Here is a 51,391-nt window from a genome sequence, read left to right as displayed (position 1 = left end):
GTCACTACCGCTCAAAGAGCACGATCGGTCACTTTCTGTCAAGCGGGGAGGCTTGGCTTTGCGCAAGGGCGACGCCACCAAGGCGCGGATTCTCGATGAGACCGCGCGACAGGCCGCAGTGAAGGGCTTTGGGGCGGTCAGCCTCAATGACGTGGCCGAGGCCGTGGGCCTCTCCAAGAGCGGCCTCTTCAAGCATTTCGAGTCCAAGGAAGTGATGGAGCTGGCGACCCTAGACCGGGGTTTCGACCGCTTCGTGGACTTCATATTGGGCCCCGCCGAGGCCTTGCCCCCGGGCCGGCCGCGCGTGGAAATGGTCTTCGATCGCTGGCTCGACTGGTCCGAGGTGGAGAACGCCGCCGGCGGCTGCCTGATCGTGGCCGCCAGCGTCGAGCTGGACGACCAGCCCGGTCCGCTACGCGACCTCCTGATCCGCCGCGTCAAGCAGTGGCGCAAGGCGCTGACCCGCGAGGCGAAGGCGCTGCGCGATCCCGAGCTCTCCGACGAGGAGGCCGCCGTCGTGGTTTTCCAGATGAAGAGCTATGTCCTGGGCCAGGCCGACGCCAAGCGGCTGATGGGGGATTCCACAGCGCGCAAGGTCGCCTGTGCCGCCTTCGCCGCCCTGCTGGACCGCACGGCCGCCGGCTAGGAACCGAACCGCCCGCCCACGCGTAGTTCTGACCGGGGCCGCTCCTCTGGCCCCGTATTCCGAAGGATCACGCCGATGCACAAAGACCAGATCAAGGGCGCCGCCAAGGACGCCGCGGGCTCGATCAAGCAAGCCGCCGGCAAGGCCACGGGCAATGAGCGCCTCGAAGCCGAAGGGACCGCCGACAAGATTTCCGGCAAGATCCAGCAGGGCGTCGGCAATCTCAAGGACGCCGCCCGCGACGCGCTGAAGCACTAGCGCCGGGTAGCCAGTTTCCGACAGGGCCGCGCTCTCCAGGCGCGGCCCTTGTCATGTCCGCCCCGGCGCCGCTCCATGGGAACTCAGCGGTGGGGCGTGACATGAAGATCCTGGCGGGCCTGACGATGGCGATGACCCTGGCGGCCGGAACAGCGGCGGCGAACGACCTGGCCTTCGGGTCCTTCGCCCAGCAGCAGCAGGCCATGACGACAGGCGCGACCACGTCGGAGAGCTTGACCCGGTCCTATCTCGCCCGCATCGCGGCGATGAACCGCGAGGGCCCGAGGCTCAATGCGGTCATCGCGATCAACCACCACGCGCTCGCCGACGCCCGCAAGCTGGACGCCGAGCGCAAAGCCGGCAAGCTCCGAGGCCCCCTGCACGGCGTGCCGATCCTGCTGAAGGACAATATCGAATCCTGGGACGGCACGGCCACTACCGCCGGCTCCCTGGCGCTGAAGGACAACGTGCCCGAGCGCGACGCACCCCTGGTCCGCCGCCTGACCGACGCAGGCGCCGTGATCCTAGGCAAGGCCAACCTCTCGGAATGGGCCAATTACCGCTCGTCACGCTCGATCAGTGGCTGGAGCGCCGTCGGCGGCCTGGTGCGCAATCCCCACGCCCTGGACCGCGGGGCCTGCGGCTCGTCCTCCGGCTCCGGCGCGGCGGTGTCGGCGGGGCTGGCGGCCGGCGCCGTCGGCACCGAGACCGACGGCTCGATCACCTGCCCGGCGGCCATGAACGGCGTGGTGGGGCTCAAACCCACCGTGGGCCTGATCTCGCGCACCCACGTGGTGCCGATTTCCGCCAGCCAGGACACCGCCGGCCCGATGACCCGCAATGTCGCCGACGCCGCGGCCATGCTGAGCGCTCTGGCCGGATCCGATCCGGCCGACCCGGCCACCCGGGAGGCCGACGCCCGTCGGACCGACTATCTCGCGGCCCTGGACGCTGGCGCCCTGAAGGGCGCGCGGATCGGGATTCTGCGCAACATGGCCGGGCGCCACCCGGGGATCGACGCGGTCTATGACAAGGCCCTGAGCGCCATGAAGGCGGCCGGCGCGGTGCTGGTGGAGGTCAACGCTCCGAGCACCACTGCGATCGCGGCGGCCGAGGAGCTGGTGCTGCGGGTGGAGTTCAAGGCCGGCGTCAACGCCTACCTGGCCAGCACCTCGCCCGAGCAGGTCAAGACCCGCACCCTGGCCGACCTCATCGCCTTCAACGAGGCCCATGCGGATCAGGAGATGCCGCTGTTCGGCCAGGAAACCTTCAAGACCGCCCAGGCGGCGGTCGGCCTCGACGACCCCACCTATCTCAAGGCCCGCGACGACGGCCGGCGCCTGGCCGGTCCCGATGGGATCGACAAGTGGTTGAAGGACGCCAATGTCGAGGTGCTGGTGGCGGTCACCGGGGGCCCGGCGCCCCGCGTCGACCCGGTGGTCGGCAGCCGCTGGCTTGGCTCGTTCTCCAGCCCGCCGGCCGTGGCGGGCTATCCGCACCTGACCGTGCCCATGGGCGAGGTGTCGGGCCTACCGGTGGGGTTGTCCTTCATCGGAACCGCCTGGTCGGAGGCGCGGCTGCTGTCGCTAGGTTACGCCTACGAACAGGCGACCCACGCTCGCTTGACGCCGACCTTCGCGCCATCCGTCGACCTGCGGCCCGAAATCGTCGGCGCCTATGACGTGAAGCCCTGAGGGCCGAGCCCTAGTCCAGCCGGGCCAGGTCGTCGGAGCAGGTTATTGTTACGTCCAGGTCGGTGACCAGGCCGTTGGCCAGCGAATAGACCCAGCCATGCACGCAGACATCCTGGCCGCGCGCCCAGGCGTCCTGGACGAAGACGTCGGAGGCCACGTTTCGCACCTGGCGGACCACGTTCAGCTCGCACAGGCGGTCCAGGCGCGCGCTTTCCTCGGGGATCGCCTCCAGCTCATGGCGGTGCGCCTGATGGACTTCGCGGATCGGGTGCAGCCAGTGATCGACCAGGCCGCGCCGTTGGCCGTCCACCGCCGCGGCCACGCCGCCGCAGCCGTAGTGGCCCACCACCATCACGTGCTTCACCTTCAACACGTCGACGGCGAACTGCAGCACAGACAGGTAGTTGGCGTCCTGCGGCGGGGCAAGGTTGGCGACGTTGCGGTGCACGAACAGTTCGCCGGGATCGAGATCGACGATCTCATTGGCCGGCACACGGCTGTCGGAACAGCCGATCCACAGGTACTCAGGCGCCTGCTGATTGGCCAGCCGCTTGAAGAACCCGGCGTCGGCCGAGAGCATCCGCTCAGCCCAGGCCCGGTTGTTGGCCTTCAGATGTTCCAGCATGGCGCTGCCCTTAGGGCCAACGGCCCGAGGCCACAAGACGTCGCGTCAAGTTGAGGCCGGCGGGCTCAGCGCCGCGCCATGATCGCCTCGAGCGTACGGCCCCTGGCCGCGCTGTCCTCGCTCAGCCGGCGTGCAATGTCCCGTACCCCGGGAGGATAGGCCTCGCCGCCCTGGGCGATCTCGTCGGCGATACGCTGCATCGCCAACAGATTGGCCTCCAGCAGATCGACGTGCTCGCGGGCCAGGCTGCGCGCCTCGGCCTGGAGCTGACGGACCCGCTCGCTCAGGCTGGCCGGCGCGGCCGGACTTGCGGCCACCACATGGAGGGATGCTGACATCGCTGCTGTTCCTGTGGGCGCCGTGGGTTTCACGGCCGTTGCCGCCTTGATGACGCCCAGCCCCTGAACGCGTCCTGAGGCTCAGGTTAGCTGGCGTTCAGGAACCGCCTTCCCCTCGCCGACACATCCGCGCAACATTCGGGGCCAAGCTTTGCGGCAAAGCTGAGGAGACCCCACATGTGTGACGACGACATCCACCAGGGCCTGATCGACGATCCGTCGGTCTCGCGCCGTGCCTTCGGCCTGATGACCGTGGCCGCCGTCGGCGTCGCGGGCTCGGCTCGAGCCGCCGTCCCGGTGGTCGAGAAGGACGTCGAGGTGAAGACACTCGACGGCGTGGCGGACGCGGCCCTCTACTTCCCGCAGGGTAAAGGCTCCTGGCCCGCCGTGGTGATCTGGCCCGACGTGGTCAGCCTGCGCCCGGCCTTCCGCGAAATGGGCCGCCGGCTCGCCGCCGAGGGCTATGTGGTGCTGGTCCCCAACCTCTATTACCGCCTTAAGCGCGCGCCGGTCGTCGAAGGCGGCTTCAACTTCGCCAACCCCGAGGACCGCGCCAAGCTCGGCCCCCTGCGCGCCAGCGTGACACCTGAGGGCACCGACCGCGACGCGGCGGCCTATCTCGCCTTCCTCGACGCCCAACCCCAGACCAACAAGAAGAGGAAGGTCGGAACCCAAGGCTACTGCATGGGCGGGCCGCTGGCCTTCCGCACCGCCGGCGCCGTGCCCGCCCGGGTGGGCGCGGTGGCGAGCTTCCATGGCGGAGGCCTGCACACCGACCAGCCGACCAGCCCCCACCTCACCCTGACCAAGAGCCACGCCGAGTACCTCGTCGCCGTCGCCGACAACGACGACAAGCAGGACCCGACCGCCAAGGACAAGATCAAGGCCGCCCTCGAAGCCGCCAAGCGGCCGAACAAGGTCGAGGTCTATGAGGGCGCCGCTCACGGTTGGACGGTCAAGGGCAGCCAAGTCTACAACGAGCCTGCCGCCGAGAAGGCCTGGAGCGAACTCCTGACCCTCTACAAGCGCGCGCTCAGCTAGGAGGCCGTCAGGCCTGCTGGTTCATTGACCAGGTGACGCCGAAGGGGTCGCGGACCTCGCCATAGATGTCGCCCCAGAACATCTTCTCGGGCTTCACGGTGGCCTCGGCGCCGGCGTCCACGGCGCGCTTGTACCAGGTCTGGATGTCGCTCACCGGCAGCATCAGGGTGTAGCCCTGGGCGGGCAGCGCGGGCTGGCCGTGCTCGGGATAGCCGTCGCTCAGCATGAGCGAGCCGCCGTTGAGATAGAGGTGGATGTGCATGGTCCGGCCCTGTTCGTCGGGCGGATATTGCGCGGCGATCACCGCGCCGAACGCCTTCTCGTAGAAAGCCGCGGCCTTGGTCGCGCCGTCGATGCTCAAATACGGCACGACGCCGCCCTTCACTTCGACGGCGGCAGGGGCCTTGGGATCGATGGTGTCGGTCATGGAGATCTCCTTTCGGGCTTGTTCGTAACTGAGGACGAACGGGCGAAGGTCCGACCGACAGGCCGGCGAGAACTTTTCCAATCGTCCGTGCCGCAACAAAGCCCCAGACCAAGCGTTGCAATGGCGACAGGCCAAACAGCCATCCGCCACGGGAAGCCGATGCTCGAGATCACCACCCTGTCCGAACTGACGATCGATGGAAAACTGTCCCTGGGCCCGGGCGCTTCCAGCAAGGACCTCTTCGCCTTCTATGGCGACGATCTGCGGGCCTGGTTCCATGAGCAACGGGCCCTGCATGACGCCATCATGGTCGGCGCCGGCACGGTGCGCAGCGACGACCCCGAGCTCACCGTCCGTTATGCGGAAGGCCGCGACCCGTTGCGGGTGGTCCCGGCCTCGATGGGCGCCCTGCCTCTGGACTCGCGCCTACTGAACGATGGCCGCCCCACCCTGGTGGCGGTCTGCGATCTCGCCCCGGACGAGGTGGTGGCAGCCCTGCGCGCCAAGCCAACGGTCGAGGTGGTCCGCTGTGGCGAGGACCGCGTCGACCTGGCCGCCCTCATGGCCCTGCTCCACTCCCGCGGGATCAGGACCCTGATCGCGGAGGGCGGTTCGCGCCTGCTGCACAGTCTGTTCGAGGCGCAGATGGTCTCGCGGATCGTCATCAAGCACATCCCCGTCATCTCGGGCGCGGCCGACGCTCCGACCTTCCTGCGGGCCGGCGATGGCGCATCGGCGCTCTCCCTGTCCCGCTGGCGGCTCACCGACTGGTTCATCAAGAGCGGCGTCGGGGTGTCGGTTTATCGGCCCCTGCAGGTGGCGGGATGATCGGCGCGGCCCAGATCGCCGAGATCGGCGGACACCTCGCCGTCCGGGCCGGGACCGATCCGCCCGCCGCCTGGGACCTGCGCATCGACGCCGGTGAGGCAGGATGGGACACCGACCCCGCCCGGCTGCGCCACGCCAAGCACCAGGCTCTGATGCGCGCCTACCAGGCGCGTTACATGCTGCTTCCCGAGGATGCGGGCGGCGGCTCGATCCTGGCGCGCTTGCGCCGCCATTACGATCCCGCCGAGATGGCCCGGCTCGAGGCCTTGCGCGCCGAGCTTGAGCATGAGCTCCTGGCCCCCGCGCTTGAGACGGCCAAGCAGGCCGCGCATGGCCGCAACCTCGCCGCCTATGCCGACGCCCTCCTGCCGGAACTGCGCGCGCGACCTGAGGACGCCTTCACGGCCTTCCTGCGGACCAGCCCGCAGCGAGAGGCCCACTACCGGAACTTCCTGATCCAGTCCTCCGCCGACCTGCTGGCCGAGGCTTCGGCCTCGGCGCTGGGGGTGGTAGGCGAGTTCGGCGCGCCGCAATCGGCCCTGTTCCGCATCCTGATCGACGAGTTCGGCTATGGCGCCCATGGGCGTAAGCACAGCGTGCTCTACCGCGCCGTCATGCGCGATTTCGGCCTGTCGGACACCTACAACGCCTATTGGCCGTTCTTCGACACCGCCGCGCTCGAGCTGCACAACGCCATCCACCACCTGTTCCAGAACCCACGCAATTTCTTCCTACAGGTCGGGTTCCTGCTGTTCGCCGAGACCGCCTACCAGCGCTCCACCCGCGACCACGCCCGCTATCTGGCGGAATTCCACCCCGACGCGGACGCCCGCTATTTCGCCGAACACACCCATATCGACCTGCACCACACCCGCATGGTCATCGACGAGGTCGCCGTGCCCCTGGTCGAGACCTACGGCGAAGAGGTTGGGGCGGAGATCGTCGCCGGCGCCGAGCTGACGCGATCGGCCTTCGCCCGCGCCGGCGAGCACATGCTGGCGGTCAGCCAGGCCTTCGACGCCGCCGCCGAGGCGGGCCTGGCCGCCTCCGCTCCGCCCGACCTGGCGATGCTGGGTGTGGCTATCACGCCCACGGCGGCGGCCCGGCTCGGCGCAGCGCCGGCGCGCATCCAGGTCGGCGGCCTGGGCCTGGTCCTCAGCGCCGCGGCCTTCGCAGCCTTCCCGCCCGGCGCCGTCGGCCGGACCCTCGGCGTGGGGGCCTGAGCGCCATGGCCGCGAGCTGGATCGCCGCCGACCTGCCGCCCATCTACCGCGACGGACGGGAGTATTTCCTGCTGGGCCACGATGACCGGCTCTATCTGGTGCTCAACCGCTGCCCCCATCGCGGCGGCCCGCTGAAGTTCGGCTTCGTCAACGGCGACGACGAGATCGTCTGCCCCCTGCACCACGGCGTCTTCAAGATCGCCCAACTCGTCGCCCAGGCCTCGACCATCCGCCTGGACGAACAACCCGCAACAGCGCCGTGACCGCCTTCTGGCGCCGGGTGCTGACCGAGGAAGGCCACCTCAAGCTGGCCAATCTGGTGACCCTCTCGCGCGCCATGCTGATCGCGCCGATTTTCGGCCTGCTGGCGGCGGGCCAGGCGCAGGCGGCCCTGGCGCTCTACGGCCTGGCGGCGGCGACTGACCTGATCGACGGTTGGCTGGCGCGGCGCAGCGGCCGGGCCTCGGCCTTCGGCGCCCAGCTCGACGCCGTGGTCGACAACCTGTTCTCCCTGGCCATTCTGGGTTTCCTGCTGATGGCCTATCCCGGCCTCGCCGAGCGCCATACAGCGGCGCTCGTGGCGCTGTTCGGCGGGCCGCTGGTCTATCTGGCGGTCTCGTGGCTGTTGCGGCGCCGGTTCCTGATGTTCCACTTCTGGTCTGCCAAGGCCGGCGCCGTGCTGCTGTTCTGCCTCTGGCCGTTGATCGCGCTCAGCGGCTCGGAGGCCTGGCTCCCGGCCGCAGCGGCTCTGGTGGGCCTGAGCCGCCTGGAGCAGATCGTCTACATCCTGCGCGGCGGCCAGGACCTCGATGCGCCCCACGGCCTGGCCCAGCCGCGCCCTGTCCTGCTGATGAAGGAATAGGCGATGACCCGTCCGCCTGAGATCTCGTGGGGTGCGCCGACCCCCCGCTTGCGCGGCCCTGTGGTGGCCGGCCTCGACGCTGGGCGGGCGCGCAACGCCATCGGCGTCCACGCCGGGACCTTCAGCGCATACCAGGCCCTGGCGGCAGCCACCGGCGCCCTATCGGCGCATCATCGGCCGAACCTCGCCGGGACCGCGCCCAGCGTGGAGATCGGCCCCTTCGCCCAATGGTCGGAGCCCGGCAAGATCGTCACGCTCGATCCCTGGGGCCACCGGGTGGCCGAGGTGTTCGCTCCCGAGTTCAAGGCGGGCCTCGATATCCGGCCCAGCATCGCGGTGACCGGCGGCAGCCTGCGGATGGCCGAGATCAACGACGCCGTGGACCTGGGCCGGCTGCGTCCCGACGGGCGCGTGCTGAACCGGGCCGGCGACATCGCGGTGACCAAGATCGCCATCGAGCCGGTCTGGTGGCTGCCGGGAGTCGCCGCCCGCTTCGGCCTGGCCGAGAGCGCCCTGCGCGAGGCCTTGTTCCGCTGCTCCGACGGCATGTACCCGGCGCTCAAGACCGATCCGGACCGCAAGGTCTTCCTGCCGCCCATCGGCGGGACCAGCATCTATCTGTTCGGCGACCCCGCCCTGCTGCATGCAAACGACCGGCAGGTCTCCTGCCGCGTCCACGACGAATGCGGCGGCTCCGATGTCTTCGGCTCGGACCTCTGCACCTGCCGCCCCTATCTCGCCCTGGGGGTGGAGGAGGCGGTGCGCATGGCGCAGGCTGGCGGGCTGGGTGTGGTGGTCTACAACCGCAAGGAAGGCCGCGCCCTGGGCGAGGTGGTGAAGCTGTTGGTCTACAACGCCCGCGCCCGCGCCGTCGGTGGCGACCGGGCCGAAGCTTATTTCGACCGCACCATCGAGGTGGCCGGGATTTGCGACGCGCGCTTCCAGGCGCTGTCGGTCGATGTGCTGCATTGGCTGGGCCTGAAGCGTATCGACCGCTGGATCTCGATGAGCAACCTGAAGACCGACGCCGTCACCGCCGCCGGCGTCGAGATCGTCACCCAGGTCGCCCTGCCCGACGATATGGTCCCCGCCCGCGCCGGCGTCGAGATCAGCGCCAAGCGAGCGTCGGGATACTATTCAGGCGCGTGATGGCCTTTGGCGCGGCGCGGAGGCAATTCAGTACGTCCTGACTGTTCACGTCGCGCGTGGCTGGCGGGGCGACCCCGTACTGCGCTAGGCTAGGTCCATGGCGAAAACACCGTTCGGCGCAAAACTGGAACTGGTGCTGAAGGTCTTCTCGATGAGCCGCGCTCAGCTCGCGGCGGACCTCGCGGTCGACAAGTCGGTGATCGGCCGCTGGGTCTCGGGCGCCGTGGCGCCGGCGACCCACAACATGGCCCACCTGACCCGCTACATCGCCGGCAGACGGCCCGGGTTCACGATGCTGGACTGGGATCGGGCGATGCCCGATTTCGCCGATCTGTTCGGCGTTCAACCGCCGGGCCCGGACGGCGCGGGCCACGGCATCGTCCTGCCCATCATGGGGCAGATCAAGAGCGCCACCGAAACCTGCGCCACCGACCTCGAGTGCTTCTTCCAGACCACGCGCCCGGCGGAGGCCGCGCCGGGGCGCTTCCTCCACGACCAGGGCATGCTCCGGCTCGGAGACGACGGCCTGCTCGAAGTCCGCATGGGAATCCGCGAAACCGTATATGCAGGCTGGCTCTTCCCCATTCGCGGCAAGCTCTTCTGCATCGCCACCGACGCCGTGAGCGGCGCCCTGGTCTTCGCGATCTTCAGCACGCCCCCGCCAGGGCGCGTCCAGCGCCTGGACGGTGTGAGCCTCGGCATCGGCGCCGGCTCACTGCCCGGCATCACGGCGGCCACGATCATGCTCGACCGGATCGGCGACCTCTCCGGCGACGCCGAGGCCGACGAGCGCCGCTATCAGGAACGGTTGATGCAGAATCCGCTCGCCCCAGAAGGCAGCATACCGGAGGACGTCCTGGCCCATCTCTCGCGCGACTTCGGCCCCGCTCAACTGGCGATGGGTGGCGACCTGTTGCTGCAGATCCCCTTCCACCGCTCGCTTGCGCGCAGCCTCACGCCCGTCGCCAATCCAAAGCCGGCGGACGAGAACCAGGTCGTTCGCCCGCAGTTCGGGCGCGCCAAGCCCTGAACGGCCTAGGAGTCGGGTTTCGTCCGGCCGAGCGCGGTCAGCAGCGCCGCCTCGAGCGCCTTGGCGCTGTAGGGTTTGGCGAGCGCAGGAATGCGAGCGAAGTCCGGCGCGATGCCGGCGACGCCGTAGCCAGTTGAAAACACGAACGGCACGCCGTTGGCGGCCAGCTTCTCGGCGACCGGATAGACCTTCTCGCCGCCCAGATTCACATCGAGGACCGCCGCGTCGAGGGTCCGCGCCGCCGCCTCGACGAAACTCAAGCCGCGCGACACGGTCCCTGCGACGTCCACGACGATGCAGCCCAGGTCGTTCAGCATCTCCTCGATCATCAGCGCGACCATCGCCTCGTCCTCGACGAGCAGGAGCCGGAGGCCCGCGAGCGGCACGGTCATGCTCGTCAAGCCGCCAGACTGAGCTTGGCCGAAAGCGGCAAGCGGATGTGACACCACAAACCTTGGGGCAGGAAGGTGAGCAGCGCCTTGCCGCCCATTTCCCGCGTCAGGCCGCGTTCGATCAAGCGCGAGCCGAATCCGCGCCGGCCGGGAACCTTGACCTCCGGCCCCCCGGATTCACGCCAATCGATAAGGATCGCCTCGCCCCCCGCGTCTGTCGACCAGTCGACATCAACACGGCCGCCGGGAGTCGACAGGGCGCCATACTTGGTCGCGTTCGTGGCCAGTTCGTGGAACGCCATATTGAGGGTGACAGCGGCGTTGGGCCCAAGCCGGACCGGAGGTCCCGACAGGCCGACGCGCAACCTGCCATCGCCCGGAACATGGATTTGAAGGGTGCGCTCGATGACCTCGGCGAGGGACGCGCCCTCCCAGGACGCCTCGGACAGCAGCTCATGGGCCCGCGCGAGGGCATGGATGCGCTCGATGAAGGCCTCGTTGAACGCGGCGGGATGTTCCACATGCCGCAGGGTCTGCATGGCGATCGACTGCACGCTGGCCAGGGTGTTCTTCACCCGGTGGTTGAGCTCGTCGACGAGAAGGCGCTGGTGCTCCTCGGCGGCCTTGCGGGCGGTGATGTCGAGGGAGATGCCGGCCAGGCGGACGGCGCGCCCGTCCTCGAAGGCCGCCCGGCCGCGCGCGAGTATCCAGCCGACCTGCCCGTCGGGCTTGAGTGTCCGGTATTCGACCTCCAGGTCTTCGCCCGTCGAGATCGCCCGGTCGATCGCCGCCTGGCGCTGGTCGCGGTCGTCCGGGTGGACGCGAGCGACGACGTCTTCATAGCGTTCGAACGGATCGTTGGGACCGAGTCCGAAGTTCGCGCGGGAATGGGCAGACGAGACGAACCGTCTTGACGCGAGGTCGAGCTCCCAGCTTCCCAGGCGTCCCGCCTGGAGCGCGAATTCCAGCTGGTCCTGGGTCTGGCGCAGGGCGGCCCTACCCTGCTCTACGGCGATTTGGGCTCGTAGGTCCTGCTCGCGCCCGGCCGCCTCGCGCCTCTGCCGGGCCAGCTTAACCGCCGCGTCTACGCGGGCGCGCAACTCCCGGGCGCTGAACGGCTTGACGAGGTAGTCATCGGCGCCCGCCGCCAGTCCCTCGACCCGCGCTTCTTCGCCCGCGCGCGCCGAAAGCAGGATGACCAACAGGCCATCGAGACCCGGGTCAGACCGCAACGCGGCCAGCAGGCCGAACCCGTCCAGGTCGGGCATCATCACGTCGCTCAACACCAGGTCGGGAGGCGGTCCGCGCCGCACGGCCTCCAGCGCCGCGCGGCCGTTCTCAACCGCCTCGACTTGGTAGCCGCCCTCCTCGAGCAGCCGCTTGACGTATCCGCGCATGTCGGCGTTGTCGTCGGCGAGCACGATGCGCGGCCGGCCTTCGACCGGACCCGCGGCGCTAGGCTGATCGTCGTCCGGGAGCCAGCGCATCGCTTCAGCGACATAGGCGTCGGCATGGATGGCCGTCGGATCCAGCCTCGGTTCGGCGGCGAGGCGCTCAGGCGGCAGGTGATCGGTTCCGAGCGGGATCGTCACGTGAAACGCCGCCCCCTCGCCCAGCCGGCTGCGGACCGCGACCTCCCCGCCATGTAACTTCACCAGTTCCTCGACTAGGGCCAGGCCGATACCGGTGCCTTCGTGGGTTCGGCCCTTCTGGCCCTCGATCCGGTGGAAGCGTTCGAACACGCGCGGCAACTCGGCCTCGGCGATGCCCAGGCCGGTGTCGCGGACGATCAACTCGACCCATCCAGCCACCGCGTTCAGCGTCACGGCGATTTCGCCTTCCAGCGTGAACTTGAAGGCGTTGGAGATCAGGTTGAGGACCACCTTCTCCCACATGTCCCGGTCCACGAAGACCGGCTCGGAAAGCGCCTCGCAGTCCACGACGAGGGTCAGGCCCGCCCGCTCGCAGGCGGAGCGGAAGGTGCTGGCGAGCTCGGCCGTGAGCGTGGCGAGGTCGGTCGATTCGAAGGACGCCTGGGCCCGCCCGGCCTCGATGCGGGAGAAGTCGAGCAGCGAATTGACCAGTTTCAGCAGGCGAAGGGCGTTGCGATGCGCCACCTCCAGGCGCTCGCGCTGCGCGCCCGGCAGGCCGGCGGCCTCATCCAGGGCGTCCTCGATCGGCCCCAGCATCAGGGTGAGCGGCGTTCGGAACTCGTGACTGACATTGGAGAAGAACGCCGTCTTGGCCCGGTCCAGGGCGGTCAGCATCTCCGCGCGCCGGCGTTCCTCCTCGAACGTCCTGGCGTTGGCCAGGCCCGCGGTCACCGCCGCCGCCAGCAGGCTGAAGAAACCGCGATAGGCCTCGTCCAGCGGCAAGCGCGGACTCGCGGCCATGATCAGCAGGGCGGTCGGCAGCCGCGCACCGGCCGTGATGATTGGGAAGGCGAGCGCGGTGTTCGGCGGCTCCTCGTAGGAGCTGCCGGGCGCGCCGGCCAGGCGGGCCGGCACATCCTCGACCTGGACCGCGTCGCGCACGTCGCACAGCGCCTTCACCGGCCAGGGCGAGCTGGAGTTGAGGGTGAGTTCGAGCGGCGCGCCGGCCGTATGTGCTTCCAGCCCGATATGCCCAGCCAGGCGATAGGTCTCGGTGTCGGGCTCCAGATCATAGAGCAGCACGAACGGCAGATCGAACTCACACCCGGTGAAGGTCTCGATGGCCCTGGCATAGACTTCCCGGGTCGTCCGCGCCTCGGCCAGCCGCGCATTGAGGTCGCGCAACAGCCGCGTTCGGCGTTCCGACAAGGTGCTCGCGGTGGTCTCGACGACCGGAAGGAAGACGCCGCCCACGCCGCCGCTCTCATCGCGGATCGGGCTCAACGAGAATGTAAAGAAGGCCTCCTCCAGATAGCCGTTGCGGAACAGGAACATGCGCTGGTTGTCGAGGAACGAGGTCTCGCCCGCGCGCGCGCGATGGAACGGCTCGCCGATGGCCGGCCAGGCCGAGGCCCAGGTCACGTTGTAAGGCTCACCCAGCGAGCGGGGGTGCGCAGCGCCGCACATCACGCGATAGCCGTCGTTGTAGATCTGGTTGAACTGCGGCCCCCAGATGATGTTGATCGGGAAGTTCGAGGCCAGGCACAGGCTCACCGTCGTGCGCAGGCTCTGGGGCCAGTCGTCTATGGGGCCAAGCGGCGACAGCGACCAATCGGTGGAGCGGATGAGGTCCGCCATCTCCCCGCCGCCCGAGAGGAAGTCGCCGTCGCTGAACCTTGCCGAGTCGATCCGACTGTTCATGACGACGCGCCGTACTCCCCCAGGCCTCCGGACGAGTTGTCTGACGCCCGACCACAACCAAAGGGTACGCATAGTTGAGTCACGCGGCAATGGCCGGCTTTGAGTTGAATCTCCCGGATACACCCTCCTCCCGCCGCCGCCGGGTCTACATTCCGCCTCACACGCCGCGCCAAGCTGCACCTTGAGGGGCGAAGGCAGGAGCAGACCATGTCCGGTTCGAAGACGGTCCGTAGCGTATCCCTCGTCGCCTTGGCGGCGCTGATCGCCGCCTCGTCCCCCACCGCGCCGACCGCCCAGCCGGCCTATCGCGACGGGGCGCCCACGCCCGGCGCCTGCGAGACTCTCGGCTTTTCCAGTGTCGCGGAGGAGCGCGACAGTTATCGGGGGCCGCCGCAGATTGGGAGACCAATGCCGCCACCTCCGCCGCCGCGCGCCATCCGGCCCCGGCCGCCCAACACGACGATGCTCGCTGTCCCGCCGGTGGAGTCGCGGATCGAGGAAATGGTGGTCACCGGCGGGCGGTCCCGCTCCTCGGCCTCGGCGGCGGACGCGGCGAAGTACGCCCCCGCGCCATATCCCACACGTCCGCGCGTGGACACCGAGCGCTATCCCGCCGCCCAGGCCAATCCGATCAAGCAGGTGGTCGACGAGCCGGTCTCCACCTTCTCGGTCGATGTGGACACCGCGGCCTATTCTAACGTCCGGCGTTTCCTGACCGACGGCCGCCGGCCGCCCGTCGACGCCGTCCGGGTCGAGGAGCTGGTGAACTATTTCGACTACGGCTATCCGGCCCCCGCCGATCGCGCCGCCCCGTTCCGGCCCTTCGTGGCGGTCACGCCATCGCCCTGGTCGGCCCAGCGCCAGGTGCTGCATGTGGGACTGCAGGGGTATGACGCCCCTCGCGCCGCCCAGCCGCCGCTGAACCTCGTCTTCCTGATCGACACCTCGGGCTCGATGAACCCCGAGGATCGCCTGCCGCTGGCCCGCAAGAGCCTCAACCTGCTGATCGACCAGCTTCGGCCCCAGGACCGGGTGGCGATGGTGGCCTATGCGGGCTCGGCCGGGGCGGTGCTGGCCCCTACTGGCGGACGCCAGAAGCTGAAGATGCGCTGCGCCCTGGAGGCCCTGCATTCCGGCGGCTCGACCGCCGGAGGCGCGGGCCTGGCCCTGGCCTACGGCCTGGCCAGGCAGAACTTCGATCCCGAGGCGGTCAACCGGGTGATCCTGGTCACCGACGGCGATTTCAATGTCGGCGTGGCCGATCCCGCCAAGCTGAAGGACTTCGTGGCCGAGCAGCGCAAGACCGGGGTCTACCTCTCGGTCTACGGCTATGGGCGAGGCAACTACAACGATGTGATGATGCAGACCCTGGCCCAGAACGGCAACGGGACGGCGGCCTATGTCGACACCTTGAACGAGGCCCGAAAACTGTTCCGGGACGACTTCACGGCCTCGCTGTTCCCCATCGCCGATGACGTGAAGATCCAGGTGGAGTTCAACCCCGCCGTGGTCAGCGAATACCGGCTGATCGGCTACGAGACCCGAATGCTGGCCCGCGAGGATTTCAACAACGACCGGGTCGACGCAGGCGAGGTCGGGGCCGGCGCCTCGGTCACCGCGCTTTACGAGATCACGCCGACGGGCGCGGCGCCCTCCAGCGATCCCCTGCGCTACGGCGCGCGGACCCCGCCCCGGCCGTCCGAGGGGCGCGAGATCGCCTTCCTCAAGGTGCGCTACAAGCTGCCGGGCGGCCGGACCTCGCACCTCATGGAACGGCCGATCGGTGCGCGCGACGTCTATGACCGGATCGACGCGGCGCCGGAACCGGCCCGGTGGGCGCTGGCGGTGGCCGGTTTCGGCCAGAAGCTGCGCGGCGATCCCCGGCTCGAGGACCGCTTCGGCTGGCCGCAGGTGGCGGCGCTCGCCCAGGGTGCGCGCGGCGAGGATCCGTTCGGCCTGCGCGCGGAGTTCGTCCAGCTCGTCCGCAACGCCGACACCGCCCGGTCGGTGAACGAATAGAGTCTTGCCCTTGGCTCCGAGGCTCGGTCATCACCTCCTCTCCACCCGCCCTTCGGGGGAGAGGAGGTGAACCCGCAAGGCTGGTGGGCTCCCTCCCCGCCGGGATGACGAAGGGGTGATAGGAAGGTCGGCAACCAAAGCTCGGCTTCCCCGGTTGAGGCTCGAACCCCTCCAGGAGCACTTCGATGAAAGTCAGCGACATCATGTCCCGCGACGTGCAGATCGCGCGCCCCCAGGACTCCATCCAATCGGTGGCCCTGCGGATGAAGGAGATCGACGCAGGCTCCCTGCCGGTCTGCGACGGCGAGCGGGTCTATGGGATGGTCACCGACCGCGACATCGCCATCCGCGCCGTGGCCGAGGGCCGCAGCTTCGAAGGCCCGATCTCGGACATCATGACCGCCGAGGTCGAGTGCGTGTTCGATGACGACGACGCCAAGGAAGCGGCCGGCCGCATGGCCAGCTCCCAGATCCGTCGCCTACCGGTGCTGAACCGCGAAACCAACCGCCTGGTGGGCATCCTCGCCCTTGGCGACATCGCCGGACGGGTGAAAGATTCGACGGCGGGCCAGACTCTCGAAGAAATCAGCGAACAGACTCGCGCGATCTGATATTTTGCCGGCAGGAACGGCGAGGCCGAACCAATCGACCCCGTCGTTCGTTGCATTGATCAACACAGTGCAGAAAGAGGGCGCGGGTGTTTGACGTCACCGATTCCCACACCGAGAACCTGATCCGCTTGAACCCGGCCGACGCGCCCTATTTCGGCGCTCCCGGCCGTGTCGGGTTCCACCTGATCGACACGACCATGATGTACGCCCCCCGCTCAGGCGGGGTGAAGCGCTACCTCCACCAGAAGCGGGCCTGGCTGGCCAAGCGACGGCCGGACATCGGCCACACCCTGGTGGTGCCGGGCGCCACGACGGGGCTCGAGGCCCACGGCATCGTGACCGTGGCCGCCGCCCGCCTGCCGTTCGGCGATGGCTATCGGATGCCCGCCTCCATGGCGAAATGGGAAACGGTGATCCGGATGCTGGAGCCGGACATCATCGAGGCTGGCGACATTTTCGTGCCGGGTCACGCGGCGCTCGAAGCCGGTGAGGCGCTGAACGTACCGGTGGTCGGCTTCTGCCACACCGACGCTGCGGCGCTGGCGGCGATCCATTTCGGCGACTGGGCCGAGGCGCCGGCCATGAAGCGCTGGGCGGCGACCTATCAGCGCTTCGATCGGGTCGTGGCCCCCAGCCGCCACATCGCCGCGCGCCTTGCCGAGGCTGGGGTCGAAAAGGTCAGCGTCCAGCTCCTGGGCGTCGACACCGACCTCTTCCATCCGGCCCGCGCCGACCGCGCCAAGCTGCTGAAGCGGCTAGGCCTGAAGGCCGACGCCCGGCTGCTGGTCTTCGCCGGCCGCCCCGCGCGGGAGAAGAACATCGAGAGCCTGATCTGCGCGGTGGAACGTCTGGGCGAGCCCTATCACCTGCTGCTGATCGGAGCCGGCAAAGACACCCACTATTCGCCGAGGGTGATCCCGCTCGACTACGAACGCGATCCGGCGGCTCTGGCCGGAGTCATCGCCAGTTGCGACGCCCTGGTCCACGCCAATGAGAACGAGCCGTTCGGCCTCGTGGTGCTGGAGGCCCTGGCCGCCGGCCTGCCCGTGGTCGGGCCTTCGCGCGGCGGGATCGCCGAACTGATCGACGAGAGCGTCGGCCAGCAGGCCCGCAGCGTCGATCCGGCCGGCATGGCCGAGGCGATCGAGGCCCTATTCTCCCGCGATCTCGGCCCCATCAAGGCCGCCGCCCGCCGCCGCGCCGAGCAGCGCCACAGTTGGGACAACACCTTCGAGGGCCTGACCAGGATCTATGGCGAGTTGGTCGTCGGCCGCTCGGCCGACGCCCCGATGGCGCTGAGGGCCTAGACGCGCCTAGCGCCCGGTCGGCATGTCCTTGAATGGGATGTCCTTGTCGACTCTGATGTCGCCGGGCAGACCAAGCACGCGCTCGGCGATGATGTTGCGCAGAATCTCGTCGGTGCCGCCGGCGATTCGCAGGCCCGGCGCGAACATCACCGAGGATTGGAAGCCGCCGTGCAGCGGGGCCAGGTCCGGGTCATTGATGATCCCGTACTGATCCAGCATCTCCACCGCGGAATTGCCCAGCTCCTGCATCTGCACCGCCGAGATGATCTTGCCGATCGAGCTCTCCGGCCCGGGCGTCTGACCGCGCGACAGCGCCGTCATGGTCCGGTTGCGGGTGTGCTTCAGGCCCTCGGCCTGGACATACCAGTCGGCCAGTTTCTCGCGCAGGGCCTGGTCCTTCAACGCCGACTGCCCGTCGAGCCCCGGAGTCTCGCGCGCGGTCTCCAGGAACTGCGACCAGCCAGCCCCGGTGGCCCCGCCGACCGCCAGCCGCTCGTTCATCAGGGTGACCAGGCTGACCTTCCAGCCCTCGCCCACCGCGCCCAGCCGCTGGCTGTCCTTGACCCGCACGTCGGTGAAGAACACCTCGTTGAACCCCGAGCCGCCCGACATCTGGTGGATCGGCTTCACCTCGATCCCCGGGTCCTTCATGTCGATCCAGAACATGGTCAGGCCCTTGTGCTTGGGCGCGTCCGGATCGGTCCTGACGACCACGATGCCGTAGTCGGAGAACTGGGCGCCCGTCGTCCACACCTTTTGGCCCGAGATGAGCCAGTCGCCGGAGCCGTCGTCGGCCTTTACCGCCTTGGTCCGCGCCGCGGCCACGTCCGAGCCGCCCGAGGGTTCGGAGAACAGCTGGCACCAGATCTCCTCGCCGCGGATGGCGGGACCAGAGAAGCGATCCTTGGTGTCCTGGTCGGCGAAGTTCATCAGCGTGGGCACGCACATGCCGAGTCCGATCTGGAACGGGTTCGGCGGGATCGGATATTTCGACTCCTCCTGACCGAAGATCACGTTCTGCAGCGGGTTGCCGCCCTGGCCGCCCCATTCCTTGGGCCAGGTGATGCAGGCGTAGCCGGCTGCGGCCTTTTGGGCCTGCCAGGCCTTGGAGGCGGACATGGAGTCGCCGCCCTCGGGATCGGCGCTCACGTGCTGCTTGGGGGCGTTGGCCTCGAGCCAGGCGCGGACCTGGGCGCGGTAGGCGGCTTCTTCGGGGGTGTCGTTGAAGTCCATGTTCCGATGTCCCTTAGGCGGCCGCGTTGCGACGTTCGAGGTGGCTGACGAGGCGCTCCTTCCAGACCCGCGGCGCGCCGGCCACGAGGCTGAGTTGGCGCGAACGCCGGTAATAGAGGTGGCAGTCCATCTCCCAGGTGAAGCCGATGCCGCCGTGGGTCTGGATATTCTCCTTGGAGCCGAACCAGAAGGCTTCCGAGGCCGCGATGCGCGCGGCGCTGGCGGCCACCGGCAGTTCGGGCGCATTGGTGTTGAGCGCCCAGGCTCCGTAATAGGCGTTGGAGCGGGCCAGCTCGTTCTTGACGTACATGTCGGCAAGCTTGTGCTTGATGGCCTGGTAGGAGGCGATCACGCGGCCGAAGGCGTAGCGCTCAAGCGCGTATTCCTTGGCCATCTCCAGGCAGCGGTCGGCGCCGCCGCACTGTTCGAAGGACAGCAGCACCGCGGCCCGGTCGAAGATCTGCTCGACCAACTCGACGCCTTCGCCCGCATTGCCCACGCGGCGGGCTGGCGCGTCCTTGAAGGTAAGCCTGGCGGCGTCGCGGGTCGGGTCGAGGGTCTTCAGGCTCTCGCGCGTCACCGAGGCGTCGGTCAGGTCCACCAGGAACAGGCCGGGCTTGCCGTTCTCCTTGGCCAGGACCAGGGCGACATTGGCGATGTCGCCGTCGGTGACCGGGACCTTCACCCCTGTGAGCTTGCCGTCGGTCACGGTGGCTTTGAGGCTGGCCGCCGTCACGACGCCCGGCCCCTCGCTCGTGGCGATCGCGCCGATGATCTCGCCACCGGCGATCTTGGGCAGCAGATAGGCCTTCTGTTCGTCATTTCCGGCCAGCAGGATCGCCTCGGCCAGGAAGTAGACGGTCGAGGCGAACGGGATCGGGGCGACCACGCGGCCCAGTTCCTCGGCGATCACGCAGAGCTCCAGGTGACCCAGGCCCAGGCCGCCGAATTCCTCCGGGATCGCCGCGCCCAGCCAGCCCTGCTCGGCTACCGATTTCCACAGCGCCTCGTCATAGGCCCGGCCGTCGTCGTCGAGGGTCTTGCGCACCCGCTCGGTCCCGCAATTGGCCGCCAGGAACTTGCGCGCCTCGTCCTTGAGGAACTTCTGGTCGTCGGAGAAATCGAAATTCATTTCCGCCCATCCCCGCCCTTCGCGGGCGGCGTCTGAATTCGCTTGCGGGCAACATACGCCCCCTGCGCGCCTTGGAAAGATTGACCTCGCGTCAAGAATTTCAGGGTCTTATGGCCCGCTGTGACAGGCTGACAGGGACGCCGACCATGGCCAAGGCGATATACCAGCGTAACCAGAAGGTCTGGGTCGAGAGCGTCGGCGCCTGGGCGGTGATCGAGAAGATCGTGCCGATCTGGGCCAAGGGTTTCGATGAGCCGGTCAAGGTCACCTACGACGTGGGCCTCGGCCGCGAGTTCGCGGCCCACGAACTGCAGCCCGAGCAGGATAGCGACCGCGAGGCGCTGACCGAGGATGGGACGCGCTGGAGGCTGCTGCGCGCCAAGAACAAGTGGCAGACCGAACAGGAGACCCGCGGCCACCCCTTCCCCGGCACCTACCCGGTAGTGGTCACCGACCCCAACGACTGGGGCGGCTGGCGGGTGCCTGGCGCGGAATACGACCGCGACCCGCACAGGATCGAGTTCCAGGCCCGGTTGATCGCCAACGCGCCCCGACTGCTGAGCCTCGCGCGCCACGTGGTGAAACTGGTCGAGGAGAGCCACGGCGACGCCCCGCCCGAACTTCACCAGGTGGCTGACGATATCCTGAAGCTGGAACGCCATCTGCTGGAAATCCCGGCGGCTGTGGACGGTGCGTCGCCAGACGCGACCGCCCACGCCGCCGAGTAGCGTCCTAGAACCTGTAGCCGAGACCGGCCGAGATCACCCAGGGGTCCAGCTTGACCTTGGACTTCAGCGCGCCGCCGTTGATCTCGGCGTCGGTCTCGAAGAACACCTTTTTGACGTCAAGGTTGGCGCTCCAAGCGCCTTGAACCGCCACGTCCACGCCAGCCTGCAAGGCGTAGCCGACACCATCGTCCAGCTTCACCGAGAAGCCGTTCTGGTCGTCGCCGTTGTAGAACAGCATGTAGTTCAGGCCTGCCCCGACATAGGGGCTCACCCGGGCCGCGGGCGTGAAGTGATATTGCACCGTGGCGATGGGCGGCAGGACCCAGGTCTTGTGGACCACCACATCGGTCGCGGGCCCCTGCGCGCGGATCGTGTGCTGGGTCGTACCCAGAACAAGCTCAACGGCGACGTTGTCGGTGAGGAAGTAGTGGATGCCCACGGTCGGCATGACGTCATCCTCGACATCGACATGCAGGCCAGTGGCTCCGCCCGCGGCGGTCACGATGGCGTCGTCGGCGTCGGACGAAATGCTGGTAACGCGAGTATTCAGAATGACTTGGCCCTTCGCCTTGGGCTGGAAGTCCTGTGCTTGCGCGCCCGTGACGAGCGTCAGCGCGGCGCCCAGGGCGAGCGCGCAGGTCTTGGCTTTCATCTTCAATCCCCTAGTTCAGCGCGGTGCAGCCGCGCTTGCGGCTCGGCATCGCGCAGGGCCCGCGGCCGGGCCTTGACGCATCTCAAACGCCTGTTTGAACATCGCGCACGCGTCGCTCGGTCTCGCCCTGAGCGGCCAGATCGCCTACATCCTTCGGATGCGCACCGAGACCCCTCAGCCGATCCGGCTCTCCGAGTACCGTCCGCCCGCCTTCCTGATCGAGGAGGTCCGCCTGGACTTCGATCTGGCGGCCGCCACCACCCGCGTAAAGGCCAGGCTCAGCGTCCGCCGCAACGGCGAACACGCCGATCCCCTGGTGCTCAACGGCGAGCGCTTGAAGCCCGTCTCGGTCGCGATCGACGGCAGGTTGCTGGGCGAGGGCGAACGCAGCATCAGCGCCGAGTTCCTGACCGTCCCGGACGTTCCCGACGCCTTCGTGCTGGAGACCGAGGTCGAGATCGACCCGGAGGGCAACAAGGCCCTGGAAGGCCTCTACATGTCCGGCGGTCGGTTCTGCACCCAGTGTGAGGCCGAGGGCTTCCGCAAGATCACCTGGTATCCAGACCGCCCCGACGTGCTGTCGCGCTTCACCGTGCGGATCGAGGCCGACAAGGCGTTCCGCCACCTGCTCTCCAACGGCAACCTGATGGAGGCCGGCGCTCTGCCGGACGGCCGCCACTTCGCCGTCTGGAACGACCCCTTCCCCAAGCCCTGCTACCTCTTCGCCCTGGTGGCCGGCGAACTGGACGTGCTGGAGGACAAGCTCGTCACCATGAGCGGGCGCACGGTGGACCTGCGCATCTTCGTCGACACCGGCATGGCGCCTCGCGCCGCCTACGCCATGGACGCGCTGAAGCGCTCGATGACGTGGGACGAGGAGGCCTTCGGCCGCGAGTACGACCTCGACCTGTTCATGATCGTCGCGGTCCGCGACTTCAATTTCGGGGCGATGGAGAACAAGGGGCTGAACATCTTCAACTCCTCGCTCCTTCTGGCCGAGCCGGCCACCGCCACGGACATGGACTACGAGCGCATCGAGAGCGTCGTGGCTCACGAGTATTTCCATAACTGGACCGGCGACCGGATCACCTGCCGCGACTGGTTCCAGCTCTGCCTCAAGGAAGGGCTGACGGTCTTCCGCGACCAGAGCTTCTCGGCCGACATGCGCGGGGCGGCGGTCCAACGGATCAAAGACGTGAAGGCCCTGCGCGCGCGCCAATTCCCCGAGGACCAGGGCCCGCTGGCCCACCCGGTGCGCCCGTCCAGCTATCTCAAGATCGACAACTTCTACACCGCCACGATCTACGAGAAGGGCGCGGAGGTCATCCGCATGCTCAAGACCCTCATCGGCGCCGAGGCGTTCCGGCAGGGCATGGATCTCTATTTCGAGCGCTGGGACGGTCACGCCACCACGGTCGAGGAATTCATCAAGTGCTTCGCCGAGGTGAGCGGCCGCGACCTGACGGCCTTCTTCGCCTGGTACGAACAGGCCGGTACGCCCAAGGTCGACCTCAAGCACAGCTATGACGCAGCGGCTCGCACCCTTGAGCTCGAGATCTCCCAGGAGATCGCCGCGACCCCGGGCCAGCCGGACAAGCGCCCCCTGCCCACCCCCGTGACAGTCGGCCTGCTGGACGCCGAGGGGCGGACCCTGGCCTTCGAACGCGACGGCGCGGCGATGGACGAGACCGTGGTCGTGCTAGACAACGCCCGGACCAAGGTCACCCTGACCGGCGTCGACTCCGCGCCCGTGGTCTCGGCCCTGCGCGGGTTCTCCGCGCCGGTCACCCTGACCACCGACGCCGAGCCCAAGGACCGCTACGTCCAGCTCGCCGCCGATCCCGACCTGTTCAATCGCTGGGAGGCCGGCCAGGACCTAGCCCGCGCCCTGATCGTGGCGCGCGCCACCGGCGCGGCCGACGAGGTTGGCGAGGAACGCTTCGCCCACGCCCTGGGCCGGGCCCTTGACGACCAGGCCGCCGATCCGGCCCTCAAGGCCCTGATGCTAGCCATGCCCAGCGAGTCGGACCTGGCTCTGGCGCTCCAGCCCTCGGATCCCGCGGCCATCCACGCGGCCCGCGACGCCCTGCGCCAGCGGCTCTCGGTGCATCTGGCCGAGGACCTGAAGCGGCTGCATATCGGCCTGCAGGAACTTGGCGAGTTCTCGCCCGACGCGGCCAGCGCCGGCCGCCGCGCCCTGCGCAACGCCGCCCTCGACCTGCTAGCCGCCAATCCGCGTTCGGAAGTCGCCGAGCTGGCAGACGGCCACTACCGCGCCGCCGCCAACATGACCGACGCCATCGGCGGCCTCTCGGCCCTGATGCTGATCGGCGGCGAGGCCTATGAGGCGGCCCTGGCCGACTTCTTCGAACGCTGGAAGACTGAGCCACTGGTCGTCGACAAGTGGTTCGCCCTGCAGGCGCGCGATCCCGACGAGAGCGCGCTCGGCCGGGTGCTGGGCCTGACCGCCCATCCGGCCTTCGACGAGAAGAACCCCAACCGGTTACGGGCCCTGGTCTCGACCTTCGCCAACTTCAATCCGGCGCGGTTCCATGACGAAAGCGGCGCGGGATACCGCTTCCTCGCCGACCAGATCCTGGCCGTCGACGGCTTCAATCCGATGACCGCGGCGCGGCTTGTGGACCCTCTTGGCGGCTGGCGGCGCTACAGGCCAGAGTTGGGCGCCCTCATGAGGCGAGAACTCGCCAGGATTGCAGCGACCGAAGGTCTGTCGAAGAACGTCTACGAACTCGCGACCAAGGCGCTTGCTGACTAGGCGAGTCACCTATCAGACAGAGCGGACCACCGGTTGCCGTCGAGTGATTCTTGTCGTTAATTCCGGGGCTTCGCCGCAATCCCGGCCAGCAAGGGAGACAGCCAGCCCATGACCGTCTCGCTGAACCGGGTGCGGTTCCTGATCGTCGACGACAACGCTCACGCCATCAATCTGGTGAAGGCGATGCTGCGTGGCTTCGGGGCCGACCAGCTCTACGACGCGCAGACCATCGAGGCCGCCAAGCAGCGCATGCGGGCCACCCCGGCCGACATCGTCATCCTCGACTACATGATGGGCGCCGAAGAGGGGGTGACCTTCGCCCGCTGGCTCCGAAACGACGCCGACAGCCCCAACCAGTTCGCACCGATTATCCTGTTGACCGGTCATGCCGACCGCGACCGGATCATGGCCGCGCGCGACGCGGGGGTGAACGAATTCTGCGTCAAGCCAGTGACGCCGGCCGATCTGATGAAACGCATCGCCTGGGTGATCGACCACGGCCGTCCCTTCGTCCGCAGCGCCACCTATTTCGGCCCCGACCGCCGGCGGCGCGACGATCCGAAATATACCGGCCCCGAACGGCGGACCGACCGGCAGCGGAAAACCTAGGGTCGATGAAACCTTCGTCTGTGACCGTATGACTCCCGTGACGCCCCGCCCGCGCCCGCGTAGACTCGGGCTTTCGGGGGCGACTCGGATTTTCGGCAGGGAGCGGACGGGCGTTGGCCAGGCGCGGGGGCGAAGACGCGGCTGAGTCCAAGCCGCGCCGGAAGGCGGGCGAAAGCACGCCTGGCGTGCGCCCGCCGCCTGGGCAGAGCTTTATCCGCATCGCCATCCTCGCCACCCTCCTGATGCTGGCCGTCTACACGGCCCTCGCCGTGGCCCGCATCACCCGCGAACCCCAGGCGGCCACAGTGGTCAACGCCGCCTTGGCCGGTCGCGCGGAGGCCCTGGCTTCCCGGGTCGACGCCGAAGGCATGGCGCTGCGCGGCGGACTGCTGGCGACGCGTGAGGCCCTGCGGCGCTACGCGCCGCCGCCGCTCGACGCAGCCGAGGTGGGGTTGGTCGCGGCGGGCGGGGCGGCAGCCGCTGTCGGGATCGTCGGCGAGCAGGAGGTGATCGCCATCGCCGGCGCCGCGGGCAACGTCGACTGGCGCGCGCTCGCCTCCGCCGCGGAGAAGTCGGGACGCGAGGTCTGGGCCGGCGCCACCGACCAGGCCGCGCCCCGGCTGGCCGTCGCCACGCCGGTCATGACCGGCAAAGGACGCCGGTGGATCGTGGTGGTCGGCGACCCCGCCCGCCTGACCGGCCTGCTGAGCGCCGAGCCGGCCCAGGCCCTGGCGACGCCGCAGGGACGCATCGTGGCCTCGACCGGCCCCGCGGGCCTCGCCCAGGCCCGCGATCTGAACGAAGCCTTCGCCCTGGCGCCCAGCGAGCTGACCCCCGGCGGCGGCCTCACGCGAGCCCAGAGGCCCGACGGCGCGCCCCTGGACCTCGCCGCGCGTCGCGCCCTGGGCGGCGGACTGCTGGCGGTGACCTCGGCGCCCTCCGGCCCCTCGGAACGGCGCACCACCGCCGAACAGCTCGCCTGGCTGATGGCGCCGCTCGGCGTGGCCTTCCTGCTCGGCCTGCTGTTGCTGCAGCAGAGCCGCAAGGTCGAGAACGCCCAGCAGGCTTTCGTCGATTCCGAGCAGCGCTTCAGACTGGCCGTCGAGGCCGCCCGCTGCGGCATCTGGGAATGGGACCTCTCCACCGACCAGATGTTCATGTCCGAAGTCACCGGGGCCATCTTCGGCTGGGGCGGGGGCGGCATTGTCCCGGGCCAGGAGGTGCTGGACCGGGTCTCGCCCGACCATCGCGAACGAGTCCGCCAGGCGCTCGCCACAGCCGCCGTCTATGGCGGCTTCGACGTGTCGTTCCGGGTGCCTTCCACCCAGGGCGGGCGGCCGATCTGGATCGACGCGCGGGGTCAGGCCTTCGGCGAGGCCGACAAGGACGGCTATTCCCGGATCATCGGGGTGGCCCTGGACGTCACCGAGGAGCGGATCGCCCAGGCCCGCGCCCAGGCCGCGGAGAACCGCCTGCGCGACGCCATCGAGAGCGTGTCCGAGGCCTTCGTCCTCTGGGACCGCCAGGGACGGCTATTGCTGTGCAACCAGAACTACCGGAACTTCTTCTCCATCGAACCGCGCCTGCTGAAGCCGGGCGCTCTGCGCGACCAGGTGAGCCGTATCGCCCAACTCGCCATCCGCCAGGAGGTCGCCTCCCCCGACGGTCGCGAGGACGTGCGCGAGGCCGAGTTGAACGACGGCCGCTGGATACAAATCTCGGAGCGCCGGACGGCGGAGGGCGGCCTGGTCATGACCGCCTCCGACATCACCGCCATCAAGACCCAGGAAGAGGCCCGCCGCCTCAACGAAGAACAACTTCAGAAGGCGGTGGTCAGCCTGGAGCGCAGCCAGGAACAGCTGTCGGAACTGGCCCGCAAGTACGAGATGGAAAAGGTCCGCGCGGAGGGGGCCAACAAGGCCAAGAGCGAATTCCTGGCCAATATGAGCCACGAGCTGCGCACGCCGCTCAACGCCATCAACGGCTTCTCCGAGATCATGGTCGCCGAGATGTTCGGAGCCTTGGGAGACCAGCGCTACAAGGGCTACGCCCAGGACATCCTGTCGTCCGGCCAGCACCTGCTGGCCCTCATCAACGACATCCTCGACATGTCGAAGATCGAGGCCGGCAAGATGACGCTGAAGTTCGAACCCCTGGCTCTGGACGAGGTGGCCGAGGACGCCGTGCGCCTGGTGCGCAACCGCGCCGAGGCGGCCGGGTTGGTGCTGGAGATCGCCTTCCCCCCGCACCTGCCCGAGGTCGAGGCCGACTATCGCGCGGTCAAGCAGGTGCTGCTCAACCTGCTGTCCAACGCCATCAAGTTCACCCCGCGCGGCGGCCGGGTGACCATCCGCGCGGAGGGCCGGATGGATCCCTTCGGCGAACGTATCCGGGTCACCGTCCAGGACACCGGCATCGGCATCGCGCAGGACGACCTCGCCCGCCTCGCCCAGCCCTTCGAGCAGGTCGAGAACCAGCACTCCAAGACCACCCAGGGCACGGGCCTGGGTCTGGCCCTGACCAAGTCGCTGGTCGAGATGCACGGCGGGGCGCTCGAACTGCAGAGCTCGCCCGGGGACGGCACCGAGGTCAGCTTCTCCCTGCCGATCCGGCAGGCGCGCCTGGTGGCCGCCAGCGCCGCGGGGATCGTCGCGGCCTAGGGCCGCTCCGGCATTTCGCGCCGATGCTCCTGCATCCGCCGACCCTGGCCCTGCGCCGGATGGGACTGGGCCAAGCCTTCGGCCAGGGCGGCGCGATCGGACGGCGGAAGCTTCGCGGCGAAATCGACGATGCGTCCATCGACGCCGGCCCGGATCTGGGTCTCGCGCAGCCGCGCGGCGTTCAGGTCGCGCTTGGCGGCGGCGGGATCGAAGGGTTCAGCGGCCAGCCCGCGCCAGGCCTGCGTGCGCGCCTCGTGGACCGAGCGCATCCCGTCGCGCACCTCGCCGGCCTCGCCGCGCAGCAGCTGGCGGTAGGCGCGCCGCTGCTCGGGCGCCAATTGGTTGGCCGCGGCCCACAGCGGCGGCCCGCTTCGGGCCATGGCTGGACGCTCGTGACGGAACCTCTGTCCCACCACCAGGCCGCCGACCACGGCGCCGATCAGGAAGACGTTCATCGCCAGGGAGACGAACAGGATGATGGCGAGCGTCCTGCGGCTCATCAGGCGCCCTCCCCCGTCACGTCGGCCGAGAGGTCGTCATAACCGGCAAACGCCGCGCTCACCGTCTCGTCCGGCTGGGACACGTCATAGAGCGTCACCCCGACGGCCAGGCCCGCGGCGCTGGCCGCCGCGAGGCCGGCCCCGAGGCCTGCCCCCCAGAACCAGGCCGCCAGGCGCCCACGACTGCGAGCGGCGGGCGCCGCGGCGATCACCCGTTCGCGCAGGTGGTGGGTCACGGCCATCGGCGGCCAGGCGTCCAGCGCCGCGTCCAGCGCCGCGGCGCGGGCCAAGGCCTTCCGGGCGACATCGGGCTGCGCGATCATCAGGGCCGCGGCGGCCTCACGCTCGGCGGCCGGCCAGCGTGCGACGTCGCCGCCGTGAGCGTCGGCGAGACTTTCGAACCGTTGCGGGGTCATGCGGGGCGCCTCATGGCTCGACCATATCCGAGAGCGCCGCGCGCAGGGCGCGCCGACCGCGGGACAATAGGCTCTCCAGCGCCTCGACGCTCACACCCATCAAGGCCGCCGCTTCGATATTGGAACTCTCCTGGTAGTGGCAGAGGCTGACGGCTTCGCGCTGGCGATCCGGCAGGGCGGCCATGGCCGCGGCGACCCTGCGTCCGACGTCGCGGGCCTCCAGTCCCCGATCCGGCCCCGGCCCCTCGTCCACGCGGTCCGGCGGGCTGTCCATGGCGACCTCCCGGCGGCGGCGCAGCCGGTCGTAGCAGAGGTTGAGCGCCACCCGGTGCAGCCAGGTGTCGAACCGCGCGCCGCCGGGCTTCCAGCTTCCCGCCTGTTTCCAGGCGCGCACGAAGGTCTCCTGGGCCACGTCCTCGGCCTCGGCGCTCTCGCCCAGCATCCGTCCGGCGAGCGCTAGCAGGCGTGGCAGCTTGGCCGCCACGAGGCTGCGGATCGCGGCGGGATCGCCCGCCGCCACCCGCGCCAGCAGCGCCTCGTCGCCATCGCCTGGGTCCAAGCCTCACCTCGCCTTGCGGCGGACTATGGGTCTCAACCTGCGTCACGGCCCCTGTTCTGGCGCAGGGTAAGGATCTCACCCTTGCTCAGCCAGCCATCCTTGTTGGTGTCGCCGCGTTCGAAACGAAACTTGGCGGCGGCGTCCATCTCCGCGCGACTGATGGCGCCGTCCTTGTTGGCGTCGAGCCTGTCCCACATGCGCTCGCCACGGCCCTCGCCGCCGCCTGGCGGCGTCATTGCGGCCGGGGGTTTCAGCTCGGCCCGAGCGATCTTGCCGTCCTTGTTGGCGTCGAACCGCGACAGCATCCCGTCGGCCTGGCTCTTGCGGAACTCCGGCAGGGTGACCTTGCCGTCCCTGTCCAGGTCGGGGTTCGGACGTTGGCCCATCTGGGCCTGGGCCGAGCCCGCTACGCAGAGGGCCGCCGCCACGATGATCAAACGCTTCATACGAAATCCTTGCGGGCGTCTTGTCCGCGCCCATCCGTCTAACGTCCCTCAGGAGTCACTTCCGTCGCTCAAGTTTGCACGATGATTTCATAGGCCGCCCGCGCGACCTTCCGCGCCGCGGCCAGCCGGGTCTTCAGCGCGCGGAAATCACGAACCCCGCCCGCACGGGCCAGCAGGGCGCGGAAAGCCTTGGGCTCCTCGTCGGGATCGGCGTTGTCGCTGAGCGCGACCTTGAGCAATTGGGTGAGGTCCTGTTGCAGTTTCCAGGCCTTCTGCAGGTCGGCCAGGGCCGACGCTGGCGCCAGACCCGCCGCATCGTCCAGGGCGCCGGCGGTGTTCTGGCTCAGCGGCCCGCCCGTCGCCGCGTGGGCGAGCTGCAGGAACTGGGCGGCGAACTCGATGTCGACCAGGCCGCCGGGCGACAGCTTCAGGTCCCAGTCGCCCTTGGGCGGCCGCTCCCTTTCCAGCAACTGGCGCATCTCGATCGCGTCGGCGGCGGTGCGCGCGACGTCGCGGGGCCGGCGCAGGGCCGCCTCGATCGCCGCCCGGGCGTCCGCCGCGAAGGCGGATGAAGTCGACCAGACCACCCGGGCCCGGGTGAGCGCCATCAGCTCCCAGGTCTCGGCCTCGCGGTCGTAATAGTCCTCGAAAGCCGGGAAGCTCACCGCCACCGGACCCTTGGTGCCGGAAGGACGGAGCTGCATGTCGACCTCGTAGAGCTCACCCTCCCCGGTCGGGGTCGAGAGCGCGGCGATCAGGCGCTGGGTGAAGCGGCCGTAGAAGACGTCGGCGCTCCACGCCTTGACGCTGGAGACCGCGCCCGGCCCGACGGCGCGGTAGAGGGTCATCAGGTCGAGATCGGAGCCGGCGCTCATCTCCTTCGATCCGCACTTGCCGAGCGCGATCACCGCCACGTCGCCCGCGAAGGCGCCCCCCAGCCGTTCGGCCTCGGCCAGGGCCGCGGGAGCCAGGACCTCGATGCAGATGTCAGCCAGGTCGGCGAAGGCGCGCCCGGCGGTCTCGGCGCTGGCCGCCCCGCTCATCACCTGGACCCCGACGCGGAAAGCCTGCTCGCGATGCAACCGGCGCACGGCGTCCATCACCCCCTCGAAGCCGTCGGCCCGCGACACCGCCGCGGCCATGGCGTTGCGGTCCTCCTCGCGGTCGAGGTCGGCGAAGAAGGCGCCGTCCAGCAGGGCGTCCAGCGCCGCGGGCCGCCTGGCCAGCGTATTGGCCAGGCGCGGGGCGAAGGCCATGACCTGGACCATCAGCTCGAACAGCTTCGGCTGGGCCAGGAACAGCGATTGGAGCTGAACGCCGGATGACAGCTTGGAGAAGAAGTCCTCGAACCTGGCGAAGGCGGTGTCGGGCGCGCCGGTGGCCTGGGCGGCGTCCAGCAGGCGCGGCGCCAGGCGGGTGAACAACTCGCGACCCCGCTCGGTGCGAGTGGCCGGGATATGGCCGTGGTGCCAGCCGCGGATGGCTTGGGCGATGCGCGAGGGGTTGGAGAACCCCATCCGAGCCAGGGTCGACAGGGTCTCCGGATCGTCGTCGACACCGGTGAAGACCAGGCTGCCGAACTTCGAGGATAGCTGCTCCTCCTCGGGAAATAGCTCGCCGTAGCGTCGGTTGACGGTCTTCAAGGTCCGTTCGACGGCAGCGTCGAAGCTGCGCACCCGGTCGAAGCCCGCCAGGGCGCCCACGCGCTTGCGCTCGTTGTCGGACTCCGGAAGCCTGTGGGTCTGCTCGTCGGCCAGCATCTGGATGCGGTGCTCGATGGCGCGGAGGTGGCCATAGGCCTGCGTCAGTTCGCCTGCGGCCTGGGACGAGACGTGGCCCGCCGCCGCGAGGGCGGCCAGCGCGTCCAGGGTGCGGGGCGAGCGCAGCTCCGGATGACGGCCGCCCAGAATGAGCTGCTGGGTCTGGACGTAGAACTCGATCTCCCGGATGCCGCCGCGCCCCAGCTTGAGGTCCACGCCCCTGGCGGTCAGGCGTTCGTCGACCTTGTGGACGTGGATCTGGCGCTTGATCGAGTGGATGTCGGCGATGGCGGCGAAGTCGAGGTTCTTGCGCCAGATGAAGGGCGCCAGCTCCTCGAGGAAGGCTTGTCCCCGCCGGATGTCGCCGGCCGCGGCGCGGGCCTTGATGAACGCCGCCCGCTCCCAGTTCTGGCCCACGCTCTCATAATAGTCGAAGGCCGCGGGGGCCGGGATCGCCGGCGGGGTCGAGGAGGGGTCCGGGCGCAGCCGCAGGTCGACGCGGAAAACATAGCCATCGGAAGTCTTGTCCTGCATCAGCTCGGCTAGGCGATGGGTCAGGCGCACGGCGAAGCCCTGGCTCTCCACCCCCTCGGCCAGGGGCAGAGCGTCGGGCTCGTAGAAGACCGAGATGTCGATGTCGCTGGAATAGTTCAGCTCATAGGCGCCGTGCTTGCCCATGGCGATGCAGAACCAGCCCGGGACCGGCCCCTCCTCGCCCGTGCCGATCCGGGTTAGCCGGCCGGCCGCGAGTTCCGACCGCGCCGACACCGTCAGCGCCGACGCCAGGGCCGCGTCGGCGAAGCGGGTCAGGCCCCCGGTCACGGCATCCAGGTCCCAGACTCCGCCCAGGTCGGCCAGGGCCACCAACAGGTGCGCCTCGGCCTTGAGGACCCGCAGGCCCGATTTGGCGGCGTCCCAGTCGGCCTGGGCGAGGGCGGTGGTGCGGACCAGGAGGTCGGCGAACCGCCCGTCCGGGTCTGCCGCCAGCAGGGCCCGCAGCCGGGACGGGTCGCGCCGCGCCAGGCTGGTGAGGTAGGGCGAGGCGCCGAACACCGGGGCGAGCGCCGGCCAGGCGGCCTCCAACTCGCCCGTCCAGCCGTCGCGGTCGGCGGCCTCGGCCAGGACGTTGCGCGCCCGTTCCGCCGCCTTGGGGTCGGCCACCGGACCGCAGGACGCCATGCGATCGCCAAGCCGGCTGGAGGGTCGAATCTGCCGCCCGTCCGCGCTCATCGACGAATTCCGGTGCGCGTTCCTGACGTTCTCACCCTGTCATTCCTGTCGCGCGGTTCGGACGCGGCCCTGCTGCTCATGCGGCTTATGATCGGCTCGTTCCTGATCTTCGGGGTCTGGGACAACATCGCAAGCGTCGAGCGTATGACAGAGCTCGAGGGTTTCCTGTCCAAGTTCGGCTTTCCGGCGCCGGAGCTGATGGCGCCGCTGTCGGTCTGGGCCCAGTTCGCGTGCGGCGTCGCCTTCATCGCCGGGCTCGCAACGCGGTGGGCCGGACTGGTTTGCGCCTTCAACTTCGTCGTCGCCATCGCCATGGTCGACCATCATCAGAGGATTCGCGGGTCATTCCCGTCCGCCTCGCTTCGCCCTGGACAGCCTGGCCCGGCCTCGGGCGACCTAGGAACTCGATAGCGCAGCGCCGAAGCTTGGGCGTTGATGGCGCCATGACCGACCTCCTGACCCAGACGCCCCTGCGCCGCGGCCTCGACGCCATCCTGCTGCTGATACGACTGTTGGTCGCAGGGTTCCTGATCGTCTCGGCCGCCCCCTACTGCTTCCAGGCCGCCAAGCTGACCGAGTTCGTCGCCCTGATGACCAAGTACGGGTTCGCCGCGCCGCACATTCTGGCGCCCCTTTCGGTCTGGGTCATGTTCCTCGCCAGCCTATGCCTGATCGCCGGCCTCGCGACGGGGTGGGCTGGCCTGGTCGTCGCCTTCAACTTCGTGGTGGCCATCGTCATGGTCGACCGGTTCCAGGGGATCAGCGGATCCTTCCCGTCGGCCAGCCTGATCGCCATGGGCCTGCTGCTGGCGGCGGCCGGGCCCGGCCGCTACGCCCTCGACACTTGGATCGCCAGACGCGCCTAGGCCGCGCGGGGCAGGATCAGCGCCACCCGCAGGCCAGGACCCATCTCGCCCACCTTGCCCGGTCCCTCGGCCAGCTCCAGCCGGCCGCCATGGGCCTCGGCCACGGCCGCGACCAGTGACAGGCCCAGGCCCGAACCCGGCTCGCTCCGGCTGTTCTCCAGGCGCACGAAACGTTCCACCACCCGGCCGCGATCCTCGTCGGGAACGCCGGGGCCAGTGTCGGTGACGGAATACTCCACCTCGCCCGACGAGCGGCGGCGCACGCGCAGCATGATCGCCCCGCCCGAGGGCGTGTACTTCACCGCATTGTCCAGGATGTTGGCCAGGGCCTGGGCCAAGAACTCGCGGTTGCCGCGCACCTGCAGGTCGGCGGCGAACTCGGCGTCGAAATCCAGCCCCTTGTCCTCGCAGACCGGCTCGTAGAGTTCGGCCATGTCGCCGCCCAGTTCGGCGGGATCGAACAGGTTCTGGTCGGGCGCCTGGCCGGCCGCCTGCAGCCGGGCGATGGAGAGCACGGCGCCGAAGGTCTTCAGCACGCCGTCGGTGTCCTCCAAGGCCTGGCCGAGCGCCTCCTCGGCGTTGCCCTTGCCGGCCTCCACTTCGAGGAAGGCTGTCTCCAGCCGCGCGCGCAGCCGGGTCAGCGGCGAGCGCAGGTCGTGAGCGATGGCGTCGCCGGCGTGACGGTGGCCGGCCATGGAGCGTTCCAGCCGATCCAGCATCTCGTTCAGGCCCTCGGCCAGCTCGTCGAACTCGTCGCGGGTGCCACGCACCTGGGCCCGGGCCTCGAAGTCGCCATTGCGCACCGCGGTGACCACATCGGTGAGGCCCGCCATGCTGCGGCTCACATTGCGGCTGACCAGCAGGCCGCCCAGCAGGCCCAGGACAATCACGAGGGCGCCTGCTCCCCAGAGGGCCCGGATGATCTTCAGCACATAAGCCTGGTCGTCGCTGATGTCGGCCCCGACGAACAGGATCTCACCGCCGCCCAGCTGTTCCTGGAACCCACGGGCCGGATGCTTGCGCTCGCGGCCGTTCACGTCGATGTCGGTGACCGAGAAGCTGGCCCGGGCCGGGGCGCCGGTGAACTCCTCCACGGGCGACTCCTCGATCGAGCCGGAGATCCGCTTCCCGTCCTTGGTCATCAGCAGGTAGAGGAACGGCCGCTCGCTGGCCGCCCGCTCGATCAACGACTGGTTCAGCACATTGGCGCCGCCGCGCTCATAGGCGGCCATCAGGGCGCGCATCTCGCGGCCGATGTCCTCGTCGGTGCGCCGCGTCGCCTCCCCGGCGGTGGCGAGATAAATATAGGCCAGGAAGGCGCTGGCCGCCGCGGCGAACAGCGCCAGGAACAGCAGGGTCAGCCGGAACGGCGTGGTGCGGAAGAGCCTGGGCAGACGCATGGCCCGGCCGAACCCTAGGGATCGAGGCGGTAGCCCGCCCCGCGGACCGTCTGCAGCATGGGCTTGTCGAAGCCCTTGTCGATCTTCGACCGCAGGCGGGAGATGTGGACGTCGATGACATTGGTCTGGGGATCGAAGTGATACTCCCAGACCTTTTCCAGCAGCATGGTGCGGGTCACCGACTGGCCGGCGTGGCGCATCATGAACTCCAGCAGCTGAAACTCGCGCGGCTGCAGGTCGATCTCCTTGCCCTGGCGGTGCACGGCCCGCCCGATCAGGTCCATCTCCAGCTCGCCGACCCGCAGCAGGGTCTGGACAGAGCCGGTCTCGCGGCGCCGCGACAGGGCCTCGACCCGGGCGATCAGCTCAGCGAAGGCATAGGGCTTGACCAGATAGTCGTCGCCGCCGGCCTTCAGCCCCTCGACGCGGTCGTTGATTTCGCCCAGCGCCGACAGGAACAGCACGGGGGTCTGGTCGCCCTCGCGACGGATGGTCTGGACCATGGTGACCCCGTCCATCCGCGGCATCATTCGGTCGACGATCATCACGTCGAAATCGCCGCCGCGGGCCGCGGTCAGGCCGTCCTCGCCGTCGGGGGCGCGGGCGCATTCATGGCCGGCCTCGGTGAGGCCGCGGTCCATGACTTCGGCCGCCTCGAGGTCGTCTTCGACTATCAGAATGCGCATCGACTCAGTCCCCCGAACCTCGTTCCACCTAACCGGAAATCTTCAGCGGCAGGAAGGAGGTGCGGCCGCCGCGATGGACGCCCACCAGGACGCTGGGGCGCCCCGCCTTCTTGGCGATGTCGACCTGGGCGGCGAACTCCGTGGCGCTGCCCACCGGGAGGCCGCCGGCCTGGACGATGACATCGTCCTTGCGCAGGCCCCGCTGGGCGGCTTCCGAGGCCTGGTCGACGCGGTCGATCAGCACGCCGCGCAGGCCGGCGTCGAGGTTCAGGCGCTTGCGCGTCGCCTCGTCCAGCGGCGCGAGCGCCAGACCCAGGACCACCGGACGCTGGACCTGGGGCGTTGCGCCCTCGGTCCCGCCGCGGTTGGCGCCGCCCGGCGTGTTGTCGTTGGCCGCCAGTTCGCGCTCGGTCGGGCGGATGCCGGACCGGATCTCGACGACCTTGCGCTTGCCGCCGCGCATGACGTCCAGGCGCAGGACGTCACCGGCCTGAGCCTTGGCCACCTCGCGGGTCAACTCGGACGAGCTCTTCACGTTGACGCCGTTGACCGAGGTGACGATGTCGCCCGACTGCAGGCCGGCGCGCTCGGACGGACCACCCGGCGTGACATTGGCGACGATGGCGCCGCGCTGGGCGCCCAGGCCTTGAGCCTCCGCCATCTCGGCGGTGAAGTTCTGGATCGAGGCGCCGATGTAGCCGCGGGTGATCTTGCCGCCGGCGATGAGCTGCTTGGTGATCACGTCGGCCACCTCGGCGGGAATGGCGAAGCCGATGCCCACCGAGCCGCCAGAAGGCGAGAAGATCGCAGTATTGACCCCGATCACTCGGCCGTAGACGTCGAAGGTCGGGCCGCCGGAATTGCCCCGGTTGATGGGGGCGTCGATCTGGATGTAGTCGACGAAGGTCTCGCCGATGTCACGGCCATAGGCCGAGATGATGCCGGCGGTCGCCGTGCCGCCCAGGCCGAACGGGTTACCCACCGTGATGACCCAGTCGCCGACCCGCGGCTTGGCGGCGTTCTCGAAGTTCACATAGGGGAAGCCCGCGCCCTTGACCTTGAGGACCGCCAGGTCGGTGCCCTCGTCGCGTCCGACCACCACGGCGTCGAGTTCGCGCTCGTCCTTGAGCACGACCTTGATTTCCTTGGCGTTCTCCACGACGTGGTTGTTGGTGACCACATAGCCGTCGGCCGAGATGAAGAAGCCCGAGCCCGACGACTGCTGGGGCGGCAGGCGGGGCTGTCCCCCCTGGCCGCGGCCCGGCTGGCCGGGCTGCGCGCCTTCCCCGTCCTCGCCGCCGCTAGGCGGCTGGCCGCCGCGCGGCACGGCGTCGAACGGGAAGTTCTCGAAGCCCGGGATCCGCCGCAGGGCTGACGGATCGGCCTCGGAGGTGACGTTGATCGACACCACCGCCGGCGAAACCTTGTCGAAGATGTCGGCGAAGGACAGCGGCGCGCCGGGGGGCGGCGCGAAGATCGGCGCCGTCGAGGCCCGGATCAGCAGTCCCTCGTTCCCAGCGCCGGGTGAACGGTCGCTGAGGCCCGCGCCGGCGAGGGCGGCGGTGGCGACGCCGACGCCGGCCAGGGCGCCGAGGAGGTATCCGGTCTTCTTCGAGGTCATAAGCCTTCAAATTCCCTGTGGGAGAGAGCCGCACATATCACGCGCTCGTCCGGAACAACCTAGGTTCGATGCCAAAGAGCGCAACGTCTCTCAAGTTACGTTTAGGTCACGCTGCGAGCTTCATAGCGTCCGATGTTGGGCGCAACTTTGTCATGCTCCCTCATCGTCAGACATCCGCGCCAGCCGCGCGGCCTCGTCGGGCGAGAGTTCGTCGTCGGCCTGGCGGTTGCGGAACCCGCCGATCAGCAATAGCAACCCCAGCCCCACCACCAGAAACGGCGCGCCCCAGAGGGCGGCGTTGCCCCACGAGAAGGCTGGCTTCAACAGCACGTACTCCCCGTATCGGTCGGTGAGATGGTCGCGGACCTGATCGTCGGTCCTGCCGGCCTTGACCTCGTCGCGAACCAGGCGGCGCAGGTCGGCGGCCAGCTCGGCGTTGGAATCGTCGATGGATTCGTTCTGGCACACCAGGCAGCGGACCTCGCGGAAGATGGCGCGGGCCCGCGCCTCCTGCGCTGGATCGGCCAGCCGTTCGGCCGGATCGGAGGCCGCGGCCAGGCTCAGCACCGCCGCCAGTATGGCCAGGGTCCGTCTCACCCCTTGGCCTCCGCCCGGGCGCCGACCGCCATCCGCAGGCGGCGGTCCGACAGCGAGATCAGGCCGCCGAGCGCCATGATCGCCGGTCCGATGAAGATCAGCAGCGCCCAGGGGTTCCAATAGGCGCGCACCAGCCAGACCGGGCCTTCGGGCCCCGGCCGGCGTTCGCCCAACACCACATAAAGGTGGCTGACGCCGCGCGTACAGATGGCGACCTCGGAGGTGGTCTGTCCGCCGGTCGGATAGAAGCGCCGTTCGGGGCGGGGTTCGCAGACCAGCGCGTCGGCCCTGGTGGCGCGCAGATAGCCGCGCTCGGCCTCGTAGTTGGGTCCCTCGACGCCGCGGACCTGGTCCAGGACGAGGTGATAGGCGCCGACGTCCAGGCGGCCGCCCACGGGAATGGCCTCGGCGGCTTCCAGCTTCCAGCCGGTCTCGAAACAGGCCCCCAGCACGAAGACCCCCAGGCCCAGGTGCGCCAGGCTCATCCCCCAGGCGCCGCGCGGCAAGCCGCTGAAGCGCCGCCAGGTCCCGGCGATGGGGCCTCGGAACGCGCGGGTGCGCTCGGCGAGCTCGACGAAGGCGCCGACCACCAGCCAGGCGCCCAGGGCGATCCCGGCCGAGGCGAAGGCCTTGCGCGGACTGACTAGGGCGAAGGCCGCCAGGCCGCAGGCGAGCGCGATCAGGACCGCGACCCACAGGCGCTGGGCCACGCCGCGCGCGTCAGCCCGCTTCCAGGCCAGCAGCGGCCCGGCCGGCAACAGGATGGCCAGCGCCGCCATCAGGGGGGTGAAGGTCAGGTTGAAGAACGGAGGACCGACCGAGATCGCCTCGCCGGTCGCCGCTTCGCGGATCAGCGGATAGAGGGTGCCGAGCAGCACGGTCGCAGTCGCCGCCGCCAGCAGGATGTTGTTGAGCACCAGGGCGCTCTCGCGGCTGACCGGCGCGAACACCCCGCCCGGTTTCAGGGCCGGCGCCCGCCAGGCGAAGAGCGCGAAAGCCGCGCCCGCCGTGATCCCCAGGATGATCAGCAGCAGGGTCCCCCGGGTGGGGTCGACCGCGAAGGCATGGACCGAGGTCAGCACCCCCGAGCGCACCAGGAAAGCGCCCAGCATGGAAAAGGTGAACGCCGCCAGGGCCAGGAACACGGTCCAGCCGGCCAGCGCCCCGCGCTTCTCCGTGACGATGGCCGAGTGCAGCAGGGCCGTGGCCGCGAGCCAGGGCATGAACGAGGCGTTCTCGACCGGGTCCCAGAACCACCAGCCGCCCCAGCCCAGCTCGTAATAGGCCCAGAAGGCGCCGAGCGTGATCCCGACGGTGAGCGCGCTCCAAGCGCCGAGCGTCCAGGGCCGCACCCAGCGGGCCCAGGCGGCGTCCACCCGGCCCTCCACCAGGGCGGCCACGGCGAAGGAGAAGACCACCGAGAGCCCGACATAGCCGAGGTAGAGCATGGGCGGATGGAAGGCGAGCGCCGGGTCCTGCAGCAGTGGATTGAGCGAGCGGCCCTGCACGGGCGGCGCATCCAGGCGGGCGAAGGGATTGGAGGCCAGCACCGTGTAGGCCAGGAACACCACGCCTAGGCCACCCTGCACCGCCACGGTGAGGGCTTTCAGGCCAAGCGGCAGGCCGCGCCCGAAACCGGCCACCGCGGCGCCGCAACCCGTGAGCGCCAGGCACCACAGCAGCATGGAGCCTTCATGACTGCCCCAAGTCCCAGCGATCCGGTAGAGCAGCGGCTTGTCGCTGTGGGAGTTGGCCGCGACATTGGCCACTGAGAAGTCCGAGGTCACGAAGGCGTACATCAGCGCCGCGAAGGCCACGGCGAGCCCGGCGAAGGCCGCCAGGGCCGCGCCTTCCCCGGCCCCGGCCAGCACTTGGGCCCGCTTCAGGCGCCCGGCGGTCGACAGCACGAGCTGGGCCAGCGAGAGCGCCAGGGCCAGGACGAGCGCGAAGGCTCCGATCTCGACGATCATTCGCCGTCCTTGGCGTAGATCGGCGGCGGCGCGCCCTCGCCGCGCCACTCGCCCTGTACCTTGAGCGCCTTGGACACCTCGCGCGGCATGTACTTCTCATCATGCTTGGCCAGCACCTGCTTGGCCTCGAAGCCGCCGTCGGGCCGGAAAGCGCCGGTGGCCACGATGCCCTGTCCTTCGCGGAACAGGTCGGGGAGGTCGCCGGAGAAGGCGACGCGGGTGGTCGCGACCCGATCGGCGACGGTGAACTCCACGCGGCCGTCGGGATGCTTCACGACACTGCCGGTCTGAACCAGTCCGCCAAGCTGGATCGCGCGCCCCGGCGGCGGCTTGGCGGCCAGGGCCTGGGACGGGGTGTAGAAGAACGAGATCGAGTCCGAGAGCCCCCACAGCGTCAGGCCCACGGCCAGGGCCAGGACGGGGGCGATGGCGGCCAGCAGCATCAGGCGGCGGCGCGCTTTCGGGGACTTGGGCAGCCAACCGCTCATGGTTGGGGCCTCCGCATGGGCGCTGTCTTGGCGGCGATGTCCAGCGCCTTGAGGATTTCGGGCCGATCGGCGTAGCGGGCGCGGGCCTTGGCGAGCGCGGCGTCGCGCTGAGAGTCCTGGCCCAGCACGGCCTGGGAGCGCACCAGCCGCACCCAGCCCTCGGGATCCTCCGGCGAGGCCTCCAGCCGGGCGGCTAGGCCCTCCACCATGCCGCGGATCGCGGCCATTTGATCGGTGGCGGCCGCCGGCGCGCCTTGTGCCTGGGCGATGGCGGTCTCCACGGCGGCGCGGCGGGGATCACCCCGGGGCAATTCGGACGCCAGGGCCTTCCAGTCGGCCAGGCCGCCGGCGCGGTCTCCAGCCTCGATGCGGGCCGCGGCCAGGTGGAACCGCGAGATGGCGGACCTGGGATCGCGCTTCAGCGCCTCGGCGAAGGCACGCTGAGCCTGGGGGGTGACCTGGCCGCCGGCCTCGATCATCAGGACCTCGCCCAGCCCCTCCCACAGGTCGACCCGCCGGGGCGCCAGTTCAATGCCGCGGCGCAGGGCGCGGATCGCGCCGCTGGGATTACCAGCGGCGATCTCGGCCTTGGCCAGGAAGCCGTAGGCCTCCGCGTCGGGGCCGCGCTCGGCGATCAACGCCTTGAGGACCACGGCCATCTGGGGCGCCGTCAGCATGGAGGGATCCAGCGCGCGCCAAGTAGCGATGCGGGCGCCGAAAGGCTGGTCGGCCAGGCCCGGCGCGCCGACAGCAAGGTAAAGGCCAAGGGCGGCAAGTGGCGCGACGAGGGCCGCGACGAGCACCGGGCGGCGGTGGCCGATCTCGGCGGTCCAGGGTTCCACTGCGGCGTCAGCGACCGACAATAGGCGCCGCGCCGCCTCGGCGTGGGCGCTCTTGCGTTCGCCCTCCGCGATCAGGCCACGCTCGGCCAGGTCGTCGAACTCCCGGAGCTGGCGGCGATAGACCTCGCTCGTCGGGTCGGAGGACCCGGCGCGGAGGGCCGCGCGAGCGGCGGTCTGCAGGATGAGGCCGGCCGCGGCGGCGGAAAGCACGCCCGCGACCACCCAGAAGACGATCATGCTGCGCGTTTATCTGAAACGATCGACGGGTTCTAGAGCGCCTTGCGGCGAAGTGGGCGCCGGTTCGACGCCAGAAGGAGCGACCCTTCAGATGTTTAGAGCGCGCTCCGATTTCATCGGCGCGAGTGCGCTCTAGACCGGCTTGGCCGGGTCGTCGGCATAGGTCGGCGGCGGAGGTTTCCTGGCGCCGAAGGCCGTGGCGGCGCGACGGCGCACGATGTCGCCGGCCCGGGGTTCGTGGATCGGCGCGGCGAACTCGGCGGCGATCTGCAGGAAGCGCGCGGCGATCTCGCGGTCGGGAACCTCGTCGTCGCGGACCAGCGACAAGACTTCCTCGACATAGTTGTCCAGCGTCTCGCCCGCCTGCTCCATGACCTTGGCGCGGGTGGAGGCGAAGCCGCCATAGTTGGCGCTGGGCCGGATGGCTTCGGCGAAAGCCAGCAGGGTGCGGCAACGGTCGACCAGCTTCAGGTCGGGTGCGAGGGTCAGGCGCGGTTCCGTGCGCATCGTTCGCGCCACGCGTACCTTGTGATTGGGAAGGGCCTGGCCCAGCACCTTGTCCAATTCGCGTAGCCGACCCTCGACCACCGCGGCCAGGGTCTGCTTCTGCTTCTGGACCCGCAGGCCCCAGCCGCTCTCCCGCGACAGCTCGATCGAGCTTTCGATCTCGGTGATCTGATGGGTCAGGGTCTCGACCGTCGCGGCGGCGGCGAGCCCGCCCGGCACGCCGCTGTTCAGGTCGAAGTCGGCGACGCGCTTCAGGTTGGCGTCGATGTTCTCCATCAGGCGAACAGCGAACACCGCCAGTTCCGAACCCGCCAGGTAGCTTTCGGTCGGGCGGTCCATGACCGCCGAGACCACGCGCAGGATCATCCACGGCTCGGCGAGTTGGGCGGCCAGCATTTCGAAGAAGCGCGGACCTGCGTCGTCGGCTTCGAGGATGGCGTCCTTGTAGGCCACCCGGGCCGCAGCCGCGTGCTCCTCAGTGAACCGGCCGATCCATTCCGGCAACCGTAGGGTCGCCTGGCGCACCACCGGACCCAAGGCCAGGCAGGCCAGCATCTGCTGAGTTCCGCCCGGGCGCGCCTGTTCGATGGCGGCGATGGCGGCGATGAAGTCGCGCTGCTCGGCCGCCCGCAGGCCGTCGGCGGCCATCAGCGCCAGGAGGTCGAACGGTTCGGTGGAGCTGTCGCCGGGACGATATTCGTCGAGCGCTCGCGCGGCCCGCGCGGTCTCGACCGCCGCCTGGGCCTTCAGGCCGCGCCAGAGCAGGGCCAGCGCCGCCTTTGGAAAGACGATGCGGGACTTGTCGGCCGGGTCGCCCGCGAACAGGGGCGCTATGGGCTCCAGGACCCGGTTGCGCAGGTTGCGGTCAGCCACCTCGGCCTCGACCACCCGGCGCACGCCGGCCAGGGCGGTGTCGCCCTCGGCTGCGGCCAGGGCGTTGTGCAGACCGGTGACCACCTTGTCGGGGGCGTGCTCGACGAGGTTGCGGATGATGTTGATCTTGGCGTCGGGCAAGCCGGCCATCGGGGAAGCTCCAGGCGCTGCCGACAGGCGCGCGCGGAGCATCATGCTTGTCGCCGGTTAAGGCTTTCCGAAAACCAAGCGAATTCAAGCTTCAGCGCGCGGCAGATCCAACTCGACCAAGAGCCCGCCCAAGCGCGCCTGGCCCAACTTGAGCGAGCCGCCGTAGGCCCGCGCCAGCTCGTCGATAATGGAGAGGCCAAGGCCCGATCCCGGCGCGCTCTCGTCCAGCCGCGCGCCGCGCCGGATCACTTCCTCACGCTCTTCAGGGGTCAGACCCGGTCCGTCGTCCTCGATGGAAAGCCTGAAGCGCTCAGGAGAAACCGGCGCGGTGCGGATCCGGACCCTGGTTCTGCACCACTTGCCGGCGTTCTCCATGGCGTTGCCCGCCAGCTCCAGCAGGTCCTGGCGTTCGCCCAGGAAGAAGAGGTCGTCGGGCGCGTCCCAGTCGATCTCCACCCCCTTGTCTAGGAAGATGCGCTCCAGGGTGCGCGACAATTCGTCCAGCACATCGGCGACCGACGTGCGTTCCCCCGAACCCTGGGTTCGGGCTGCGGCGCGGGCGCGACGCAGGTGGTGGTCGACCTGCTGATGCATGGCCTCAGCCTGCTCTTCGACGACATCGGCCAGCGGTCCCTTGGACTGGCGGGCCTCGGTCAGCATCACCGAGAGCGGGGTCTTGAGCGCATGGGCCAGGTTGCCGACGTGGGTTCGCTGGCGCTCCACGACCTCCTGGTTGTGGGCCATCAGGGCGTTGAGTTCGTCAGCCAGCGGCGACAGCTCCGTGGGATAGACCCGCACCACTCGCTCGGCCTTGCCCCGGCGCACCGAAGCGACCTCGCGGCGCAGGGCAAACAGGGGATTGAGGCCCACCCGGACCTGGATCACGACGGCGGCCACCATGCCGACGCCCAACAAGACGAAGACCACAGCCGTGGCGGTGATGAAGTTGCGCACGTCGCGGTCGACCGGGCCGCGGTCCTCGGCGGCCATGAAGATCACCGGGGCAGCGCGGTTGGGCAGCTTGACCTGGGTGGCCATGGCCCGCAGCGGCTGGTCCAGCGGATCGCGGGTGTCATAGGAGACCGGCTGCCCGGGGTGGGCGCTGAGCTGGCCTCCGATGCCCGGCGGCGCCTTCAACTCGGAGTCCCAGAGGGACCGCGAGCGGACCAGCACGCGCAGGCCGCCTTGCGGCGTCGGCTCGGCGATCTGCCAGTACTTTCCGGAGAACGCCCGCAGGGCCCGCAGGTCGGTCAGGGCCGGAGCGATCACCTGCCCGCCGTCGTCGATCGAGGTGCCGGCGGTGAGGTTATCGATGAGTTCGGCAAGACCCTGGTCGAACCGGCGGATCGCCGCCTGCTGGAACAGCAGGGCCAGCACGATGGCCGAGACGAGCAGGACCGCGAGCGTCCATCCGGCCGCCAGGATCACCAGCCGCCGGACGAGGGAGGGACGTCTCAACGCCTCCAGGGTCACGTGGCGGCGCCGCCCAATTCCTCGGCGGGCGCGGTCAGACGGTAGCCCAGGCCGCGCACGGTCTCGATGCGGTCCGCGCCGATCTTCTTGCGGACCCGGCCGATGAACACCTCGATGGTGTTGGAGTCGCGATCGAAGTCCTGATCGTACAGGTGTTCGACCAGCTCGGTGCGGCTGATCACCCGGCCCTGATGCATCATCAGATAGTGCAGAAGGCGGTATTCCAGCGAGGTGAGCCGCAGCGGTTCGCCGTTCACCGTGGCCCGCGCGGCGCGGGGATCCAGCCGCAGTCCGCCGATCGACAGGCTGGGCGCCGCGTGGCCGGCCGAGCGGCGCAGCAGGGCGCGCAACCGCGCCAGCAACTCCTCGGTGTGGAACGGCTTGGTCAGATAGTCGTCAGCGCCGGCGTCGAAGCCCGCGACCTTCTCGCTCCAGGCGCCACGGGCGGTGAGGATCAGCACCGGCGCGGCCATGCTGCCGCGCCGCCAGCGCTCCAGCACCGAGACCCCGTCCACCTTGGGCAGACCGAGGTCCAGGATCACCGCGTCATAAGGCTCGGTCTCGCCCAGGAACTGGGCCTCCTCCCCGTCCGGCGCGTGGTCCACCGCGTAGCCGGCGTCGCCGAGCGCGGCCTTCAGTTGCCGCGACAGGTCAGGATCGTCCTCGACCAGCAGGATGCGCATGGGAAGCCCCTTAGCCGCCTTGGCGGGAGATTATCGCGCCGCTCTGGGCGTCGACGATGAAGATGATGACCCGGCCGTCATTGGTCTGCCATTGGACGAAATAGACGGGCCGGCCGCCGATTTCGCCCTGGGTGGTGTTCAGCTGGCGGCCCGGCGTGCGCGAGGCGATCATGGCGATGACCTGGGCCAGCGGCGCCTGACGGCCTCCACGGACGGCGGCTCGCGCGGCGTCCTGGTCCCCACGGCCGCCGCCATAGGACGGACGGCCATAGTCCGGCGCAGGCTGAGCAGCCGCTCCGAGAGGGGTCGCGGCCAGCAGGGCGGCGATGACGAACAGACGCTTCATGGCGCTCGATCTACCGCCCGATCACTGAACCGGGCCTGAATGGCAGGTTTATGAAGAGGTTGCGGCGGTCTGTCACGCCGCGGAAGGCCTATCCCTTTCGTCGCGGCGTGTACGGCCGCTCCTTGCGCCAGCGTTCGGCGAAGGCCTCGAGCTCGGGGTCGGTCTTGTCCGGCATCATCAGGACGATCCGGCCCAGCAGGTCGCCACGCTTACCGCGCGCGTCTGACAGGCCCCGGCCCTTCAGCCGCAGGGATTGGCCGCTGTTGGCGCCTTTGGGAATGGTGAGCGAGACCGGGCCGTCGGGGGTCGGCGCCTCGACCTTCCCGCCCAGCACGGCGTCAGGGATGCTGACCGCCAGGTCCATCACCAGGGCCGCGCCCTCGCGGCGGAACACCGGGTGGGGTTTCACGGTGAGCTCGATGAAGGCGTCGCCCGGCCCGGCGCGGCCCGGCGAGCCCTGCCCCTTCAGGCGCAGGGTCTGGCCTTCCTCCGCGCCCTTGGGAATGGTGACGTCGATCGTGCGGCCGTCCGAGAAGGCGATGCGCTTCTTGGAACCGTGGATGGTCTCTTCCAGATCGATATCGAGCTTGGCGCGCACGTCGGCGCCGCGTTGAGAGAAGCCGCCGAAGCCGGCGCCACCCTGGCCGCGACGCCCCAGGATCTCGCTGAACAGGTCGCCCAGGTCACCGCCTTCCATCCCGTCAGGTCCGCGACCGCCGCCGCCCGGCTGGCCCCACGGGCCGCCGCCGCCGCCGCCGAACCCGCGCATGGTCTCGCGCCCGTCGGCGTCGATCTCGCCGGCGTCGAACTTCTTGCGCTTCTCGACATCGCCCAGGATGTCGAACGCCGCGCTGACCTGCTTGAACCGGTCCTCGGCGGCCTTGTTGCCTGGATTGGTGTCCGGGTGGTGCTGCTTGGCGAGCTTGCGGAACGCCTTGCGGACCTCATCGGCGCTCGCGCCACGAGATACGCCCAGTTCCTGATACGGGTCGCGCGCCAAGGGAAAGAAACCTCATGGAAAGTGGGGGGAAGGTATAGCGCCTCAATTAGGCGGTTTGCAGCGGGGCGCAAGCTCTGTTGTGGCAAAAATGACACATCAAATGGACGCTGGCCGAGTCCAGGCCTGCGGTTTCGTGAGGACGTGATGGTTGCTGTGCTGTTTTCCCTGGCGGGACGGATCGGGCGCCTGACCTTCTGGATCGGCGCCATCGGCCTGTTCCTGGGGCTCCTCGCCTATCAGTACCTGACCGGCGGCCTGGTCCTGATCCTGATCGGCTACGCCATCTGGGCCTATCCGCAAGCCGCCTTGCTTGTGAAGCGGCTGCACGATGTCAATCGCTCCGGCTGGTGGGCCCTGGCGCCGGCCGCGGCCCTGGTCCTGGGCGGTGTGATCTTCGGCTTGGGCGACACCGCCGGAACGGCCTCTCCCCTGCGCATGATCAGCTTCTCCGTGCCGATGGCCTGCGGGATCGGGTTCGCCCTGGGCTTCCTCGCCTGGGTGGGCTCGAAGGCAGGCTCCGTGCGCGAGAACCGGTTCGGCCCGCCACCCGAACCCTTCGACGGCGACTAGTCCCGGCCACGCTCCTCCATGAGGTCCCAGGCGGCGTGATCAATCGCGTCCTCGGGATCGGCCAGGGTCTCCTCGCTGATGGTCTCACCGCGGATGGAGACGCCCGCGGTGTGCACGGTTTCAGGATCGCCCGAGACCAGCGGATGCCAGTCGGCCAAACCTCGACCCTCATTGATCCTCCGGTAGGCGCAGCTGAGCGGCATCCAGGCCAGCGCATCGATATTGTGCGGCGTCAGCTTGATGCAGTCGGGCACATGGCGCTTGCGGTTTGCGTAGTCGGTGCAGGCGCACTTATCGGAATCGAACAGCTTGCAGTGGACGCGGGTGGGGATCACCTCGCCCGATTCCTCGTCCTCGAAGCGCACCAGGCAGCACAGGCCGCAGCCGTCGCACAGGCTCTCCCACTCGCGCACGGTCATATGCGTGAGGGCTTTCGTTTCCCAGAAAGGTCTCGAAGCCATGCTATGGGCGTCCTGCATCCAAAGATCCCGACCGGCCCAGAATATCCGTGACCGACGCGAACGACCAACCAGACGGCCTGCGGCCGGGGCCAAGGCGTGAGCCTGGGCCGGACCCGGACGAACCGTTCCGAGCCGACCTGCCGCGCCCCGCGCGGAAAGGCAAGGGCGGCAAGCCGGCGCGCCGGCGCGGCGGATGGCTGGTCAAGCTGCTGGTCGCGCTGCTCGCGGCCCTGGGGCTGGCGGCCGCGGGCGGCGCCTACTACCTGCAGAAAGTGTTCCTGACCGACCTGCCGCGGCTGCCCGGGCGGGAGCGTCTGTACGCGGTCAACCGGGCGCCGGCGATCAAGTTCTTCGACCGCACTGGAGCCCTGATCGCCTCGCGAGGCCCGAAGTACGGCGATCGGGTCCGCGTCGCCGACCTGCCCAAGCACGTGCCCTACGCCTTCCTCGCGGCCGAGGACCGGCGCTTCTACCAGCATGGCGCCGTCGACATCTGGGCCATCGGCCGCGCCGCCTACGCCAACTGGAAGGCCGGCGCCGTCGTCGAGGGCGGCTCGACCCTGGCCCAGCAGATCACCAAGAACATGTTCCTGACCCCGGATCAGACGCTGAGGCGCAAGATTCAGGAGGCAGCCCTCGCCTATCGCCTCGAAGCGATGCTCAGCAAGGACGAGGTGCTGGAGCTCTACCTCAACCGCATCTATTTCGGGGCCAACACCTTCGGCCTCGACGGCGCCGCGCGCACCTATTTCGACAAGCCGGCCAGCCAGCTCACCCTGGGGGAAGCCGCGCTGCTGGCGGCCCTGCCCAAGGCGCCTTCGCGGATGGCCCTGCATCGCAACATGGACAAGGCCGTGGCGCGCCAGCGCCTGGTCCTGGCGCGGATGGCCGAGGAGGGCTGGATCTCCGACGCCCAGCTCCAGGCCGCGCTCGCCGAACGCCCGAAGATCGGCTCCAAGGCGATGTCGGACGGTGGCGACTTCGGCTACGTCCTCGACTATGCGACTAACGAGGTCCTGGCCCTGGTCGGGACCAACTCGCCGGACCTGATGGTGCGCCTGACCATCGATCCAAAGCTGCAGGCGGCCGGCGCCCACGCCCTGCGGCAGGTCGTGGCGAACCAGGGCCGAGGCGGGCCCAGCCAGGGCGCCCTGCTGGCCATCGACGACCACGGCGCGATACGCACGATGGTGGGCGGCGTCGACTACAGCCAGAGCGTCTTCAACCGCGCGGTGCAGGCCAAGCGCCAGCCGGGCTCGTCCTTCAAGCCGTTCGTCTACGCTGCGGCCCTGGAGCACGGCGTGCTGCCGTCCGACACCCGCATCGACAGCCCGGTGAGGTACGGCGACTGGAGCCCCGGCAACTATGGCGGCGGCTATCGTGGTCCGGTGACCGTCAGCACGGCCCTGGCGCTCTCCATCAACACCGTGGCTGTGAAGCTGGGATACGAGGCCGGCACAGCGGCGATCGGCGACCTGGCCAATCGGTTCGGCCTGACCACCATTCCCGCCAACCCCAACCTCTCGGTCGCGCTGGGCGCCTACGAGGTCCCCCTGATCCAGATGGTTGCGGGCTACCAAGTATTCCAGCAGGCCGGGAACCGCATCACCCCCTATGTGATCGACGAGATTCAGACGGTGAGCGGACAGCCGGTGTTCAGCCACCAGACCGCCTCGCCCCTCCCGGTCTACGACCTGCCTCGCGCCAGCATGATGGTGCGCATGATGATGAAGGTGATCGCCGCGGGCACGGGCACGGGGGCGGCGATCGGTCGTCCGGCGGCGGGCAAGACCGGCACCAGCCAGAACTGGCGCGACGCCTGGTTCATCGGCTTTACCCCCGACATGACCGCTGGCGTCTGGGTGGGCAACGACGACGACCGGCCCATGAACCGGGTGACGGGAGGCGAGGTCGCCGCCGAGATCTGGCGGCGCTACATGCTGGTCGCTCACGAGACCCTGCCCGCCCGCGACTTCGACTGGCTGCTGCCCGACCCCGAGGGCGGCGATGGCGAACTCCAGCCCGGCGGGCCGGTGGAATATCAGGACGACCCGCGCAACGACTTCTACGGAAGCCTGGCCGACGAGTTCTCGCAGGCCGCCGCCCCTGAACCCGAATCGCCCGCCGCCGCCGTGCCGGACGCCCCCGAACCCTATCCCCGCGACCCCGAACCTTATCGCGACGAGCGCGAGCCAAACTGACGGGCTTGGTAAGCGGGCCGCGCGCGGCTATGTCCCTCCCCGCATGAAGCCCCCCATCCTCGCGCTCAAGGACGTCCGCCTCGCCGACGGCCCCAAGATGCTGTTCGACGGCGTCGACCTGGCCGTCGAGCCGAGGGCGCGCGCCTGCCTGGTCGGTCGCAACGGCGCGGGCAAGTCGACCCTGCTGCGGGTGCTCGCCGGCCAGACCCAGGCCGACGACGGCGAGCGCGCCATCCAGCCGGGGACCCGCGTGGCCTATGTGCCCCAGGAACCGGAGATCGTCGGCGCGACCCTGCTGGACCATGCGGTCGCGGGCGGCGCGGCGACCCACGAGGCCGAGGCGGCGCTCGCCCTGTTCGGTGTCGATCCGGGCAAGTCCACCTCGGGCCTGTCGGGCGGTGAGATCCGCCGCGCGGCCCTGGCGCGGGCCTTCGCCGAACACCCAGACATCCTGCTGCTGGACGAACCGACCAACCACCTGGACATCCTGGCGATCGAAACCCTGGAGACCGAGCTCTCCAAATCCAAGGCCGCACTGGTCATCGTCAGCCACGACCGCGCCTTCCTTGAGCGCACCACCAACCGATCGTTCTGGCTTGAGCACCGCCGGGTGCGCCGCCTGGACAAGGGCTTCAAACACTTCGACGACTGGGTCGAACGCATCCTGGCCGCCGAGGTCGAGGAGGATCGCCGCCTCGACAAGCAGCTCGAGCGCGAGGAGTACTGGCTGCGGCGCGGCGTCACCGGCCGCCGGGCCCGCAACGAGGGCCGCCGCCGCGCCCTGATGGACCTGCGCCAGACCAAGGCCGAGCGGCTGAAGGAGGCGCGCGGCTCCCTCTCCATGAACATCGCCTCGTCCGGGACTTCGGGCCAGCGCGTGGCCGAGGTGAAGGGGATCGAGAAGACCTATGGCGACCGCACCCTGCTGAAGGGCTTCTCCACCCGCATCCTGCGCGGCGACCGGGTGGCCATCGTCGGACCGAACGGCGCGGGCAAGACAACCCTGGTCAAGCTGCTGCTGGGCGAGATCCCGCCCGACGCCGGCAGCGTCAATCTCGGGGTCAATCTGGACGTGGCCTATATCGACCAGGCCCGGGCCGACCTGAAGCCCGACATGATGCTGCGCGACGTCCTGACCCCGCTGGGCGGCGACCAGGTGATGGTCCGTGGCCAGCCCAAGCACGTGGCCTCCTACGCCCGCGAATTCCTGTTCAGCGACAACCAGCTGCGCCAGCCGGTGCGCAGCCTGTCGGGCGGGGAGCGCAACCGCCTGCTGCTGGCCCGGGCGCTCGCTACGCCAGCCAACCTGATCGTCCTCGACGAACCGACCAACGACCTCGACATGGACACCCTGGACCTGCTGGAGGACCTGCTGGCCGACTATGAGGGCACCCTGATCCTGGTCAGCCACGATCGCGACTTCATCGACCGGCTGGCCACCTCGACCATCGCCCTCGACGGTCACGGCCGGGTGGTGGAAACCCCCGGCGGCTGGCAGGACTTCCTCTCGCAGAACCCGGGCTTCTTCCAGGCCATCGAGGCCAAGGCCGCGCCGGCGCCGGACAAGGCCCCGCCCAGGGCCGAGCCGGCCAAGCCGACCAAGCTTTCCTACAAGGACCAGCGGCGCCTGCAGGAGCTGGAGGCCGCCGTCGCCGCCCTGCCCGGCAAGATCGCCAAGCTGGAGGCCGACCTGCACGATCCGGCCCTCTACACCCGCGATCCGGCCAGGTTCCAATCGATCAACAAGGCGCTGGAAACCGCGCGCGCCGACCTCGCCGCTTCGGAAGAGGAATGGCTGGAGCTGGAAGTGCGGCGGGAAGCGCTCGAAGCGAGCCGCTAGAGCCTGACCGCTGCTGATTGAATCGGGATTCCGGTTGTCTGCGGATCATGATTCAAGATGTGGGCTGGGCAGGAGGCCAGCTTGCATGGCGCGTCCTTACTCTTCTGACCTTCGGGATCGAGTGGCGGGGTTCGTG

At 69.4% G+C, this 51,391-nt stretch carries 48 protein-coding genes; 22 read left to right on the top strand and 26 right to left on the bottom strand.

Annotated features, from left to right (window positions below; translation table 11 throughout):
• The first annotated feature begins 52 nt into the window (after positions 1-52).
• The 3 genes from Q8Q77_RS06715 to Q8Q77_RS06705 all read left to right on the top strand — a co-directional run bounded on the left by Q8Q77_RS06715 (position 53) and on the right by Q8Q77_RS06705 (position 2,598).
• A complete protein-coding gene (locus tag Q8Q77_RS06715) occupies positions 53-646 on the top strand; it encodes a TetR/AcrR family transcriptional regulator (protein ID WP_305582428.1) in 594 nt (197 codons plus the stop codon).
• Positions 647-721: 75 nt separating this feature from the next.
• Entirely contained in the window at positions 722-904 is a 183-nt protein-coding gene (locus Q8Q77_RS06710; protein WP_305582426.1) for a CsbD family protein, read from the top strand.
• A gap of 101 nt (positions 905-1,005) precedes the next feature.
• Positions 1,006-2,598, top strand: coding sequence for an amidase (locus Q8Q77_RS06705; RefSeq protein WP_305582424.1), 1,593 nt, complete (start codon positions 1,006-1,008; stop codon positions 2,596-2,598).
• Between the two features lie 10 nt (positions 2,599-2,608).
• Here Q8Q77_RS06705 and Q8Q77_RS06700 read toward each other — a convergent pair whose 3' ends face one another.
• Positions 2,609-3,223 (bottom strand): carbonic anhydrase, encoded by a 615-nt coding sequence (locus tag Q8Q77_RS06700; RefSeq protein ID WP_305582422.1) that lies wholly within the window; start codon positions 3,221-3,223, stop codon positions 2,609-2,611.
• A 65-nt stretch (positions 3,224-3,288) separates the two neighbouring features.
• Complete coding sequence (locus Q8Q77_RS06695; protein ID WP_305582420.1) at positions 3,289-3,561, bottom strand: hypothetical protein; 273 nt, start codon at positions 3,559-3,561, stop codon at positions 3,289-3,291.
• A gap of 177 nt (positions 3,562-3,738) precedes the next feature.
• Here Q8Q77_RS06695 and Q8Q77_RS06690 point away from each other — a divergent pair, with 177 nt between their 5' ends.
• Positions 3,739-4,602 carry a dienelactone hydrolase family protein gene (locus Q8Q77_RS06690; protein WP_305582418.1) on the top strand — a complete coding sequence of 288 codons (864 nt, stop codon included), beginning with the start codon at positions 3,739-3,741 and terminating at the stop codon, positions 4,600-4,602.
• Positions 4,603-4,609: 7 nt separating this feature from the next.
• On the opposite strand, the gene Q8Q77_RS06685 is transcribed toward Q8Q77_RS06690, so the two are convergent.
• Entirely contained in the window at positions 4,610-5,029 is a 420-nt protein-coding gene (locus tag Q8Q77_RS06685; RefSeq protein ID WP_305582416.1) for a glyoxalase/bleomycin resistance/extradiol dioxygenase family protein, read from the bottom strand.
• Positions 5,030-5,188: 159 nt separating this feature from the next.
• On the opposite strand from Q8Q77_RS06685, the gene Q8Q77_RS06680 reads away from it, so the two are divergent.
• From Q8Q77_RS06680 to Q8Q77_RS06655, 6 genes are all read left to right on the top strand, one after another.
• Positions 5,189-5,857 (top strand): dihydrofolate reductase family protein, encoded by a 669-nt coding sequence (locus Q8Q77_RS06680; protein ID WP_305582414.1) that lies wholly within the window; start codon positions 5,189-5,191, stop codon positions 5,855-5,857.
• Positions 5,854-7,080, top strand: a complete 1,227-nt coding sequence (locus Q8Q77_RS06675; RefSeq protein ID WP_305582412.1) for an iron-containing redox enzyme family protein — start codon at positions 5,854-5,856, stop codon at positions 7,078-7,080. Before Q8Q77_RS06680 ends, Q8Q77_RS06675 begins: the two co-directional genes overlap by 4 nt.
• Positions 7,081-7,085: 5 nt before the next feature.
• A complete protein-coding gene (locus tag Q8Q77_RS06670; RefSeq protein ID WP_305582410.1) occupies positions 7,086-7,343 on the top strand; it encodes a Rieske 2Fe-2S domain-containing protein in 258 nt (85 codons plus the stop codon).
• Complete coding sequence (locus Q8Q77_RS06665; RefSeq protein WP_305582408.1) at positions 7,340-7,942, top strand: CDP-alcohol phosphatidyltransferase family protein; 603 nt, start codon at positions 7,340-7,342, stop codon at positions 7,940-7,942. Before Q8Q77_RS06670 ends, Q8Q77_RS06665 begins: the two co-directional genes overlap by 4 nt.
• 3 nt (positions 7,943-7,945) lie before the next feature.
• A complete protein-coding gene (locus Q8Q77_RS06660; protein ID WP_305582406.1) occupies positions 7,946-9,091 on the top strand; it encodes a GTP cyclohydrolase II in 1,146 nt (381 codons plus the stop codon).
• 97 nt (positions 9,092-9,188) lie between these two features.
• A complete protein-coding gene (locus Q8Q77_RS06655; protein WP_305582404.1) occupies positions 9,189-10,121 on the top strand; it encodes a hypothetical protein in 933 nt (310 codons plus the stop codon).
• A 5-nt stretch (positions 10,122-10,126) separates the two neighbouring features.
• Here Q8Q77_RS06655 and Q8Q77_RS06650 read toward each other — a convergent pair whose 3' ends face one another.
• On the bottom strand, positions 10,127-10,513 hold the full coding sequence (locus Q8Q77_RS06650) for a response regulator (protein WP_305582403.1): 387 nt from the start codon (positions 10,511-10,513) through the stop codon (positions 10,127-10,129).
• A gap of 5 nt (positions 10,514-10,518) precedes the next feature.
• On the bottom strand, positions 10,519-13,806 hold the full coding sequence (locus tag Q8Q77_RS06645) for an ATP-binding protein (RefSeq protein WP_305582401.1): 3,288 nt from the start codon (positions 13,804-13,806) through the stop codon (positions 10,519-10,521).
• Positions 13,807-14,013: 207 nt separating this feature from the next.
• On the opposite strand from Q8Q77_RS06645, the gene Q8Q77_RS06640 reads away from it, so the two are divergent.
• The 3 genes from Q8Q77_RS06640 to Q8Q77_RS06630 all read left to right on the top strand — a co-directional run bounded on the left by Q8Q77_RS06640 (position 14,014) and on the right by Q8Q77_RS06630 (position 17,743).
• Positions 14,014-15,825: a VWA domain-containing protein gene (locus tag Q8Q77_RS06640; RefSeq protein WP_305582400.1), complete on the top strand. Its 1,812-nt coding sequence runs from the start codon at positions 14,014-14,016 to the stop codon at positions 15,823-15,825.
• 185 nt (positions 15,826-16,010) lie between these two features.
• A complete protein-coding gene (locus Q8Q77_RS06635) occupies positions 16,011-16,436 on the top strand; it encodes a CBS domain-containing protein (protein ID WP_305582398.1) in 426 nt (141 codons plus the stop codon).
• 86 nt (positions 16,437-16,522) lie between these two features.
• Complete coding sequence (locus Q8Q77_RS06630) at positions 16,523-17,743, top strand: glycosyltransferase (protein WP_371130421.1); 1,221 nt, start codon at positions 16,523-16,525, stop codon at positions 17,741-17,743.
• 6 nt (positions 17,744-17,749) lie between these two features.
• On the opposite strand, the gene Q8Q77_RS06625 is transcribed toward Q8Q77_RS06630, so the two are convergent.
• Both Q8Q77_RS06625 and Q8Q77_RS06620 read right to left on the bottom strand, forming a co-directional pair.
• Positions 17,750-18,976, bottom strand: coding sequence for an acyl-CoA dehydrogenase family protein (locus Q8Q77_RS06625; RefSeq protein ID WP_305582396.1), 1,227 nt, complete (start codon positions 18,974-18,976; stop codon positions 17,750-17,752).
• 13 nt (positions 18,977-18,989) lie between these two features.
• Positions 18,990-20,108: an acyl-CoA dehydrogenase family protein gene (locus Q8Q77_RS06620; protein WP_305582394.1), complete on the bottom strand. Its 1,119-nt coding sequence runs from the start codon at positions 20,106-20,108 to the stop codon at positions 18,990-18,992.
• Between the two features lie 146 nt (positions 20,109-20,254).
• Between Q8Q77_RS06620 and Q8Q77_RS06615 the strand changes: the two genes are divergently transcribed.
• Positions 20,255-20,836: a hypothetical protein gene (locus Q8Q77_RS06615; RefSeq protein ID WP_305582392.1), complete on the top strand. Its 582-nt coding sequence runs from the start codon at positions 20,255-20,257 to the stop codon at positions 20,834-20,836.
• A 4-nt stretch (positions 20,837-20,840) separates the two neighbouring features.
• On the opposite strand, the gene Q8Q77_RS06610 is transcribed toward Q8Q77_RS06615, so the two are convergent.
• On the bottom strand, positions 20,841-21,488 hold the full coding sequence (locus Q8Q77_RS06610; protein ID WP_305582390.1) for an OmpW family protein: 648 nt from the start codon (positions 21,486-21,488) through the stop codon (positions 20,841-20,843).
• Between the two features lie 157 nt (positions 21,489-21,645).
• Here Q8Q77_RS06610 and pepN point away from each other — a divergent pair, with 157 nt between their 5' ends.
• From pepN to Q8Q77_RS06595, 3 genes are all read left to right on the top strand, one after another.
• The gene (pepN, locus tag Q8Q77_RS06605; RefSeq protein WP_305582432.1) at positions 21,646-24,264 is read left to right on the top strand and encodes an aminopeptidase N; all 2,619 of its coding nucleotides are present in this window, start codon (positions 21,646-21,648) and stop codon (positions 24,262-24,264) included.
• Positions 24,265-24,372: 108 nt separating this feature from the next.
• Positions 24,373-24,873, top strand: a complete 501-nt coding sequence (locus tag Q8Q77_RS06600) for a response regulator (RefSeq protein ID WP_305582388.1) — start codon at positions 24,373-24,375, stop codon at positions 24,871-24,873.
• Between the two features lie 113 nt (positions 24,874-24,986).
• Positions 24,987-27,533, top strand: coding sequence for an ATP-binding protein (locus Q8Q77_RS06595; RefSeq protein WP_305582386.1), 2,547 nt, complete (start codon positions 24,987-24,989; stop codon positions 27,531-27,533).
• Here the strand turns inward: Q8Q77_RS06595 and Q8Q77_RS06590 are convergent.
• From Q8Q77_RS06590 to Q8Q77_RS06570, 5 genes are all read right to left on the bottom strand, one after another.
• Positions 27,530-28,033, bottom strand: a complete 504-nt coding sequence (locus Q8Q77_RS06590) for a periplasmic heavy metal sensor (RefSeq protein WP_305582384.1) — start codon at positions 28,031-28,033, stop codon at positions 27,530-27,532. The genes Q8Q77_RS06595 and Q8Q77_RS06590 overlap by 4 nt on opposite strands.
• Positions 28,033-28,449: a hypothetical protein gene (locus Q8Q77_RS06585; RefSeq protein ID WP_305582382.1), complete on the bottom strand. Its 417-nt coding sequence runs from the start codon at positions 28,447-28,449 to the stop codon at positions 28,033-28,035. Before Q8Q77_RS06585 ends, Q8Q77_RS06590 begins: the two co-directional genes overlap by 1 nt.
• A gap of 10 nt (positions 28,450-28,459) precedes the next feature.
• Positions 28,460-29,008, bottom strand: a complete 549-nt coding sequence (locus Q8Q77_RS06580) for an RNA polymerase sigma factor (protein ID WP_305582380.1) — start codon at positions 29,006-29,008, stop codon at positions 28,460-28,462.
• Positions 29,009-29,040: 32 nt separating this feature from the next.
• Positions 29,041-29,454, bottom strand: coding sequence for an EF-hand domain-containing protein (locus Q8Q77_RS06575; RefSeq protein WP_305582378.1), 414 nt, complete (start codon positions 29,452-29,454; stop codon positions 29,041-29,043).
• 68 nt (positions 29,455-29,522) lie between these two features.
• Positions 29,523-32,444 carry a bifunctional [glutamine synthetase] adenylyltransferase/[glutamine synthetase]-adenylyl-L-tyrosine phosphorylase gene (locus tag Q8Q77_RS06570; protein ID WP_305582376.1) on the bottom strand — a complete coding sequence of 974 codons (2,922 nt, stop codon included), beginning with the start codon at positions 32,442-32,444 and terminating at the stop codon, positions 29,523-29,525.
• Between the two features lie 12 nt (positions 32,445-32,456).
• On the opposite strand from Q8Q77_RS06570, the gene Q8Q77_RS06565 reads away from it, so the two are divergent.
• Complete coding sequence (locus tag Q8Q77_RS06565) at positions 32,457-32,855, top strand: DoxX family protein (RefSeq protein WP_305582374.1); 399 nt, start codon at positions 32,457-32,459, stop codon at positions 32,853-32,855.
• 32 nt (positions 32,856-32,887) lie between these two features.
• Positions 32,888-33,310, top strand: a complete 423-nt coding sequence (locus tag Q8Q77_RS06560; protein ID WP_305582372.1) for a DoxX family protein — start codon at positions 32,888-32,890, stop codon at positions 33,308-33,310.
• On the opposite strand, the gene Q8Q77_RS06555 is transcribed toward Q8Q77_RS06560, so the two are convergent.
• The 12 genes from Q8Q77_RS06555 to Q8Q77_RS06500 form a co-directional block, all read right to left on the bottom strand.
• Positions 33,307-34,710, bottom strand: a complete 1,404-nt coding sequence (locus Q8Q77_RS06555) for a HAMP domain-containing sensor histidine kinase (RefSeq protein WP_305582370.1) — start codon at positions 34,708-34,710, stop codon at positions 33,307-33,309. The genes Q8Q77_RS06560 and Q8Q77_RS06555 overlap by 4 nt on opposite strands.
• Before the next feature lie 14 nt (positions 34,711-34,724).
• Positions 34,725-35,396: a response regulator transcription factor gene (locus Q8Q77_RS06550; RefSeq protein ID WP_305582368.1), complete on the bottom strand. Its 672-nt coding sequence runs from the start codon at positions 35,394-35,396 to the stop codon at positions 34,725-34,727.
• Positions 35,397-35,424: 28 nt separating this feature from the next.
• A complete protein-coding gene (locus tag Q8Q77_RS06545) occupies positions 35,425-37,017 on the bottom strand; it encodes a Do family serine endopeptidase (RefSeq protein WP_305582366.1) in 1,593 nt (530 codons plus the stop codon).
• 150 nt (positions 37,018-37,167) lie between these two features.
• The gene (locus tag Q8Q77_RS06540; RefSeq protein ID WP_305582364.1) at positions 37,168-37,614 is read right to left on the bottom strand and encodes a cytochrome c-type biogenesis protein; all 447 of its coding nucleotides are present in this window, start codon (positions 37,612-37,614) and stop codon (positions 37,168-37,170) included.
• Positions 37,611-39,584, bottom strand: a complete 1,974-nt coding sequence (locus Q8Q77_RS06535) for a heme lyase CcmF/NrfE family subunit (RefSeq protein ID WP_305582362.1) — start codon at positions 39,582-39,584, stop codon at positions 37,611-37,613. Before Q8Q77_RS06535 ends, Q8Q77_RS06540 begins: the two co-directional genes overlap by 4 nt.
• The gene (gene ccmE, locus Q8Q77_RS06530) at positions 39,581-40,072 is read right to left on the bottom strand and encodes a cytochrome c maturation protein CcmE (RefSeq protein WP_305582359.1); all 492 of its coding nucleotides are present in this window, start codon (positions 40,070-40,072) and stop codon (positions 39,581-39,583) included. Before ccmE ends, Q8Q77_RS06535 begins: the two co-directional genes overlap by 4 nt.
• Positions 40,069-41,151 (bottom strand): c-type cytochrome biogenesis protein CcmI, encoded by a 1,083-nt coding sequence (gene ccmI / locus Q8Q77_RS06525; RefSeq protein WP_305582358.1) that lies wholly within the window; start codon positions 41,149-41,151, stop codon positions 40,069-40,071. The genes ccmE and ccmI overlap by 4 nt, the downstream gene beginning before the upstream one ends.
• 132 nt (positions 41,152-41,283) lie before the next feature.
• Complete coding sequence (locus tag Q8Q77_RS06520) at positions 41,284-42,681, bottom strand: hypothetical protein (RefSeq protein WP_305582356.1); 1,398 nt, start codon at positions 42,679-42,681, stop codon at positions 41,284-41,286.
• Positions 42,682-42,765: 84 nt separating this feature from the next.
• A complete protein-coding gene (locus Q8Q77_RS06515) occupies positions 42,766-44,139 on the bottom strand; it encodes a sensor histidine kinase (RefSeq protein ID WP_371130420.1) in 1,374 nt (457 codons plus the stop codon).
• An 11-nt stretch (positions 44,140-44,150) separates the two neighbouring features.
• Positions 44,151-44,837, bottom strand: coding sequence for a response regulator transcription factor (locus Q8Q77_RS06510; protein ID WP_305582354.1), 687 nt, complete (start codon positions 44,835-44,837; stop codon positions 44,151-44,153).
• A gap of 10 nt (positions 44,838-44,847) precedes the next feature.
• Positions 44,848-45,183: a PepSY domain-containing protein gene (locus tag Q8Q77_RS06505; protein WP_305582352.1), complete on the bottom strand. Its 336-nt coding sequence runs from the start codon at positions 45,181-45,183 to the stop codon at positions 44,848-44,850.
• An 88-nt stretch (positions 45,184-45,271) separates the two neighbouring features.
• Positions 45,272-46,183 carry a J domain-containing protein gene (locus tag Q8Q77_RS06500; RefSeq protein WP_305582350.1) on the bottom strand — a complete coding sequence of 304 codons (912 nt, stop codon included), beginning with the start codon at positions 46,181-46,183 and terminating at the stop codon, positions 45,272-45,274.
• A gap of 144 nt (positions 46,184-46,327) precedes the next feature.
• On the opposite strand from Q8Q77_RS06500, the gene Q8Q77_RS06495 reads away from it, so the two are divergent.
• Positions 46,328-46,753 carry a DUF805 domain-containing protein gene (locus Q8Q77_RS06495; protein WP_305582348.1) on the top strand — a complete coding sequence of 142 codons (426 nt, stop codon included), beginning with the start codon at positions 46,328-46,330 and terminating at the stop codon, positions 46,751-46,753.
• Here Q8Q77_RS06495 and Q8Q77_RS06490 read toward each other — a convergent pair.
• The gene (locus Q8Q77_RS06490) at positions 46,750-47,214 is read right to left on the bottom strand and encodes a YcgN family cysteine cluster protein (protein WP_305582346.1); all 465 of its coding nucleotides are present in this window, start codon (positions 47,212-47,214) and stop codon (positions 46,750-46,752) included. The genes Q8Q77_RS06495 and Q8Q77_RS06490 overlap by 4 nt on opposite strands.
• 47 nt (positions 47,215-47,261) lie before the next feature.
• On the opposite strand from Q8Q77_RS06490, the gene Q8Q77_RS06485 reads away from it, so the two are divergent.
• Together Q8Q77_RS06485 and Q8Q77_RS06480 are read left to right on the top strand one after the other, a co-directional pair.
• Positions 47,262-49,415: a transglycosylase domain-containing protein gene (locus tag Q8Q77_RS06485; protein ID WP_305582344.1), complete on the top strand. Its 2,154-nt coding sequence runs from the start codon at positions 47,262-47,264 to the stop codon at positions 49,413-49,415.
• A 43-nt stretch (positions 49,416-49,458) separates the two neighbouring features.
• Positions 49,459-51,255, top strand: coding sequence for an ABC-F family ATP-binding cassette domain-containing protein (locus Q8Q77_RS06480; RefSeq protein ID WP_305582342.1), 1,797 nt, complete (start codon positions 49,459-49,461; stop codon positions 51,253-51,255).
• Positions 51,256-51,391 lie beyond the last annotated feature (136 nt).

Source organism: Phenylobacterium sp. (assembly GCF_030698145.1).
GTDB lineage: Bacteria > Pseudomonadota > Alphaproteobacteria > Caulobacterales > Caulobacteraceae > Phenylobacterium.
The sequence above is the reverse complement of the archived record's forward strand: the minus strand, read 5'-3'. Positions and strand labels throughout refer to the sequence as shown.

Bases quoted from the DNA above. Each gene is read 5' to 3' on its own strand.
- Q8Q77_RS06640 (WP_305582400.1), top strand. From the start codon at position 14,014: ATGTCCGGTTCGAAGACGGTCCGTAGCGTATCCCTCGTCGCCTTGGCG.
- Q8Q77_RS06590 (WP_305582384.1), bottom strand. From the start codon at position 28,033: ATGAGCCGCAGGACGCTCGCCATCATCCTGTTCGTCTCCCTGGCGATG.
- Q8Q77_RS06635 (WP_305582398.1), top strand. From the start codon at position 16,011: ATGAAAGTCAGCGACATCATGTCCCGCGACGTGCAGATCGCGCGCCCC.
- ccmI (WP_305582358.1), bottom strand. From the start codon at position 41,151: ATGATCGTCTTCTGGGTGGTCGCGGGCGTGCTTTCCGCCGCCGCGGCC.
- Q8Q77_RS06675 (WP_305582412.1), top strand. From the start codon at position 5,854: ATGATCGGCGCGGCCCAGATCGCCGAGATCGGCGGACACCTCGCCGTC.
- Q8Q77_RS06520 (WP_305582356.1), bottom strand. From the start codon at position 42,681: ATGGCCGGCTTGCCCGACGCCAAGATCAACATCATCCGCAACCTCGTC.
- Q8Q77_RS06710 (WP_305582426.1), top strand. From the start codon at position 722: ATGCACAAAGACCAGATCAAGGGCGCCGCCAAGGACGCCGCGGGCTCG.
- Q8Q77_RS06685 (WP_305582416.1), bottom strand. From the start codon at position 5,029: ATGACCGACACCATCGATCCCAAGGCCCCTGCCGCCGTCGAAGTGAAG.
- Q8Q77_RS06705 (WP_305582424.1), top strand. From the start codon at position 1,006: ATGAAGATCCTGGCGGGCCTGACGATGGCGATGACCCTGGCGGCCGGA.
- Q8Q77_RS06555 (WP_305582370.1), bottom strand. From the start codon at position 34,710: ATGCGTCTGCCCAGGCTCTTCCGCACCACGCCGTTCCGGCTGACCCTG.
- Q8Q77_RS06585 (WP_305582382.1), bottom strand. From the start codon at position 28,449: ATGACCCCGCAACGGTTCGAAAGTCTCGCCGACGCTCACGGCGGCGAC.
- Q8Q77_RS06575 (WP_305582378.1), bottom strand. From the start codon at position 29,454: ATGAAGCGTTTGATCATCGTGGCGGCGGCCCTCTGCGTAGCGGGCTCG.
- Q8Q77_RS06545 (WP_305582366.1), bottom strand. From the start codon at position 37,017: ATGACCTCGAAGAAGACCGGATACCTCCTCGGCGCCCTGGCCGGCGTC.
- Q8Q77_RS06560 (WP_305582372.1), top strand. From the start codon at position 32,888: ATGACCGACCTCCTGACCCAGACGCCCCTGCGCCGCGGCCTCGACGCC.
- Q8Q77_RS06655 (WP_305582404.1), top strand. From the start codon at position 9,189: ATGGCGAAAACACCGTTCGGCGCAAAACTGGAACTGGTGCTGAAGGTC.
- Q8Q77_RS06510 (WP_305582354.1), bottom strand. From the start codon at position 44,837: ATGCGCATCCTGCTGGTCGAGGACGATCCTGACCTGTCGCGGCAACTG.
- Q8Q77_RS06495 (WP_305582348.1), top strand. From the start codon at position 46,328: ATGGTTGCTGTGCTGTTTTCCCTGGCGGGACGGATCGGGCGCCTGACC.
- Q8Q77_RS06550 (WP_305582368.1), bottom strand. From the start codon at position 35,396: ATGCGCATTCTGATAGTCGAAGACGACCTCGAGGCGGCCGAAGTCATG.
- ccmE (WP_305582359.1), bottom strand. From the start codon at position 40,072: ATGAGCGGTTGGCTGCCCAAGTCCCCGAAAGCGCGCCGCCGCCTGATG.
- Q8Q77_RS06610 (WP_305582390.1), bottom strand. From the start codon at position 21,488: ATGAAAGCCAAGACCTGCGCGCTCGCCCTGGGCGCCGCGCTGACGCTC.
- Q8Q77_RS06625 (WP_305582396.1), bottom strand. From the start codon at position 18,976: ATGGACTTCAACGACACCCCCGAAGAAGCCGCCTACCGCGCCCAGGTC.
- Q8Q77_RS06700 (WP_305582422.1), bottom strand. From the start codon at position 3,223: ATGCTGGAACATCTGAAGGCCAACAACCGGGCCTGGGCTGAGCGGATG.
- Q8Q77_RS06600 (WP_305582388.1), top strand. From the start codon at position 24,373: ATGACCGTCTCGCTGAACCGGGTGCGGTTCCTGATCGTCGACGACAAC.
- Q8Q77_RS06645 (WP_305582401.1), bottom strand. From the start codon at position 13,806: ATGAACAGTCGGATCGACTCGGCAAGGTTCAGCGACGGCGACTTCCTC.
- Q8Q77_RS06570 (WP_305582376.1), bottom strand. From the start codon at position 32,444: ATGAGCGCGGACGGGCGGCAGATTCGACCCTCCAGCCGGCTTGGCGAT.
- Q8Q77_RS06615 (WP_305582392.1), top strand. From the start codon at position 20,255: ATGGCCAAGGCGATATACCAGCGTAACCAGAAGGTCTGGGTCGAGAGC.
- Q8Q77_RS06660 (WP_305582406.1), top strand. From the start codon at position 7,946: ATGACCCGTCCGCCTGAGATCTCGTGGGGTGCGCCGACCCCCCGCTTG.
- pepN (WP_305582432.1), top strand. From the start codon at position 21,646: ATGCGCACCGAGACCCCTCAGCCGATCCGGCTCTCCGAGTACCGTCCG.
- Q8Q77_RS06680 (WP_305582414.1), top strand. From the start codon at position 5,189: ATGCTCGAGATCACCACCCTGTCCGAACTGACGATCGATGGAAAACTG.
- Q8Q77_RS06650 (WP_305582403.1), bottom strand. From the start codon at position 10,513: ATGACCGTGCCGCTCGCGGGCCTCCGGCTCCTGCTCGTCGAGGACGAG.
- Q8Q77_RS06490 (WP_305582346.1), bottom strand. From the start codon at position 47,214: ATGGCTTCGAGACCTTTCTGGGAAACGAAAGCCCTCACGCATATGACC.
- Q8Q77_RS06620 (WP_305582394.1), bottom strand. From the start codon at position 20,108: ATGAATTTCGATTTCTCCGACGACCAGAAGTTCCTCAAGGACGAGGCG.
- Q8Q77_RS06505 (WP_305582352.1), bottom strand. From the start codon at position 45,183: ATGAAGCGTCTGTTCGTCATCGCCGCCCTGCTGGCCGCGACCCCTCTC.
- Q8Q77_RS06670 (WP_305582410.1), top strand. From the start codon at position 7,086: ATGGCCGCGAGCTGGATCGCCGCCGACCTGCCGCCCATCTACCGCGAC.
- Q8Q77_RS06535 (WP_305582362.1), bottom strand. From the start codon at position 39,584: ATGATCGTCGAGATCGGAGCCTTCGCGCTCGTCCTGGCCCTGGCGCTC.
- Q8Q77_RS06690 (WP_305582418.1), top strand. From the start codon at position 3,739: ATGTGTGACGACGACATCCACCAGGGCCTGATCGACGATCCGTCGGTC.
- Q8Q77_RS06695 (WP_305582420.1), bottom strand. From the start codon at position 3,561: ATGTCAGCATCCCTCCATGTGGTGGCCGCAAGTCCGGCCGCGCCGGCC.
- Q8Q77_RS06480 (WP_305582342.1), top strand. From the start codon at position 49,459: ATGAAGCCCCCCATCCTCGCGCTCAAGGACGTCCGCCTCGCCGACGGC.